General features: G+C 63.7%; 49 protein-coding genes and 1 tRNA gene (1 of these 50 only partly in view). 30 read left to right on the top strand and 20 right to left on the bottom strand.

The window, feature by feature from the left end; genetic code table 11:
• The 3 genes from rlmM to pdxB all read left to right on the top strand — a co-directional run.
• Positions 1-814: the 3' portion of a 23S rRNA (cytidine(2498)-2'-O)-methyltransferase RlmM gene (gene rlmM, locus J5M58_RS16005; RefSeq protein WP_112252117.1), read on the top strand. The gene continues 251 nt to the left of window position 1, outside the view; the window shows 814 of its 1065 coding nt (coding positions 252-1065); its start codon lies off the left edge, out of view; its stop codon occupies positions 812-814.
• A 175-nt stretch (positions 815-989) separates the two neighbouring features.
• Positions 990-1232 (top strand): sulfurtransferase TusA, encoded by a 243-nt coding sequence (tusA, locus tag J5M58_RS16000; RefSeq protein WP_112252118.1) that lies wholly within the window; start codon positions 990-992, stop codon positions 1230-1232.
• 60 nt (positions 1233-1292) lie between these two features.
• Entirely contained in the window at positions 1293-2435 is a 1143-nt protein-coding gene (pdxB, locus tag J5M58_RS15995; protein ID WP_207878710.1) for a 4-phosphoerythronate dehydrogenase PdxB, read from the top strand.
• 173 nt (positions 2436-2608) lie between these two features.
• On the opposite strand, the gene J5M58_RS15990 is transcribed toward pdxB, so the two are convergent.
• Positions 2609-2782: a PA1571 family protein gene (locus J5M58_RS15990; protein ID WP_166674232.1), complete on the bottom strand. Its 174-nt coding sequence runs from the start codon at positions 2780-2782 to the stop codon at positions 2609-2611.
• Positions 2783-2994: 212 nt separating this feature from the next.
• Here J5M58_RS15990 and J5M58_RS15985 point away from each other — a divergent pair, with 212 nt between their 5' ends.
• The 3 genes from J5M58_RS15985 (at position 2995) to mqo (ending at position 8452) form a co-directional block, all read left to right on the top strand.
• Positions 2995-4758, top strand: a complete 1764-nt coding sequence (locus J5M58_RS15985) for an ABC transporter transmembrane domain-containing protein (RefSeq protein WP_112252169.1) — start codon at positions 2995-2997, stop codon at positions 4756-4758.
• A gap of 191 nt (positions 4759-4949) precedes the next feature.
• On the top strand, positions 4950-6566 hold the full coding sequence (locus J5M58_RS15980; protein ID WP_112252120.1) for a methyl-accepting chemotaxis protein: 1617 nt from the start codon (positions 4950-4952) through the stop codon (positions 6564-6566).
• A gap of 311 nt (positions 6567-6877) precedes the next feature.
• The gene (mqo, locus tag J5M58_RS15975; protein ID WP_207878708.1) at positions 6878-8452 is read left to right on the top strand and encodes a malate dehydrogenase (quinone); all 1575 of its coding nucleotides are present in this window, start codon (positions 6878-6880) and stop codon (positions 8450-8452) included.
• A gap of 190 nt (positions 8453-8642) precedes the next feature.
• Here the strand turns inward: mqo and J5M58_RS15970 are convergent.
• Positions 8643-8719 (bottom strand) — tRNA-Pro (locus tag J5M58_RS15970).
• An 80-nt stretch (positions 8720-8799) separates the two neighbouring features.
• Positions 8800-9021: a YgdI/YgdR family lipoprotein gene (locus J5M58_RS15965; RefSeq protein WP_025338312.1), complete on the bottom strand. Its 222-nt coding sequence runs from the start codon at positions 9019-9021 to the stop codon at positions 8800-8802.
• Positions 9022-9209: 188 nt separating this feature from the next.
• Here J5M58_RS15965 and moaB point away from each other — a divergent pair, with 188 nt between their 5' ends.
• On the top strand, positions 9210-9749 hold the full coding sequence (moaB, locus tag J5M58_RS15960) for a molybdenum cofactor biosynthesis protein B (RefSeq protein ID WP_025338313.1): 540 nt from the start codon (positions 9210-9212) through the stop codon (positions 9747-9749).
• Between the two features lie 22 nt (positions 9750-9771).
• Entirely contained in the window at positions 9772-10959 is a 1188-nt protein-coding gene (gene glp / locus J5M58_RS15955; RefSeq protein WP_112252170.1) for a gephyrin-like molybdotransferase Glp, read from the top strand.
• Between the two features lie 9 nt (positions 10960-10968).
• Here glp and J5M58_RS15950 read toward each other — a convergent pair whose 3' ends face one another.
• The gene (locus J5M58_RS15950; RefSeq protein WP_112252122.1) at positions 10969-12195 is read right to left on the bottom strand and encodes a glycosyltransferase family 4 protein; all 1227 of its coding nucleotides are present in this window, start codon (positions 12193-12195) and stop codon (positions 10969-10971) included.
• Positions 12196-12637: 442 nt separating this feature from the next.
• Here J5M58_RS15950 and yegS point away from each other — a divergent pair, with 442 nt between their 5' ends.
• Positions 12638-13525: a lipid kinase YegS gene (gene yegS / locus J5M58_RS15945; protein ID WP_112252123.1), complete on the top strand. Its 888-nt coding sequence runs from the start codon at positions 12638-12640 to the stop codon at positions 13523-13525.
• On the opposite strand, the gene J5M58_RS15940 is transcribed toward yegS, so the two are convergent.
• The 3 genes from J5M58_RS15940 to J5M58_RS15930 all read right to left on the bottom strand — a co-directional run bounded on the left by J5M58_RS15940 (position 13509) and on the right by J5M58_RS15930 (position 15939).
• Entirely contained in the window at positions 13509-14168 is a 660-nt protein-coding gene (locus tag J5M58_RS15940; protein ID WP_207878707.1) for a response regulator transcription factor, read from the bottom strand. The two genes, yegS and J5M58_RS15940, sit on opposite strands and share 17 nt — an antisense overlap.
• Positions 14158-15054: a sensor histidine kinase gene (locus J5M58_RS15935; protein ID WP_207878705.1), complete on the bottom strand. Its 897-nt coding sequence runs from the start codon at positions 15052-15054 to the stop codon at positions 14158-14160. The genes J5M58_RS15940 and J5M58_RS15935 overlap by 11 nt, the downstream gene beginning before the upstream one ends.
• 375 nt (positions 15055-15429) lie before the next feature.
• Positions 15430-15939: a histidine kinase gene (locus J5M58_RS15930; RefSeq protein ID WP_112252126.1), complete on the bottom strand. Its 510-nt coding sequence runs from the start codon at positions 15937-15939 to the stop codon at positions 15430-15432.
• A 350-nt stretch (positions 15940-16289) separates the two neighbouring features.
• Between J5M58_RS15930 and J5M58_RS15925 the strand changes: the two genes are divergently transcribed.
• Together J5M58_RS15925 and J5M58_RS15920 are read left to right on the top strand one after the other, a co-directional pair.
• Complete coding sequence (locus tag J5M58_RS15925) at positions 16290-17225, top strand: chemotaxis protein CheV (RefSeq protein ID WP_112252127.1); 936 nt, start codon at positions 16290-16292, stop codon at positions 17223-17225.
• Positions 17226-17282: 57 nt separating this feature from the next.
• Positions 17283-18086 carry an MOSC domain-containing protein gene (locus tag J5M58_RS15920; protein ID WP_112252128.1) on the top strand — a complete coding sequence of 268 codons (804 nt, stop codon included), beginning with the start codon at positions 17283-17285 and terminating at the stop codon, positions 18084-18086.
• Between the two features lie 129 nt (positions 18087-18215).
• Here the strand turns inward: J5M58_RS15920 and J5M58_RS15915 are convergent, their stop codons facing one another.
• Positions 18216-20141 carry a transglycosylase SLT domain-containing protein gene (locus J5M58_RS15915; protein ID WP_112252129.1) on the bottom strand — a complete coding sequence of 642 codons (1926 nt, stop codon included), beginning with the start codon at positions 20139-20141 and terminating at the stop codon, positions 18216-18218.
• A 221-nt stretch (positions 20142-20362) separates the two neighbouring features.
• On the opposite strand from J5M58_RS15915, the gene J5M58_RS15910 reads away from it, so the two are divergent.
• A complete protein-coding gene (locus J5M58_RS15910; protein ID WP_112252130.1) occupies positions 20363-22291 on the top strand; it encodes an ATP-binding cassette domain-containing protein in 1929 nt (642 codons plus the stop codon).
• A gap of 125 nt (positions 22292-22416) precedes the next feature.
• Here the strand turns inward: J5M58_RS15910 and J5M58_RS15905 are convergent, their stop codons facing one another.
• A complete protein-coding gene (locus J5M58_RS15905; RefSeq protein ID WP_013971709.1) occupies positions 22417-22857 on the bottom strand; it encodes a universal stress protein in 441 nt (146 codons plus the stop codon).
• Positions 22858-22967: 110 nt separating this feature from the next.
• On the opposite strand from J5M58_RS15905, the gene J5M58_RS15900 reads away from it, so the two are divergent.
• The 7 genes from J5M58_RS15900 (at position 22968) to J5M58_RS15870 (ending at position 31455) form a co-directional block, all read left to right on the top strand.
• The gene (locus J5M58_RS15900) at positions 22968-23405 is read left to right on the top strand and encodes a hypothetical protein (protein WP_112252131.1); all 438 of its coding nucleotides are present in this window, start codon (positions 22968-22970) and stop codon (positions 23403-23405) included.
• A 598-nt stretch (positions 23406-24003) separates the two neighbouring features.
• Positions 24004-26151 (top strand): fatty acid oxidation complex subunit alpha FadB, encoded by a 2148-nt coding sequence (gene fadB, locus J5M58_RS15895; protein ID WP_112252132.1) that lies wholly within the window; start codon positions 24004-24006, stop codon positions 26149-26151.
• Between the two features lie 31 nt (positions 26152-26182).
• Complete coding sequence (gene fadA, locus J5M58_RS15890; protein WP_112252133.1) at positions 26183-27358, top strand: acetyl-CoA C-acyltransferase FadA; 1176 nt, start codon at positions 26183-26185, stop codon at positions 27356-27358.
• Positions 27359-27435: 77 nt separating this feature from the next.
• Positions 27436-27687 carry a DUF1653 domain-containing protein gene (locus tag J5M58_RS15885; protein ID WP_112252134.1) on the top strand — a complete coding sequence of 84 codons (252 nt, stop codon included), beginning with the start codon at positions 27436-27438 and terminating at the stop codon, positions 27685-27687.
• Between the two features lie 100 nt (positions 27688-27787).
• Positions 27788-30397, top strand: a complete 2610-nt coding sequence (gene topA, locus J5M58_RS15880; protein ID WP_133970878.1) for a type I DNA topoisomerase — start codon at positions 27788-27790, stop codon at positions 30395-30397.
• A 258-nt stretch (positions 30398-30655) separates the two neighbouring features.
• On the top strand, positions 30656-31171 hold the full coding sequence (locus J5M58_RS15875) for a DUF6586 family protein (RefSeq protein WP_207878703.1): 516 nt from the start codon (positions 30656-30658) through the stop codon (positions 31169-31171).
• 50 nt (positions 31172-31221) lie between these two features.
• On the top strand, positions 31222-31455 hold the full coding sequence (locus tag J5M58_RS15870) for a hypothetical protein (RefSeq protein WP_004376430.1): 234 nt from the start codon (positions 31222-31224) through the stop codon (positions 31453-31455).
• Between the two features lie 49 nt (positions 31456-31504).
• Here J5M58_RS15870 and sulA read toward each other — a convergent pair whose 3' ends face one another.
• Together sulA and lexA are read right to left on the bottom strand one after the other, a co-directional pair.
• Complete coding sequence (sulA, locus tag J5M58_RS15865; RefSeq protein WP_112252137.1) at positions 31505-31981, bottom strand: SOS-induced cell division inhibitor SulA; 477 nt, start codon at positions 31979-31981, stop codon at positions 31505-31507.
• A 13-nt stretch (positions 31982-31994) separates the two neighbouring features.
• Entirely contained in the window at positions 31995-32603 is a 609-nt protein-coding gene (gene lexA, locus J5M58_RS15860; protein ID WP_004376420.1) for a transcriptional repressor LexA, read from the bottom strand.
• A gap of 214 nt (positions 32604-32817) precedes the next feature.
• Between lexA and J5M58_RS15855 the strand changes: the two genes are divergently transcribed.
• The 4 genes from J5M58_RS15855 (at position 32818) to nagZ (J5M58_RS15840) (ending at position 36310) form a co-directional block, all read left to right on the top strand.
• On the top strand, positions 32818-33531 hold the full coding sequence (locus tag J5M58_RS15855) for a TetR/AcrR family transcriptional regulator (RefSeq protein ID WP_112252138.1): 714 nt from the start codon (positions 32818-32820) through the stop codon (positions 33529-33531).
• 40 nt (positions 33532-33571) lie between these two features.
• Entirely contained in the window at positions 33572-34096 is a 525-nt protein-coding gene (locus J5M58_RS15850; protein ID WP_112252139.1) for a L,D-transpeptidase, read from the top strand.
• Between the two features lie 22 nt (positions 34097-34118).
• The gene (gene nagZ / locus J5M58_RS15845; protein WP_181457339.1) at positions 34119-35117 is read left to right on the top strand and encodes a beta-N-acetylhexosaminidase; all 999 of its coding nucleotides are present in this window, start codon (positions 34119-34121) and stop codon (positions 35115-35117) included.
• A 194-nt stretch (positions 35118-35311) separates the two neighbouring features.
• Complete coding sequence (gene nagZ / locus J5M58_RS15840) at positions 35312-36310, top strand: beta-N-acetylhexosaminidase (protein WP_112252173.1); 999 nt, start codon at positions 35312-35314, stop codon at positions 36308-36310.
• A gap of 241 nt (positions 36311-36551) precedes the next feature.
• On the opposite strand, the gene J5M58_RS15835 is transcribed toward nagZ (J5M58_RS15840), so the two are convergent.
• Genes J5M58_RS15835 through mfd form a run of 3 tightly spaced genes read right to left on the bottom strand, consistent with a single transcriptional unit; the run spans position 36552 to position 43929 of the window.
• Positions 36552-39896 carry a DEAD/DEAH box helicase gene (locus J5M58_RS15835; RefSeq protein WP_207878701.1) on the bottom strand — a complete coding sequence of 1115 codons (3345 nt, stop codon included), beginning with the start codon at positions 39894-39896 and terminating at the stop codon, positions 36552-36554.
• A gap of 1 nt (position 39897) precedes the next feature.
• Entirely contained in the window at positions 39898-40470 is a 573-nt protein-coding gene (locus J5M58_RS15830) for a CsiV family protein (RefSeq protein WP_039614135.1), read from the bottom strand.
• 9 nt (positions 40471-40479) lie between these two features.
• Positions 40480-43929, bottom strand: coding sequence for a transcription-repair coupling factor (gene mfd, locus J5M58_RS15825; RefSeq protein ID WP_112252143.1), 3450 nt, complete (start codon positions 43927-43929; stop codon positions 40480-40482).
• Positions 43930-44096: 167 nt separating this feature from the next.
• Here mfd and J5M58_RS15820 point away from each other — a divergent pair, with 167 nt between their 5' ends.
• The 3 genes from J5M58_RS15820 (at position 44097) to sthA (ending at position 48351) form a co-directional block, all read left to right on the top strand.
• Complete coding sequence (locus tag J5M58_RS15820; protein ID WP_207878699.1) at positions 44097-45560, top strand: glyceraldehyde-3-phosphate dehydrogenase; 1464 nt, start codon at positions 44097-44099, stop codon at positions 45558-45560.
• A gap of 195 nt (positions 45561-45755) precedes the next feature.
• Positions 45756-46754: an FAD:protein FMN transferase gene (locus J5M58_RS15815; RefSeq protein WP_112252145.1), complete on the top strand. Its 999-nt coding sequence runs from the start codon at positions 45756-45758 to the stop codon at positions 46752-46754.
• 202 nt (positions 46755-46956) lie between these two features.
• Complete coding sequence (sthA, locus tag J5M58_RS15810; protein ID WP_112252146.1) at positions 46957-48351, top strand: Si-specific NAD(P)(+) transhydrogenase; 1395 nt, start codon at positions 46957-46959, stop codon at positions 48349-48351.
• Positions 48352-48393: 42 nt separating this feature from the next.
• Here the strand turns inward: sthA and J5M58_RS15805 are convergent, their stop codons facing one another.
• Positions 48394-49116, bottom strand: a complete 723-nt coding sequence (locus J5M58_RS15805) for a glycerophosphodiester phosphodiesterase (RefSeq protein WP_207878697.1) — start codon at positions 49114-49116, stop codon at positions 48394-48396.
• Between the two features lie 31 nt (positions 49117-49147).
• The gene (locus J5M58_RS15800) at positions 49148-49732 is read right to left on the bottom strand and encodes a PilZ domain-containing protein (protein WP_207878695.1); all 585 of its coding nucleotides are present in this window, start codon (positions 49730-49732) and stop codon (positions 49148-49150) included.
• Between the two features lie 93 nt (positions 49733-49825).
• On the opposite strand from J5M58_RS15800, the gene J5M58_RS15795 reads away from it, so the two are divergent.
• From J5M58_RS15795 to J5M58_RS15785, 3 genes are all read left to right on the top strand, one after another.
• A complete protein-coding gene (locus J5M58_RS15795; protein WP_207878693.1) occupies positions 49826-51076 on the top strand; it encodes a lipoprotein-releasing ABC transporter permease subunit in 1251 nt (416 codons plus the stop codon).
• 7 nt (positions 51077-51083) lie between these two features.
• A complete protein-coding gene (gene lolD / locus J5M58_RS15790; protein WP_181457338.1) occupies positions 51084-51767 on the top strand; it encodes a lipoprotein-releasing ABC transporter ATP-binding protein LolD in 684 nt (227 codons plus the stop codon).
• Positions 51768-51828: 61 nt separating this feature from the next.
• Positions 51829-53070 (top strand): lipoprotein-releasing ABC transporter permease subunit, encoded by a 1242-nt coding sequence (locus J5M58_RS15785; RefSeq protein WP_207878691.1) that lies wholly within the window; start codon positions 51829-51831, stop codon positions 53068-53070.
• Between the two features lie 181 nt (positions 53071-53251).
• On the opposite strand, the gene J5M58_RS15780 is transcribed toward J5M58_RS15785, so the two are convergent.
• Together J5M58_RS15780 and cinR are read right to left on the bottom strand one after the other, a co-directional pair.
• Complete coding sequence (locus tag J5M58_RS15780; RefSeq protein WP_207878689.1) at positions 53252-54604, bottom strand: heavy metal sensor histidine kinase; 1353 nt, start codon at positions 54602-54604, stop codon at positions 53252-53254.
• Positions 54601-55281, bottom strand: coding sequence for a two-component system response regulator CinR (cinR, locus tag J5M58_RS15775; protein WP_112252152.1), 681 nt, complete (start codon positions 55279-55281; stop codon positions 54601-54603). Before cinR ends, J5M58_RS15780 begins: the two co-directional genes overlap by 4 nt.
• 264 nt (positions 55282-55545) lie before the next feature.
• On the opposite strand from cinR, the gene queF reads away from it, so the two are divergent.
• Positions 55546-56376 carry an NADPH-dependent 7-cyano-7-deazaguanine reductase QueF gene (queF, locus tag J5M58_RS15770; protein ID WP_112252153.1) on the top strand — a complete coding sequence of 277 codons (831 nt, stop codon included), beginning with the start codon at positions 55546-55548 and terminating at the stop codon, positions 56374-56376.
• Positions 56377-56481: 105 nt separating this feature from the next.
• On the opposite strand, the gene J5M58_RS15765 is transcribed toward queF, so the two are convergent.
• Both J5M58_RS15765 and J5M58_RS15760 read right to left on the bottom strand, forming a co-directional pair.
• Positions 56482-56745, bottom strand: a complete 264-nt coding sequence (locus J5M58_RS15765; protein ID WP_004376395.1) for a DUF4404 family protein — start codon at positions 56743-56745, stop codon at positions 56482-56484.
• Positions 56746-56867: 122 nt separating this feature from the next.
• The coding region (locus tag J5M58_RS15760) for a phosphonoacetaldehyde phosphonohydrolase-related protein (RefSeq protein WP_207878687.1) at positions 56868-57333 on the bottom strand (466 nt) is incomplete at its 5' end.

Here is a 57333-nt window from a genome sequence, read left to right as displayed (position 1 = left end):
CAGTGTGCTGTTGGCGCACCTGGCCGACTTCCCGCTGTTCGGCAGCCTGTGGCTGGAAGTGCTGGACAGCAACGAAGGCAAGGAACTGTCCACGTTCTGCCGCAAGTTCGAGGTGCCGCTGCGCAAGGCCCTGGAAAAGGCCGGCCGCCTGGTCGACGACGCCAGCCGCCCACGCCTGCTGCTCACCTTCATCAGCGGTCGCCGCGTATTTGCCGGTGTTGCCCCGGCCAACAACAGTGCGCTGTGGCCCATGGGCATCCCACGCCTGAAGTTCCCCCGCGAGGCGCCCAGCCGCTCGACGCTCAAACTGGAAGAGGCCTGGCACCAGTTCATCCCGCGCGAGCAGTGGGAGCAGCGCCTGGGCGATGACATGACCGGCGTCGACCTGGGTGCGTCGCCGGGTGGCTGGACCTACCAGCTGGTGCGCCGGGGCATGCTGGTGACTGCCATCGACAACGGGCCGATGGCCGAGAGCTTGATGGACACCGGCTTGGTCCAGCACCTGATGGCCGATGGTTTCACCTGGCAACCGAAGCAGCCGGTGGACTGGATGGTGTGCGACATCGTCGAGAAACCGGCGCGTACCACCTCGCTGATCGAGACCTGGCTGGGCGAGGGGTTGTGCCGTGAGGCGGTGGTCAACCTGAAGTTGCCGATGAAGCAGCGCTATGCCGAAGTACGCCGGCTGCTCGAGCGCATGGAGGCGACCTTCAAGGCGCGCAAGATCAAGGTGTCGATTGCTTGCAAGCAGCTGTATCACGACCGTGAGGAAGTGACCTGCCATCTGCGTCGGCTCGATCTGAAACTGCGGTGATTTCGCGGGCTGCTTTGCAGCCCAATCGCCGGCAAGCCAGCCCCCACAGGGATGCAATTGTTTCAGGCTTGCTGCAATCCTGTGGGCACTGGCTTGCCGGCGATTGGGCCGCACAGCGCCCCCTTGGTCCACGCGGTACTATGCGCGACAATAGCGATCATTTGCGGAGTCCCTCATGACCGATTTCACCCCCGACGCCATCCTCGATGCCACCGGCCTGAACTGCCCGGAACCGGTGATGATGCTGCACCAGCACGTGCGCGCCCTGGCCGCTGGCGGCCTGCTCAAGGTCATCGCCACCGATCCCTCGACCCGCCGCGACATCCCCAAGTTCTGCAACTTCCTCGGCCACGAACTGCTGCAGCAGCAGGAAGACGCCGGTACCTTCCTGTACTGGATCCGCAAGAAAGCCGACTGAGCCGCTCTGGAACACGCCCGGCGTTGCGCCTACACTGCGTTCCCCAGACAGGAGAGCGCCATGCTGATAGTTGCAGACGAGAACATCCCGCTGCTCGATGCTTTCTTCCAGGGTTTCGGCGAAATCCGCCGTTACCCCGGCCGAAGCCTCGATGCCGCCAGCGTAAGGGACGCCGACATCCTGCTGGTGCGCTCGGTGAGCAAGGTCGACCGCCAGTTGCTCGAAGGCAGCCGCGTGCGCTTTGTCGGCACCTGCACCATCGGCACCGACCACCTCGACCTGGACTACTTTGCCGAAGCCGGCATCCAATGGAGCAGCGCACCGGGCTGCAATGCCCGCGGTGTGGTCGATTACGTGCTGGGTAGCCTGCTGACTCTGGCCGAGCTGGATGGCGTGGCACTGCCCGAGCGCGTATATGGCGTGGTCGGCGCGGGTGAGGTGGGTGGCCGCCTGGTGCGGGTGCTGCACGGCCTGGGCTGGAAGGTACTGGTATGCGACCCGCTGCGCCAGGCCGCCGAGGGCGGCGACTACGTCAGCCTCGAAACCATCCTGCAACAATGCGATGTGATCAGCCTGCACACCCCCTTGCAGCGTGGCGGCGAGCACCCGACCTGGCATCTGCTGGGCCAGGCGCAGCTGGCACAGTTGCGCCCGGGTGCCTGGCTGGTCAATGCCAGCCGTGGCCCGGTAGTGGACAACGCCGCCCTGCGCGAACTGCTGCTGGACCGCGAAGATGTACATGCAGTGCTGGATGTGTGGGAAGGCGAGCCGCAAGTCGACCTGCAACTGGCCGACCTGTGCACACTGGCTTCGCCGCACATTGCCGGCTACAGCCTCGATGGCCGCCAGCGCGGTACGGCGCAGATCTACCAGGCGCTGTGCCGCTTCCTTGGTGTCGGTGAACAGGTGCAACTGGCCGACCTGCTACCGCGGCCGCCGCTGGCGCAGATCGAGCTGGATGCCAGCACCGACCCGGCCTGGGCCTTGGCCACCTTGTGCCGCGCGGTGTACGACCCACGCCGCGACGATGCAGATTTCCGTCGCAGCCTCAGCGACGACCCGCAGCAACAGCGTGCAGCGTTCGATCAATTGCGCAAGCAGTACCCGCCACGGCGTGAGATCGAAGGGCTGGCGGTGCGCTTGCGCGGGGAATCGCCGCAGTTGGCGCAGCTGGTCAGTGCCTTGGGTGGGGTGTTGGTCTGACAGCCTGTCGAAGCTGTGCCGGCCTCTTCGCGGGTAAACCCGCTCCCACAGGGACCGCACAAGCCTTGAGGTCAACGGGTACCTGTGGGAGCGGGTTTACCCGCGAAAGGGCCAGCACAGGATTCAGGCAAATAAAAACCCGGCGCAAGCGCCGGGTTGCAAGAATTCGCCGATCAACCTTTGCGTACGCGCTCGACCCGGCTTTCTTCCAGGGCCTTGCAGGCCTGCTGGATCATCTGCTCGGTGATCGGTACTTCGCGCCCCTGGGCATCGATGATCGAACCGCACACCTGCGGCGGTGGGGTGGTCCGGGGCTTCTGGTTGTCGCTGCCATGCTGCAAGCTCATGTATTGTCTCCTCATCAGGTTCAAGCGCAGGTTAACCCTGTGCCGTGACTGGCCTGTGACAGTGCCGGCAGGGTCACGGCAGGCACAGTCCAGCAGAAACGGCAGCAAAGCTCCATAGCCTGGTTAGATCGATAGGCTATAGCAACCCGGCAAGGGTTCCATAGGCGTGGATGAGTGATAGGCTGCGGTTTCCCTCTATCGTGGTCAGCGCCATGCCCGAATCGGTTTCCCCGCGTCAACGCCGCGCCTTGCGCCTGGGTTGGCAGTTTGTCCGCCCATACCGTCGGCAGGTGCTGCTGGCCTTGTTGGCCCTGGTAGTCACCGCCGCCATCACCCTGTCCATGGGCCAGGGCATCCGCCTGCTGGTGGACCAGGGCTTCATGACCCGCTCCGCGCATCAGCTCAACCAGACCATCGGCCTGTTCCTGTTGCTGGTGGTGGCCTTGGCGGTGGGTACCTTCAGCCGCTTCTACCTCGTGTCGTGGATCGGCGAGCGCTGCGTGGCCGATATCCGTCGGGCCGTGTTCGACCACCTGATCGGCTTGCATCCTGGTTTTTTCGAAGACAACCGCAGTTCCGAGATCCAGTCGCGGTTGACCGCCGACACCACCTTGTTGCAATCGGTAATTGGCTCTTCGTTGTCGATGTTCCTGCGCAACGCACTGATGGTCATCGGTGGCGTGGTGTTGCTGTTCGTCACCAACCCCAAGCTCACCAGCATCGTGGTGGTGGCTTTGCCGCTGGTACTGGCGCCGATCCTGCTGTTCGGCCGCCGGGTACGCAGCCTGTCGCGGCAGAGCCAGGACCGGGTGGCCGATGTGGGCAGCTATGTGGCCGAGACCCTCGGGCAGATCAAGACCGTGCAGGCCTACAACCACCAGGCGCATGACCGCGAACTGTTCGCCGGCACGGTCGAAGCGGCGTTTGCCGTGGCCCGGCAACGGATTGCCCAGCGTGCCTGGCTTATCACCCTGGTGATCGTGCTGGTACTGGGAGCGGTGGGGGTGATGTTGTGGGTCGGCGGCATGGACGTGATCGCCGGGCGCATTTCCGCAGGCGAACTGGCCGCATTCGTGTTCTACAGCCTGATCGTCGGCAGTGCCTTTGGCACCCTCAGCGAGGTGATCGGCGAGTTGCAGCGGGCGGCGGGCGCGGCCGAGCGCATTGCCGAACTGTTGGCTGCACGCAGTGCGATCCTGCCGCCCGCTGTGGCGCAGGCGCTGCCCCAGCAGCGGGCCAGTGGGCGTATCGAGTTGCAGCAGTTGGTGTTCGCCTATCCGTCACGGCCGTCGGTGGCGGCTGTCGATGGCCTGAGCCTGGTCATCGAGCCGGGGCAGACCGTGGCGCTGGTGGGCCCCTCGGGGGCGGGGAAGTCGACCTTGTTCGATTTGTTGCTGCGTTTCTACGACCCCCAGCAAGGGCGCATCCTGCTCGATGGCCGGGCTATCACCGAACTCGACCCCGAACAACTGCGCCAGCAGTTCGCCCTGGTGGCACAGAACCCCTCGCTGTTTCGCGGCACGGTCGAGGCCAACATCCGTTATGGCAGGCCCGAGGCGACCCTGGCCGAGGTCGAGGCAGCGGCCCGGGGCGCCTATGCCGACGCATTCATCCGGCAGTTGCCGCAGGGCTACCAGACACCGCTGGGCGAGGGTGGCATCGGCCTGTCCGGCGGGCAGCGGCAGCGCCTGGCCATCGCCCGTGCATTGCTGGTCGATGCGCCGATCCTGTTGCTGGATGAAGCCACCAGCGCACTCGACGCACAAAGCGAACACCTGATCCAGCAGGCGCTGCCAAGCCTGATGGCCGGGCGCACCACCCTGGTTATCGCCCATCGCCTGGCTACAGTGCAGCATGCCGACCGTATCGCGGTCATCGACAAGGGCCGGCTGGTGGCAGTGGGGACGCATCGCCAGTTGATCGAAGAGAGCCCGCTGTATGCCCGGCTGGCGGCCTTGCAGTTCACCACGGGGTAGCTTGTAGTGGCGTTGTAACATTTCTGTAGTATTTGCCTGAGAGTATCTAGCTCTACTGTTGCGTAAGTGCTCGACCTGGCTGCCATTGCTTGATGGCAGCCTTTTTTTGGCCTGCCAGCAACCGGGCTGCGTTGCACCCTATTGCCAACTTGCGCGGCCCCCGGTCTTCCTCCTGTTTTCCGAGATCCAAGATGCTGCGTAAATCCCTCAGAGTGCAAATTCTCTCCCTGCTCGGCGGCAGTCTGGTGGCGATGTTGCTGATCGCCCTGGTGTGCTTCCAGTTTCTCTCTTCCAGCGTGCGCGGCTACGCCGAGCTGGTTGACGGGCCGCTGCGGGCCTCGCAATTGATCGACGAAGCCAACCTGCAGTTCAAGATCCAGGTGCAGGAGTGGAAGAACGTGCTGTTGCGCGGGCGCCAGCCGGCTGACATGGACAAGTACTGGCAGCAGTTCCAGGCTCGCGAGCAGCAGGTGCAGCAACTGCTCGGGCAATTGATCGATAGCAGCGACGCCAGGCTTGAAGCGCCGCTGCAGCAACTGCGTGATAGCCACCGACAGCTGGGCCAGGCCTATGCGCAGGGGCGCCAGGCATTCCTGGCGGCAGGCGGCGATCCGGTGGCTGGCGACCAGGCGGTAAAGGGTGTGGACCGCGCTGCCAGCGAGCAGATGAGCGAACTGGTCGAGCAACTGCGTGCCGAAGCCCGACAGCATGCCGCCAGCCTCAGTGCTGGCGCCGAACGCACGGTATGGCTGGGCCTGCTGGTGATGCTGGCTTCAGCCGTGTTGGTGGGGCTGTTCAGCCTGTGGCTGGTCAACCGCAGCCTGATCGAGCCGATCCGCCAGTTGATCGAGTATGTCGCGCAGCTTAGCCAGGGCCGCTTTGCCGCCCGGGTAGACAGCCGCCGCGAGGACGAACTGGGCCGCCTGGCGCGGGCCGCCAACACCCTGCGCGACTTTCTCGCCGACACGGTAGGCCGGCTGCAGGACAACGCCCAGGAACTGGAAGGCGCCAGCGGCCAGTTGCGCAGCATTGCCGGTGACATGGCCCGTGGTACCCACGACCAGTTCCAGCGCACCGACCAGGTGGCCACGGCCATGCACGAGATGTCCGCCACTGCCCAGGAAGTCGCCCGCCACGCCGCCGAGGCCGCTCGCGCGGCGGACGATGCCGACCACAGTGCCCAGGCGGGCGAGCAGGTGATGCAGCAGACCATCGACATCATCGGCGTGGTCAACCGCGAAATTGCCGGCACGGCGGCGGTGATTCGCGATCTGGAGCATGACAGCACACGCATTGGCAAAGTCCTCGAAGTGATCCGTGGCATTGCCGAGCAGACCAACCTGCTGGCGCTCAACGCGGCCATCGAAGCGGCCCGTGCCGGCGAGGCCGGGCGTGGTTTTGCCGTCGTTGCCGATGAGGTGCGCAGCCTGGCCCAGCGCACGGCGGCGTCGATCGCCGAAATCCACCAGATCATCGAAGCGGTGCAGTCGGGGGCGGTGGAGGCGGTCAAGGCCATCGAAAGCGGCCAGCAGCGCAGTGAGGAAGGTGCCGAGCAGGTGCAGCAGGCCGGGCAGATGCTGCAGCGCATCACCCTGGCGGTGGAGGCGATCCGCGACATGAATCGGCAGATCGCCACGGCAGCAGAAGAACAGACCAGCGTGGCGGAAGACATCTCGCGCAACCTGATCGAAATCACCCGCATCGCCACGGCCAATCAGCAGGCGGTGCAGCATACCGAACAGGCGGGGCAGCGCCTGCATGGCCTGTCGGGGCAGCTGGGCGAAGTCACCTCCCGCCTCACCGCCTGACGCCTCCACATGCCTGACGCGGTCCCTGTAGGAGCGGCCTTGTGTCGCGATGGGCTGCAAAGCAGCCCCCTTCGATATCAACATTTTTGCGAAATACTGGGGCTGCTTTGCAGCCCATCGCGACACAAGGCCGCTCCTACAAGGGCTGCGCAAGGCGGGGAAATCCGCCATTTCATTGCAATGCATCCGGCCCTCTGGCGGATTTTCGCCATCCTCCCAGTCATCTGTCCCCTGTATTCACTGCTCCAGACCCAGTTGGCACGTTCCCTGCTCAAGGCGCCGCGCGTGTACACAACAACTGGATAACATCAATGAAGAAATTCCTGCTGACGTTCCTCTGCCTGGGCGTCATCGGCTGCTCCAAACCCGCGGAGCCGGAAAAGACCGTCGACGTGTTGCTGATTGGTGGTGGCATCATGAGTGCCAGCCTGGGCACCTACCTCACCGAACTGGAGCCTTCCTGGAAGGTCGACGTCTACGAACGCCTGGATCAGGTAGCCGAAGAAAGCTCCAACGCCTGGAACAACGCCGGTACCGGCCACTCCGCGTTCTGTGAGCTGAACTACACCAGCGTCGGCAAGGACGGTAGCATCGACATCAGCAAAGCCGTGGGGGTCAACGAGCAGTTCGAGGTTTCCAAGCAGTTCTGGGCCTATCAGGTCGAACAGGGCGTGCTGAGCAACCCGAAGTCGTTCATCAACAACGTGCCGCACATGAGCTTTGTGTGGGGTGATGACAACGTCGCCTTCCTGCACAAGCGCGTCGACGCCCTGCAGCACAGCTCGCTGTTCCGCGGCATGGAAATTTCCGAAGACCATGAGCAGATCCGCAAATGGGCACCGCTGGTGATGGAAGGCCGTGACCCGGACCAGAAAATTGCCGCCACGCGCATGGCCATCGGTACGGACGTGAACTTCGGCGAAATCACCCGCCAGTTGTTCGCTGCGATGAGCCGCAACCCCAATGTGTCGCTTAACCTGCGTCATGAGGTGCGCGACATCGTGCGCAACGATGACGGCACCTGGCATGTGCGGGTGGCTGACCTGGCCAACGGCGGCGAGGAAAAGGCCGTCAACGCCCGCTTCGTGTTCATCGGTGCTGGTGGTGGCGCGCTGAAGCTGCTGCAGAAGTCGGGCATCCCCGAAGCCGAAGGCTATGCCGGCTTCCCGGTCGGTGGCCAGTTCCTGATGACCGACAACCCCGACCTGGTCGCCCGCCACCAGGCCAAACTGTACGGCAAGGCCTCGGTCGGTGCACCGCCGATGTCGGTACCACACCTGGACACGCGGATGATCGATGGCAAGCAGGTGCTGCTGTTCGGCCCGTTCGCGACCTTCTCCACCAAGTACCTCAAGCACGGCTCGCTACTGGATATGTTCGCCTCGCTGAACAGCCACAATGTGCTGCCGATGGTCAATGCCGGTATCGACAACATCGACCTCAGCACCTACCTGATGGGGCAGTTGATGCTCAGTTTCGATGACCGCATGAACGCGCTGCGCGAGTATTTCCCCAACGCCAAGAACGAGGACTGGAAGCTGCTGCAGGCCGGCCAGCGGGTGCAGGTGATCAAGAAGGACCCGGTACTGGGCGGTGTGCTGCAGTTCGGTACTGAAGTAGTGGCGGCACAGGACGGCAGCATCGCTGCGTTGCTGGGCGCCTCGCCGGGCGCCTCGACTGCGGCGCCGATCATGCTGACCGTGCTGGAAAAGACCTTCAAGGACCGTATCCAGTCGCCAGCCTGGCAGGCCAGGCTCAAGGAAATCGTGCCGAGCTATGGGCAGAAGCTGAACAACAACCTGGCGCTGACCAACCAGACCCGGGCATGGAGCAGCGAGCGCCTGCAGTTGCTGTATGTGCCGGTGGAGGCCGAGCAAGCGTTATGACCGGTTGACGCAGCCCTTTGTAGGAGCGGCCTTGTGTCGCGAGAGGGCTGCCAAGCAGCCCCGGCGATATGTGCAGCGATGCCGGGATCTGGGGCCGCTTTGCGGCCCATCGCGACACAAGGCCGCTCCTACAGGGACTTTTCAATGCGCAACAAAAAGCCCGCACAAGGCGGGCTTTTTGATGAGGATCTGGTCGGAGAGACAGGATTCGAACCTGCGGCCTTCTCGTCCCGAACGAGACGCGCTACCTGGCTGCGCTACACTCCGATGAAAGAAATCCTACTGCATACTTTTTTTGCACGCAAGCCCTTGTTGTTGAAAGGGCCTTTGCAAAAAACAGGCTGCGATCAGAGCTCTTTCACGGTGCGGATCTGGTCCTTGTTCAGGCGCGTGCGCTTGCCGTCCAGCTGCTCGAATTCGTAGAAGCCCGAGTCTTCGTCGAACTTCGGTGTGTCGGTGGCCTGGATTTCGCGACCGTCGTTCAGGGTAATGACGGTTGGCGATGCGCAGCCAGCGAGGGCGCCCAGGCCCAAGGCGAGCAGGAAGGCGGGTAGGGTCCGTTGAATCATCGTGTTTCTCCAGTGCGATGGTGCTAGATGACATTAAGACGCAGGGCGTCCACGCAAGTTCCGTCTACAGTGCAGCATAGCGGCAAAACCGTGGCATTGATCGAGGGCAAGGGCCATGGGCGTCACGCTGTGATGGGCGTGCGCTGTGTTATAACTGCCGCCATCCCATCCTGTTGTGACGGACCCCCATGAAAGCCAAGGCAGATACCCCCTTCGTGCCGCTGAACATCGCCGTGCTCACGGTCAGCGACACACGTACCTTCGACACCGATACCTCCGGCCAGCTGTTCGTCGACCGGCTGAGTGCAGCTGGCCATCGCTTGGCCGAGCGTGTGCTGCTCAAAGACGACCTGTACAAGATTCGCGCCCAGGTCGCCACCTGGATTGCCGATGACAGCGTGCAGGTGGTGCTGATCACCGGCGGCACCGGCTTTACCGGTCGCGACAGTACGCCCGAGGCCGTGGCCTGCCTGCTGGACAAGCAGGTAGAAGGTTTTGGCGAACTGTTCCGGCAGATTTCCGTGGCCGACATCGGCACCTCCACCGTGCAGTCGCGCGCCCTGGCCGGGCTGGCCAACGGTACCCTGGTGTGCTGCCTGCCGGGTTCGACCAACGCGGTGCGCACTGGTTGGGACGGTATCCTCGCCGAGCAGCTGGATGCCCGCCATCGCCCGTGCAACTTCGTGCCGCACCTGAAGCAGGCAGCGGCCTGCGACAGCCGTGGCTGAGGTGCGCCAGGCCCGGCCGCTGATGCCGGTGGAACAGGCCCTGGAGCAGCTGCTGGCGTTGGCCGAGGCGGCACCGATCCGCGATGCCGAGAACCTGCCGCTGGCCGAGGCGGAGGGCCGAGTGCTGGCCACCGACCTGGTGGCCTCGCTCGACCTGCCGCCTTGGCCGAACAGCGCCATGGATGGTTATGCCTTGCGCCTGGCCGACTGGCAGGGCGAACCACTGCCGGTCAGCCAGCGGATTTTTGCCGGCCATGCGCCGCAGCCGCTGCAACCGGGCACCTGTGCGCGCATCTTCACCGGGGCACCGCTGCCCGAAGGTGCCGACTGCGTCGAGATGCAGGAAAACACCGAAGTGACGGAGGATGGCCGGGTACGTTTTCTCGAAGCGCTGAAGACCGGGCAGAACATTCGTCCCCAAGGCCAGGAAACCCGCAAGGGCGAACAGGTGATGAGCGCCGGCACCCGGCTGGGGCCGATCGAGCTGGGCCTGGCTGCGACCTTGGGCCACGGCCGCCTGGATGTGGTGCGCAAGGTGCGGGTAGCGGTGCTGTCCACCGGTGACGAACTGGTCGAACCCGGCCTGCCGCTGGGGCCGGGGCAGATCTACAACAGCAACCGTCGGCTGCTGGTAAGCTGGTTGCAGCGGCTGGGCTGCGAGGTGGTCGATGCGGGCATCCTGCCGGATGACCTGGCACGCACCCGCACCTGCCTGGCCGAACTGGGCGATGTCGACCTGATCCTGTCCACCGGCGGTGTCTCGGTAGGCGAGGCCGACTACCTCGGCGCCGCCCTGCGCGAAGCTGGCGAACTGGCCTTGTGGAAGCTGGCGATCAAACCGGGCAAGCCGCTGACCTTCGGCCACTTCCAGGGTGTGCCGGTAATCGGCCTGCCGGGTAACCCGGCCTCGACCCTGGTCACCTTCGGCCTGCTGACACGACCCTACCTGTTGCGGCGCCAGGGCGTGACCGATGTCACGCCGTTGCGCTTCGACATGCCGGCCGGCTTTGACTGGCCCAAGCCCGGCACGCGCCGCGAGTACTTGCGCGCCCGCGTCGAACAAGGGCAGGTGCGCATCTACAAGAACCAGAGTTCTGGCGTGCTGCGCAGTGCGGCCTGGGCCGATGGGCTGGTCGAAGTTCGTGAAGGCAGTACGCCGAAGCAGGGTGACAGCGTGCCATTCATCCCGTTCAGCGAACTGCTTGGCTGAGCGGGTCAGTCAGGCACTGGCCAGCGGCACGGCCGCGACTGGTGCCGCCTGAGCCAGGCGCATGTGCACGTTCTCCAGCTGCTGGGCGGCCACGCTCCAGTCGTGGCGCTGGCGGGCGAACTGGCGCCCGGCATCGCTCAACTGGCTCATGCGCCAGGGCTGGTTGAGCAACTGCGTGATCAGCAGGGCCAGCTGGTCGCCATCCTCACTGCCCAGGTAGTGCTCACCGTTGTTCGCAGCCAGGCCTGAAACACCTTTGCCGGTGGTGATCACCGGCAAACCGGCGGCCATCGCTTCGAGGATTTTCACCTTGGAGCCACCGGCATAGCGCAGCGGTGCGAAGAACAGTGCCGAACGCCGCTGCAGCTCACGCAGGTCTGGGCGGTAGCCGAACCATTCGATGCGCGGGTCGCTCCAGTGCAGTTTCCAGCTGGCCGGCATGGCATGCCCGGCAATCGCCAGGCGCACTGCCGGGTTGCTCATCCAGACCTGCGGCATGATGTCTTCCAGCGCCCATTCGATGGCCTCCAGGTTGGCGCCATACTCGAAGTTGCCAACGAACAGCAGGCGCTGGCTGTGTAGCGCAGGTTGCACGTGCTGGTAGAAATCACAGTCCACGCCATTGACCACCACGTTCACCGGGCGCCCGCTGATCTGCGCGATCAGCTCGGCATCGTGGGCGCTGACCGCCACCAGTTCGCTGGGTTGGCGCAATACTCGCTGCTCCCAGCGTCGATAGCGCCAGCGGTCGAAGGCGTTGAGCGGGCGCAGCCACAGCGGCAGGCGATCGTGGCTGGCGCTACCCATCACCGATTCCAGGGTGTGCTCGCTGAGCATGTATGGCAGTCCGCGTGCCTGCAGGGCCTTTTCGAAGGGCTGGAAACTGTAGCTGTGCTCGATCTGGATCACATCCCAGGGCTCGTCCAGCAATTGCTCGAAGCGGTGCCGCAGGCAAGGAGCCAGGCCATTGATGATTGCCCGCATAGGGTAGGCGATGATCGGCGAGGCCAGCAGATTGAGCGGGCTGTGCAGAGGGCGGCGGGGGATTACGATCAGGCGTTCGAGCAGCGGTTCCAGGGCATCGCGGGCGGCATCGCCGAGGGGCATCTTCGATTGCACCAGCAGGGTAATCCGGTGGCCCCGCTGGGCCAGTGCGCGTATCAGGTGGTATTGCCGGGTCTTGCTGCCGCTGGTGGTCGGCCAGGGCAGATATGGCAGTGTCCAGAGAATGCGCATGACCCGAAATCCTCGCTAAAGGCTGCGGATAGCAAGACGCGCCCGATGGCGGCAGTGGTGAAACCACTGCCGGGGCGCGTCCATGGCAAGAAAACGTATCTGCTGAGCATAGCTGTCCATTGCCAGGCGTGTGGGAATTGACCGGCCTACGCAATTAAATACTGGGAGCGGCCTAATGCCAGTCAGTTAAGGTTTCTACAGGCTTTACTGGGGCTGCTTTGCAGCCCATCGCCGGCAAGCCAGCTCCCACCCCGACCGCATAGACCTCAAGCATTGTGCAGTACCTGTGGGAGCTGGCTTGCCGGCGATGGGCCGCAAAGCGGCCCCGAATTGCTTAACTGACAGGAACTGGGGAGCGGCCTGCTATTTTTTTGGGCGCATGCAACGATCCGCGATTGCAAAGGGTCGAGATCTGGGTTGATCACTTCACGGAGGCGCACACATGCAAGGGCGCAAGGCAATGCTGATCCTGCACGGCAAGCAGGCCATGAACGAAGACCTGCGCGGTGCCGTGCATGGCTTGCGCGACAGCGGCTGGGTGCTGGATGTGCGGGTCACCTGGGAGGCCGGTGATGCCCAGCGCCTGGTCACCGAGGCGCTGGCCGCCGGTTATGGCCATATCGTCGCCGGAGGCGGGGATGGCACGCTGCGTGATGTCGCCGAGGCCATGGGGCTGGCCGGTACCGAGGCCAGCCTGGCGTTGTTGCCGCTGGGCACGGCCAACGATTTTGCCAAGGCCGCCGGCATACCCCTGGAGCCTGCCACGGCCCTGGCCTTGCTCAACATACCCGCAAAGCCGATAGACCTGGGCCAGGCCGGCGACCAGTTGTTCCTCAACATGGCCACCGGCGGTTTTGGCAGCCAGGTCACGGCCAATACCTCCGAAGACCTGAAGAAAGTGCTGGGCGGGGCCGCCTACCTGTTCACCGGGCTGTCGCGCTTCAGCGAACTGCAGGCAGCCTCGGTGGAGCTGCAAGGGCCGGGCTTCGAATGGCAGGGTGACCTGCTGGCGCTGGGGATCGGCAATGGCCGCCAGGCCGGGGGTGGGCAGGTGCTATGCCCCGAAGCCCTGGTGGACGACGGCTTGCTCGACATCGCCATCCTGCCGGCACCACAGGAGATGGTTGGGGCGCTGCGTGAGCTGTTGGCCGGTAACGGTCTGTTCGTCAGGGCCCGGTTGCCCTGGGTCGATATCAAGTGCTCGCAGGGGCTGGACATCAACCTCGATGGCGAGCCGGTGCAGGCCGACACGTTGCGCTTCCAGGCCAGGCGCGCCGCATTGCACTTGCACCTGCCAGACGGGTCGCCGTTGCTCAGTCGTCCAGGCTGATGATTTTCTCGCGCACGGCGAACAGCACCAGGCCGGCTACGTCATGGATCTGCAGGCGTTTCATGACTTGCGAGCGGTGGGTTTCCACTGTCTTGATCGACAAGCCCAGGCCGGTGGCGATTTCCCGGGTGGACTTGCCGCGCACGATCAGGCGCAGGATTTCCAGCTGCCGCGCCGTGAGGTTATGCCGCTCGCCAGCGGGTTGCTTGCCCTGCCTGTTGTGCTGCAGCGCCTGGTTGATGACCGTATGGGCGATGGCTGGGCTGAGGTAGCGCTCGCCGTTGCGCACCGCCGCCAGGGCCTGCTCCAGTTCAGTGGCGCTGGTGTCCTTGAGCAAGTAGCCGTGGGCGCCGCTTTCCAGGGCGCGCATGATCAGGTCCGGGTCGGTGTGCATCGACAGGATCAGCACTTTGCAGGTGCTGCCGCTGGCGCGCAGTTGGGTGAGGGCGTCCAGGCCGCTGGTCGAGCGCATGGAGATGTCCAGCAAGACGATGTCCGGCGTCAACGTGTGCACCTGTTCGAGCAACTGGCTGCCGTCGTCGGCTTCACCGATCACGTCATAACCGGGGATGTCGCAGACCAGCGCGCGCACACCGGCGCGGATCAGCGAGTGGTCGTCTACCAGCAGCAGTTTACAGGTCATGGGTAGCAGTACTCCTGGCGCGTTGCTGGGTGCGCGGTGGCCATGGGAACATCGCCTCGATGTGCGTGCCCAGGCCGAGCTGGCTGGTGATGTCCAGGCTGCCCCGTAACGCGGTTACCCGCTCCTGCATGCCGGCCAGGCCCCGTTGACCTGCTTCGGCCGGTTGCCTGGCGGGCACGAAACCGCGGCCATCGTCGTGGATCGACAACGCCAACCCCTCGGGGGTGCGCTGCAGGCGGACTACCAGGTTGCGTGCCTGGGCGTGACGCAGCATGTTGGTCACGGCTTCCTGGGTAATGCGGAACACCGCCATGGCCACGGCCTCGTCGATGCCCCCCAGGCGCTGGTTGCACGCCAGGCTCCAGTGCACGCCGCTGTTGTCCAGGGTGCGCACCAGGTGTGCGCGCAGGCTGGCTTCCAGGCCCAGGCTGGCCAACTGCCGCGGGTTGAGGAGGGCGGAAACATCGCGCACGTTGCCCAACGTGTCATCCAGCGTGCTGCGCAGGGTGTCGCAGTGGCCTTGAAGCTCATCGGGCATGCGCTTTTGCAGCCACTGCAGTTGCAGCTTGGCGGCGGTGAGCAGCTGGCCGATGTCGTCGTGCAGTTCCCGGCTCAGGTGCTGGCGCTCGTCCTCCTGGACTTTGAGCATGCGCTCGGCCAGTTCCGCCGGGCGCAGGCTGATCGACCTGGCGCCCAGGGCCAGGTGCACGGCTGCGCCCAGCGTGGCGGCGAGCTGCAGCACCAGCAGGCTGGCCGGAATCGCCTGGTCGGCCAGGTACAGCATCAGGTTGGCGACCAGCGAGGCCACGCACAGCCCGACCGTCGCCCAGCGCAGCAGGGTGGCGCGGAAGCAGCACCGCAAGGAAGTCTTCAAGTGTGGAAACATAGGTAGAGGAGCCACTGAAGTATTGCTGATGGAGGCCTTGCACTATCCATGTCAGAGGCTTTGTAGCAGTACTTGCTATTTACTTTCGAGCACGTGATCTTGCCACCTTGTTGCAGGGTGCAAGCGTTTGTGGGGGCGCATATTACCACTTCGCAGTGCATTGGTCGCGGTCGGGAAACGCCATGAAACGCTTGCGGGGCGGGCGCTGAAGGGTAGCAATGTGCCACTCGGTTTGATCACGCAACAGGCACTTGCCATGCAACTTGCGCGCTGTTGATTCAACTTGGCCCATGGCAACCTGGAAAACTTCTGGAACTTTCCAAGTTCGACCAGAGTGGGCTTGAATAAACGTGCCCGGCTGCATCTTGCGCCAGTTCAATAGGTGGTGGATGAGCGGCCGGAGTGCGTGCTGCCTGCCGTCTCGGAATGCGGGTGGATGCACACGCTGCCTTGCTCCTTGCAGGACGTGCAGGGTTGTGCGAACGGTTGCTGCACGGCCTTGGCCAGTTCACCTAGCAGCACCAGCTGTTCGCCGATGTCCAGGTTGAGCCGCCCGGTGCAAGGGTCGACCAGTTCCAGCTGCCAGGCCAGCAAGGTCAGGCAGGCCTCTACCGCAGGCAGGGCTTCGCGCTGCAGGCAACCGCCCTGGCAGGCCGGTGCCAGCAGCTGCTGCAGGGCGGTCGTGTAGTGGGCCACTTCGCGCAGGCCCAGGTGTGCGGCCTGTCGAGCGAGGTTGTCGAGGGCATTGTCCAGGCAGTGGCAAGCATCCGGGTCGTTGTCGATCAGTTCCAGGTGCTGCAGGCATTCCTGGGCCTGGGTCAGCAGGACCTGGGCATCCAGCAGGAACCCCTGCAGGGCGGTATCGAACGACAAGGCGCTGTCCATCATGATGCACCCGCGCGTGGGGCAGGCGCAGGGGACGGGCACGCCAAAACGATAGCTAACAAAAGCCTGACTCCATTCATGCAATGAGAATGGCGTCACATTAATGGCTAAAGGATATCGCGAACATCAGGTTGCGCCCGATTGTGGCTAAGGGTTTCCCTGATAAGGGGCTCAGGTGGGGAACTTTTACCGTTCCGCTCAATAACCTGCGCTTCTCGCAGTAAAGCATGATGGTAAAGTGATATCAATTACCTTCCCGGCATTTTCCCGAAGGGGTCAAGGTGTGGGTGAAGCCGCCGATACAGGGTAGATGATTTCACTTTTTCCGACTCAAGCCTGGGGGCTTTCCAATGGCTGGCATTCTCGACACGGTAGACCAACGTACGCAACTGGTGGGTGAGAACCGCCTGGAAATCCTGATGTTTCGCCTGGCCGGCCGCCAGCTGTTCGCGATCAACGTGTTCAAGGTGCAGGAAGTGCTGCAACTGCCCAAGCTGACCCTGATGCCCCAGCGCCACGCTTTCGTCTGCGGCGTGGTCAACCTGCGCGGCCAGACCCTGCCGGTGATCGACCTGTCCCAGGCGATCGGCATGCGCCCGCTGCAGCCGGGGCCGGACAGCACCATCATCGTCACCGAGTACAACCGCTCGGTGCAGGCCTTTCTGGTGGGCGGTGTCGACCGCATCGTCAACATGAACTGGGAAGCGATCATGCCGCCGCCGTCCAGCGCCGGGCGCCAGCACTACCTGACGGCCATCACCAAGGTCGACGACAAGCTGGTGGAAGTGATCGATGTGGAGAAGGTGCTGGCCGAGATCGTGCCGTATAACGCCCGGGTTTCCGGTGACAAGCTCGCCGACCCGGTGCTGGCCCGGGCTCGCGGCCGCGAAGTGCTGCTGGTGGACGACTCCAGCGTGGCCCTTGCGCAATTGCGCGACACCCTGTCCCAGCTGGGCGTGAAGCTGCACGTGGCCAGTGATGGCTTGAAGGCGCTGCGCATGCTCAAGGGCTGGGCCGACGCTGGCGAGAACGTGTGCGAGAAGCTGCTGATGGTGTTCACGGACGCCGAGATGCCGGAAATGGACGGCTACCGGTTGACCACCGAGATCCGTGGCGATGCCCGTCTGCGCCAGCTGTACGTGGTGTTGCACACCTCGCTGTCGGGTAGTTTCAACGAATCGATGGTGAAGAAGGTGGGCTGCGACAACTTCCTGTCCAAGTTCCAGCCCGATCGCCTGGTCGAAGTGGTCAAGCAACGCCTGTTGCTGGATGCCGCTACCGCGTGATCCCGGCCCCCTGCTGGGTATAAGCTTGGCGTTTTGGCATGACGCGAGGCGGCAGGGATGTTTCTCAGTGAGCTGTATCGGTACCCGGTGAAGTCGGGGCAGGCGCAACGCCTGCAGGCTTCACCGGTGGGGTTGCTGGGGTTGCAGGGCGACCGGCGCTGGATGGTGGTGGAGGAAGAGAACGGACGCTTCCTTACCCAGCGCGCCTGGCCTCAGCTGGGCCAGATCAAGGCAAGCGATGATGACAGCGGCCAGTTGCTGTTGGAAGCTCCTGGGCAGGCACCGTTGCGAGTGCCTGTGCCACCTGCCGATGACGCCCTGCGTGGTGTGACCATCTGGCGCGATACCTTGCGAGTGCCGGATGCGGGCGATGCGGCGGCGGTCTGGCTGAGCCAGTTGCTGGGCAAGGCCGTGCGCCTGGTCCATTGCCCGGAGCAGCGTGCGCGTTATCTGCCTAATGGCTATGGCTTCAACAGTGACCGGGCAGCGTTTCCGGACGGTTTTCCACTGTTGCTGATCGGCCAGGGTTCGCTGGATGAACTCGACCGGCGTGTCGGCCGGCCCATGGAAATGCTGCGTTTTCGGCCCAACCTGGTCGTGCAGGGGGGTGAGCCGTTTGCAGAAGACGGCTGGAAGCGGATTCGTATCGGCAGCCTGGAGTTTCGCGTGCTCAAGCCCAGTGTGCGCTGCATCTTCACCACTATCGACCCGGCTTCCGGCGAGCGCAGCGAGGACCGTGAGCCGATGGCCACGCTCAGGACCTTCCGCGAAAGGGAAGGGGATGTGCTGTTCGGGCAGAACCTGGCGGTGGATGGCAGCGGGTGGTTGGAGGTAGGGATGCAGGTCGAAATCCTGGAGTAGCTGTGTTGCCTGGGTCGGCCTCTTCGCGGGTAAACCCGCTCCCACAGGTACTGCACCGCATTCAGGACCGGTGAAATATCTGTGGGAGCGGGTTTACCCGCGAAAAGGCCGGCACAGGCTCAGCGACGATCACATGTCATCGAAGTACCGCTCATGCCAATCCACCAGCGGCTGCGGCGAGTTCAGCTTCTGCCCGTAGATCACCGAATACGACAGCACGTTCTGCACGTACTGGCGCGTTTCATCGAACGGGATCGACTCCACCCACACATCGAAGCTCAGGTGCTTGGCGCCTTTGAGCCACTGTCGCACCCGCCCGGGCCCGGCGTTGTAGGCTGCCGAGGCGAGCACCCGGTTGCCGTTGAACTGGCTGTGCACCTGGCTCAGGTAGGCAGCGCCCAGCTGGATGTTCTTGTCCGGGTTGAGCACCTGCGCCGGTGATGCCAGCGGGATGCTGAACTTGCGCGCGGTTTCCTTGGCCGTGGCCGGCATCAACTGCATCAGGCCGCTGGCACCTACCGGGGAGCGGGCATCCTCCATGAATGCGCTTTCCTGGCGGGTAATGGCGAATACCCAGCTCGAATGCAGGCCGCGGACCTTGGCCTCGCGCACCAGCGTGTCGCGGTGGGCCATCGGGAAGCGAATGTCCAGGTCGTCCCAGTACTGCGCCTGGCTGATGGTGCGAATGGCCGGGAAGTACCAGCGCAGGTCGTAGCCCAGGCGTGCCTGGGCGACCATTTCGTCGCGGCTGAAGTGGCGGCTGACGTGGTACCACTCGCGGCGGCCTTCGACGATCTGGCCGCGGGCGTGGAACTCCAGGGCACGGCGAATGCCTGGGGTGTTGCGTACCTTGTTGACCAATTGTGGGCTGAGCACCAGCGGCTTGTTGTTCAGCTGGTAAGGGGTTTGTGCCCGGTCGGCGGCGAGGAAGCCGTAGAAGTCACGCTCGCGCGCCACGGTCTTGTACAGCAGCGGGACCTGTGGATTGTTCGGCTGCGCCAGCTCCAGGCTGCGCGCCTGCCAGTACTTCCAGCGGCTGCTGCTGGCCAGGTCCTGGGGCAGGCGGCGGGTCAGCTCGTAGGCGTCTTCCCAGCGGCCCAGGCGCAGCAGCAGGCGCAGGCGCCATTCGCTGACGGTGTTGTCACGCAGTTCGGGGTCGTAGCGGGTCATCAGGTCGAGCGCGCGCGGGTCGTAGCGGCGCGCCAGGGTCAGGCCGATTTCGCGGGCGATGGCTACCTTCTCGTCACGGGAAAAGTGCATGCGCTGGGCGTAGTCGTCGAGCAGCGCCATGGCCCGCTCAGGGTCTTGCCGGGCCAGGCGGCGCAGGCCGAGGCTGACCACGTCGGACATGGCTTCGTTGACCGGGGTGAAGCGCGACGGCTGGTTGAGCAGCTCGGGTTTCTGCGCTACATCGACCAGCAGGCGCCCCTGCGGGGCGAGGGTGGTCAGGGTCTTGACCAGGTTGTTGGCCAGGCCGTAGTTGCGCGCCTGGGTCGCCAGCTTGGTGCGTTGCCAGCGCTTGGCCTCGGTCAGCTGGCCCTCGGCCGCCCACATGCCGAACAGCGTGTCGCAGGTGGCCGGCTGCGACTTGCCGACGTTCCACAGTTTGTCGGCCGTGGCAAAGCCCTCGGCGCGCAGGCCGTGGCTGAGCTGATACTGGCCGTTGAGGCAGTCCAGTTCGGTGAAGTTGAGCTTGGGGTCGTAGTACTTGACGAAGGTGTTCCATTCGCCGCGTTCGGCCAGCCAGCGCAACCAGCGCAGTTTCATCCAGTTGGCCTGGGGCAGGTCGCCATGCTTGGCGAGGAAGCCTTCGATTTCCTGGTTGCTGGCGGTTTTCAGGCGGGCGGTGAGTTCGTCATAGGCCAGATAGGGCGTCAGCGGGTAGTCGCTGAGGGCCTGGGCATAGCGCAGGTAGGGGCCTTTGTCGCCCTTGGCCAGTGCACGCTTGGCCTCGTCATAGTACTGACGTTGCAGGGTAAGGTCGGCGGCCTGCGCGGCGCAGGTGGCAGCGCTGAGCAGCAGGCAGGAAGCAATTTGTAACAGGCGGCTGCGCATGATACGTCCGGGCAGTTGAACCATGGGGAAGTGACGGCGGAGCCAGCACTGATGGAAGCTATTGCCTTAGCTTAGCTGTTTGCCGGCGGCGGGTGAAAGCACTGTGCTTGTATCCGGATATTAAGTTCGACCGGATGTCGCAAAGCCCTCGCCGGCTGGTCAGGCGGATGCCGTCGCAGGCCAAGTCAGGTAGAATGCGCGCCCGATTTATGGAGACCAACATGACCCTGCTCAAATTCAGCGATGTGTCCCTCGCATTCGGTGCCATGCCGCTGCTGGACCACGTGTCCTGGCAGATCGCTCGTGGCGAGCGGGTGTGCATCATCGGCCGCAACGGCACCGGCAAGTCGAGCATGCTGCGCCTGGTCAAGGGCGAGCAGAAAGGCGACGACGGCGAAATCTGGCGTGCCCCGGGCCTGAAGATCGGCGAGCTGCCGCAGGAGCTGCCGGTGGCCGACGAGCGCACTGTGTTCGACGTGGTGGCCGCAGGCCTGGATGGCGTGGGCGAGTTGCTGGCGCAGTTCCATCACCTGAGCCTGAACATCCAGGGCGATGAAGACCTGGAAAAACTCATGCATGTCCAGCACGAGCTGGAAGCCCGTGACGGCTGGCGCCTGCAGCAAGTGGTGGAAAGCACCCTCAGCCGCCTGCAGCTGCCGGCCGACAAGACCCTGGCCGAACTGTCCGGTGGCTGGCGCCGCCGCGTGCTGCTGGCCCAGGCGCTGGTGTCGGAGCCCGACCTGCTGCTGCTCGACGAGCCGACCAACCACCTGGACATCGGTGCCATCGCCTGGCTCGAAGAGGCCCTGCGCAGCTTCAACGGCGCCGTGCTGTTCATCACCCACGACCGTTCCTTCCTGCAGAACCTGGCCACCCGCATCCTGGAGCTGGACCGCGGCGGGCTGATCGACTGGAACGGCGACTACGCCAGCTTCCTGGTGCACAAGGAGGCTGCGCTGGCCGCCGAGGAAACCGCCAACGCGCTGTTCGACAAGCGCCTGGCCCAGGAAGAGGTGTGGATCCGTCAGGGCATCAAGGCCCGCCGTACCCGCAACGAAGGCCGCGTGCGTGCGCTCAAGGCGCTGCGCGTGGAGCGTAGCGAACGCCGCGAGCGCCAGGGCAAGGCCAACATCCAGATCGAGGCGGCGGAAAAGTCCGGCAAGCAGGTAATGGTGCTGGAAAACGTCAGTTTCCATCACCCTGAGGGGCCGGTGCTGGTCAAGGACTTCTCCATGGTCCTGCAGCGTGAGGACCGCATCGGCCTGCTGGGCGCCAACGGCACCGGCAAGACCACCCTGCTCAAGCTGATGCTCGGCGACCTGGAGCCGACCAGCGGCAAGGTCGAGCGCGGCACCAAGCTGGAAGTGGCCTATTTCGACCAGATGCGCCACCAGCTCGAGCTGGAAAAGACCGTGATCGACAACCTGGCCGAAGGCCGCGATTTCATCGAGATCGACGGCCAGAACCGCCATGTGCTGAGTTATCTGGGCGACTTCCTGTTCAGCCCCCAGCGTGCCCGTACGCCGGTGAAGGCGCTGTCGGGTGGCGAGCGCGCGCGGCTGCTGCTGGCCAAGCTGTTCAGCAAGCCGGCCAACCTGCTGGTGCTTGACGAACCGACCAACGACCTGGATGTGGAAACCCTCGAGCTGCTCGAGGAAGTGCTGTCCAACTACAAGGGCACCGTGCTGATCGTCAGCCACGACCGGGCGTTCCTCGATAACGTCGTCACCAGCACCCTGGTGTTCGAAGGCGAGGGCAAGGTGCGTGAGTATGTCGGTGGTTACGAGGACTGGATTCGCCAGGGCGGTTCGCCGAAGCTGCTGGGCGTGACCGAGAGCAAGGGCGGCAAGTCTGCGCTCAACAGCGCGGTGGTGGAGAAGGTCGAGGCCAAGCCGGCGCCAGTGGCTGCTCCGGTGGCCGAAGAAGCATCGAAGAAGAAGCTCAGCTACAAGCTGCAGCGTGAGCTGGAGATGCTGCCAGGGCAGATCGACGCGCTGGAACAGCGCATGGCCGAGGCCCAGGAAGAAGTGAATGCGGCGGGCTTCTATCAGCGGCCGATTGCAGAAACTTCGGCGGTGCTGGCGAAGATCGAGAAGCTGCAGGCGGAGCTGGATGTGCTGGTTGAGCGCTGGGCCGAGCTGGAAGGCTGACCGGCGTTAGCCTGACCCGGCCTCTTCGCGGGTGAACCCGCTCCCACAGGTCCTCCACAGATTTTCAGGTCTGTGCGGTCCCTGTGGGAGCGGGTTTACCCGCGAAAGGGCCGATACAGGTCAAATCATTCTTTTTTCTGCAGCCTTACCGCCAGCACATCGCACGGCGCACCATGCAGCACGTCATTGGCCGTGGAACCCAGCAGCAATGCCAGGCCGTGACGGCCATGGCTGCCGACCACGATCAGGTCGCACTTCTGGTCCTTGGCCAGTTGGTGGATTTCCTGGCGCGGCTGGCCATAGGTCAGGTGCGAGTCGCCGCGGTGGATGTCCGGGTATTTGTTGAACAGCCGGTCCATGCGCTCCTTGGCCTGGTCGAACTGCTGCTGTTGCAGCTGCGACAGGTCCATTGGCACATCACCACCGAATGCCATGGCCATCGGCTCGACGATGTGTACCAGCGAAACCTTGGCATTCGACGGTGCAGCCAGCGCCATGGCACGCTTGATCACCGGGTCGCATTCTTCGGTCAGGTCGACGGCGACCAGAAGATGTTCGTAGGACATGAGCGGAACTCCTGACAATCGCGATAGAAGAAGTATGGTCGCTTTCGGGCGGGTCTTCCGTGAAAAATGGCTAACCAGCTCATTTGCAACGTTTTATGGGAACTACAGATATGACGGTATTGCTGGTGGTGTCAATCCTCGCGCTGATTCTCAGCCCGCTTTCCTGGCTGCGCACCTCGCGCAAGCAGAGCGAGCAGATGAAGCTGCGCCTTGAGGCTCGGCGCATGGGCCTGGCCATGCAGCTGGCGCCGCAGCAGTGGCCGCACTGGCTGGAAAAGGAGCCGCCAAGCCCGTGCCCGCAGTACCACCGGGCACGCCGCCGCGGGCATGAGGACTGCTTCAGCTTCTGGCAGATCACCCCGGGGGTTTGGTGGAACCAGTGGCGTGAGCCCTGCGAGGATCCGCGCTTCATGGAGCCCCTGTCGCGCTTGCCGGCGAGCGTCTACAAGGTCGAGGCCGATGCCCGGATGATCGCGCTGTACTGGACCGAGCGGGGGGATACGGCTGTGTTGCAGGATGTTGCCTACGTCCTTGAAACCCTGGCCTGATTGATGCTTTTACGCGGTCCCTGTGGGAGCGGGTTCACCCGCGAAGAAGACGACTCGGTGTATGGCACCGGCTTTGCCGGTGTTCGCGGGTAAACCCGCTCCCACAGGGCCGCTATGCCCCTCCGTCAGCCTTTTCTCTATAGGTAAGCCCAAACGACAAAGCGGCGGCTTGGCCGATCCCCTGAAGGGGTGGGGTGCCAAGTCGCCGCTTTGCGTTCTGCTGCGCAGAAAAGGCCAGGCAGGCCGGGTATGCATCAAGCAACTGCCAGTGTAGCCGTTCGAGGTCGCCGCGCAAGGCAATCGCCGACATGAATGGCCGGCAATCACTGTCATCATGTTTCGTACCAGAACGCTACAAAATGACCGGAAAGTCGTGTTTTCACCTTGCTCGCGAGCATTTGACAACGCCGATCTTTTCGGAGAATGTGTGCACACCCAAATCAAACGGGCGTATGAATTGAGCGTTTGTATGTCATGACGCCAAGCCATACTTCCGACTAGCGCGCTGACGGGTGTGCCTGGGGCAGGGCGGCTATGCCTGCTTTTGCTGCAGCGATCGGCGTGTACAGTTCAGCTTCCATATCGTGGAGATCAGTTGATGATTTACGAAGGTAAAGCCATCACGGTTAAGGCTCTTGAAAGTGGCATCGTCGAGCTCAAGTTCGACCTCAAGGGTGAGTCCGTCAACAAGTTCAACCGCCTGACCCTGAACGAACTGCGCCAGGCCGTCGATGCCATTCAGGCCGACGCCTCGGTCAAGGGCGTGATCGTCAGCAGTGGCAAGGACGTGTTCATCGTCGGCGCCGACATCACCGAGTTCGTCGACAACTTCAAGCTGCCCGAGGCCGAACTGGTCGCCGGCAACCTGGAAGCCAATCGCATCTTCAACGCCTTCGAAGACCTCGAAGTGCCGACCGTCGCAGCCATCAACGGTATCGCCCTGGGCGGCGGCCTGGAAATGTGCCTGGCCGCCGACTACCGGGTCATGTCCACCAGCGCCAAGATCGGCCTGCCGGAAGTCAAGCTGGGTATCTACCCGGGCTTCGGCGGTACCGTGCGCCTGCCGCGCCTGATCGGTTCGGACAACGCTATCGAGTGGATCGCCGCCGGGAAGGAAAACCGTGCCGAAGACGCCCTGAAAGTAGGTGCCGTCGACGCCGTGGTTGCGCCTGACCTGTTGATGGCTGGCGCCCTCGACCTGGTCAAGCGCGCCATCAGTGGCGAGCTGGACTACAAGGCCAAGCGCCAGCCCAAGCTGGAAAAGCTCAAGCTCAACGCCATCGAGCAGATGATGGCCTTCGAGACCGCCAAGGGCTTCGTCGCCGGCCAGGCCGGCCCGAACTACCCGGCCCCGGTCGAAGCCATCAAGACCATTCAGAAGGCCGCCAACCTCGGCCGTGACAAGGCCCTGGAAGTCGAAGCCGCAGGCTTCGCCAAGCTGGCCAAGACCTCGGTTGCCCAGAGCCTGATCGGCCTGTTCCTCAACGACCAGGAACTCAAGCGCAAGGCCAAGGCACATGACGAAATCGCCCACGATGTGAAGCAGGCCGCCGTGCTCGGCGCCGGCATCATGGGGGGCGGCATCGCCTACCAGTCGGCGGTAAAGGGCACCCCGATCCTGATGAAGGACATCCGCGAGGAAGCCATCCAGCTGGGCCTGAACGAGGCCTCCAAGCTGCTCGGCAACCGCGTCGAGAAGGGCCGCCTGACCCCGGCCAAGATGGCCGAGGCACTCAACGCCATTCGCCCAACCCTGTCCTATGGCGATTTCGCCAATGTCGACATCGTCGTCGAAGCCGTTGTCGAGAACCCGAAGGTCAAGCAGGCCGTGCTGGCCGAAGTGGAAGGCCAGGTGAAGGACGATGCGATCCTCGCCTCCAACACCTCGACCATCTCCATCAACCTGCTGGCCAAGGCGCTCAAGCGCCCGGAAAACTTCGTCGGCATGCACTTCTTCAACCCGGTGCACATGATGCCGCTGGTGGAAGTCATCCGTGGCGAGAAGTCCAGTGAAGTGGCGGTCGCCACCACCGTGGCCTACGCCAAGAAGATGGGCAAGAACCCGATCGTGGTCAACGACTGCCCGGGCTTCCTGGTCAACCGTGTGCTGTTCCCGTACTTCGGCGGCTTCGCCAAGCTGGTAAGCGCCGGTGTCGACTTCGTGCGAATCGACAAGGTCATGGAGAAATTCGGTTGGCCGATGGGCCCGGCGTACCTGATGGACGTAGTCGGCATCGACACCGGCCACCACGGCCGCGACGTGATGGCCGAAGGCTTCCCGGACCGCATGAAAGACGAGCGCCGCTCGGCCGTTGACGCACTGTACGAGGCCAACCGCCTGGGCCAGAAGAACGGCAAGGGCTTCTACGCCTACGAAACCGACAAGCGCGGCAAACCGAAGAAGGTCGCCGACGCCAGCGTGCTCGACGTGCTCAAGCCGATCGTTTTCGAGCAGCGTGAAGTCACCGACGAAGACATCATCAACTGGATGATGATTCCGCTGTGCCTGGAGACCGTGCGCTGTCTGGAAGACGGCATCGTAGAAACCGCCGCCGAAGCCGACATGGGTCTGGTCTACGGCATTGGCTTCCCTCCCTTCCGCGGTGGTGCGCTGCGCTATATCGACTCGATCGGTGTGGCCGAATTCGTTGCCCTGGCCGATCAGTACGCCGACCTGGGGCCGCTGTACCACCCGACCGCCAAGCTGCGTGAAATGGCCAAGAACGGCCAGCGCTTCTTCAACTGAGCGGTCAACGAGCTAGAGCGAGAGATTTGATATGAGCCTGAATCCAAGAGACGTGGTGATTGTCGACTTCGGTCGCACGCCGATGGGCCGCTCCAAGGGTGGCATGCACCGCAATACCCGCGCCGAAGACATGTCGGCGCACCTGATCAGCAAACTGCTGGAACGCAACGACAAGGTCGACCCGAAAGAAGTCGAGGATGTGATCTGGGGCTGCGTCAACCAGACCCTCGAGCAGGGCTGGAACATCGCCCGCATGGCCTCGCTGATGACCCAGATCCCGCACACTTCTGCGGCGCAGACTGTCAGCCGCCTGTGCGGCTCGTCGATGAGCGCGCTGCACACCGCCGCCCAGGCGATCATGACCGGCAACGGTGATGTGTTCGTGGTCGGTGGCGTGGAGCACATGGGTCATGTCAGCATGATGCATGGCGTCGACCCCAACCCGCACCTGTCCTTGCATGCCGCCAAGGCTTCCGGGATGATGGGCCTGACCGCGGAAATGCTCGGCAAGATGCACGGCATCACCCGTGAGCAGCAGGACCTGTTCGGCCTGCGTTCGCACCAGTTGGCCCACAAGGCCACGGTCGAAGGCAAGTTCAAGGACGAGATCATCCCTATGCAGGGCTATGACGAGAACGGCTTCCTGAAGGTGTTCGATTTCGACGAAACCATTCGCCCGGAAACCACCCTCGAAGGCCTGGCGTCGCTGAAGCCTGCGTTCAACCCGAAAGGCGGTACCGTCACTGCCGGTACCTCGTCGCAGATCACCGACGGCGCATCGTGCATGATCGTCATGTCCGGTCAGCGCGCCATGGACCTGGGTATCCAGCCATTGGCGGTCATCCGTTCCATGGCGGTGGCGGGTGTCGACCCGGCGATCATGGGCTACGGCCCGGTGCCGTCGACCCAGAAAGCCCTCAAGCGTGCTGGCCTGACCATGGCCGACATCGACTTCATCGAGCTCAACGAAGCCTTCGCCGCGCAGGCCCTGCCAGTGCTGAAAGACTTGAAAGTGCTCGACAAGATGAATGAGAAGGTTAACCTGCACGGCGGCGCGATTGCCTTGGGCCACCCGTTCGGTTGCTCCGGGGCACGGATTTCCGGCACCCTGCTCAACGTCATGAAGCAGAATGGCGGCACCCTGGGGGTGGCGACCATGTGCGTCGGCCTCGGCCAAGGTATCACCACTGTCTTCGAGCGCGTCTGATCGCGTAGCGGGACAGCGACCGGGGCCTTGTGCCCCGGTTTTGTTTTTTACAGGTTTTATTCAAGAGGGTGGGCAACATGCAGATACAACCAGGCGTATACCGGCATTACAAAGGGCCTGAGTACCGTGTCTTCAGTGTTGCGCGGCACTCCGAGAACGAAGAGTGGATGGTGTTCTACCAATGCCTGTATGGTGATTACAGCTTCTGGGTACGGCCACTTTCGATGTTCCAGGAGTCCGTCGAGGTTGACGGCGAGCAGGTGCCACGCTTTGCTTTGGTCAAGGCCGAAGAGGGGCTGCTCGAGGTGCTGGGCAAGTCGCACGAGTGATAGTCCGAACTTGACCTCACACTTTTGCCACTATATATAGCGGTGCCGCGTCTGGCACCTGACGCGTTTTTCATCTTCAGATTCAGGAATACTCCGATCCATGGGCAAATCGCTGGTCATTGTGGAATCCCCGGCCAAGGCCAAGACCATCAACAAGTACCTGGGCAACCAGTACGTGGTGAAGTCGAGTATCGGCCATATCCGAGACCTCCCCACCAGCGGTTCGGCCAGCGCCAGCAAAGAGCCGGCCGCAAAGCGTGGCAAGGCCGCGGGTGAGGCTCCGGCCCTGTCGCCGAAGGAAAAGGCCCGCCGCCAGCTGGTGGCGCGCATGGGCGTCGACCCCGATCACGGCTGGAAGGCCAAGTACGAGATCCTGCCTGGCAAGGAAAAGGTGATCGAAGAGCTGCGCCGCCTGGCGAAGGACGCCGACACCATCTATCTCGCAACCGACTTGGACCGCGAAGGGGAAGCCATCGCCTGGCACCTGCGCGAGGCCATCGGCGGCGACGACACCCGCTACAAGCGCGTGGTGTTCAACGAAATTACCAAGAAGGCCATCCAGGATGCCTTCTCGCAGCCGGGCGAGCTGGATATCGACCGGGTCAACGCCCAGCAGGCTCGACGTTTCCTCGACCGCGTGGTCGGCTACATGGTTTCGCCGCTGTTGTGGGCCAAGATCGCCCGTGGCCTGTCCGCCGGCCGTGTTCAGTCGGTGGCGGTAAAGCTGGTGGTTGAGCGCGAGCGTGAAATCCGCGCGTTCATCCCGGAAGAATACTGGGAAATCCACGCCGACCTCGGCACTGCCAAGAACGCCAAGGTGCGTTTCGAAGTGGCACGCGAGAAGGGCGAGGCCTTCAAGCCGCTGAACGAAGCCCAGGCCATGGCGGCGCTGGAGAAGCTCAAGGCTTCCAGCTTCAGCGTGGTCAAGCGCGAAGACCGCCCGACCAGCAGCAAGCCGTCGGCACCGTTCATCACCTCCACCCTGCAGCAGGCAGCCAGTAACCGCCTGGGCTTCGGCGTGAAGAAAACCATGATGATGGCCCAGCGCTTGTACGAAGCCGGCTACATCACCTACATGCGTACCGACTCGACCAACCTGTCGGCCGACGCCCTGGACATGGCGCGCAGCTACATCGAGCGCGAGTTCGGCAAGCAGTACCTGCCCGAGGCGCCGCTGGTGTACGGCAGCAAGGAAGGCGCCCAGGAGGCGCACGAAGCGATTCGTCCTTCCGACGTGAATACTCACCCGAGCAAGCTCAGTGGCATGGAGCGCGACGCCGAGCGCCTGTACGAGCTGATCTGGCGCCAGTTCCTGGCCTGCCAGATGCCGCCAGCGCAGTACCTGTCCACCAGCGTCACCGTGGCAGCGGGCGACTTCGAGCTGCGTGCCAAGGGCCGTATCCTCAAGTTCGACGGTTACACCCGTGTGCTGCCGCAGCAGAGCAAGCCTGGCGAAGATGACGTGTTGCCGGAAATGGTCCAGGGTGAAGCGCTGAAGCTGATCCAGATCGACCCGAGCCAGCACTTCACCAAGCCACCGGCACGCTTCACCGAAGCCAGCCTGGTCAAGGAAATGGAAAAGCGCGGCATCGGCCGCCCGTCGACCTATGCGGCGATCATCTCGACCATTCAGGACCGTGGCTATGTGACCCTGCACAACCGCCGCTTCTATTCCGAGAAGATGGGCGACATCGTAACCGAGCGCCTGTCCGAGAGCTTCTCCAACCTGATGGACTACGGCTTTACCGCCGACATGGAAGAGAACCTCGACGACGTGGCTCAGGGCGAGCGTGACTGGAAGAACGTGCTCGACGAGTTCTACGGCGACTTCAGCAAGAAGTTGCAGACCGCCGAGTCCAGCGAAGACGGCATGCGCGCCAACCAGCCGACCATGACCAACATTCCGTGCAAGGAATGTGGCCGGCCGATGATGATCCGCACCGCCTCTACCGGCGTATTCCTCGGTTGCTCGGGCTACAGCCTGCCGCCGAAAGAGCGCTGCAAGGCCACCGTCAACCTGGTGCCGGGCGACGAAATTGCCGCTGATGACGAGGGCGAATCGGAATCCCGCGTGTTGCTGGGCAAGCACCGCTGCCCGATCTGCGCCACGGCGATGGATGCCTACCTGCTGGACGAGAAGCACAAGCTGCACATCTGCGGTAACAACCCGGATTGCGCCGGCTACGAGATCGAGGAAGGCAACTACCGCATCAAGGGTTACGAAGGGCCGAGCCTGGAGTGCGACAAGTGCGGCAGCGAGATGCAGTTGAAGACTGGCCGCTTCGGCAAGTTCTTCGGTTGCACCAACCCGGCATGCAAGAACACCCGCAAGCTGCTCAAGAGCGGCGAGGCGGCGCCACCGAAGATGGACAAGGTGGACATGCCAGAGCTCAAATGTGAAAAGGTCGACGATACCTACGTGTTGCGTGATGGCGCTTCGGGGCTGTTCCTGGCCGCCAGCCAGTTCCCCAAGAACCGCGAAACCCGCGCACCACTGGTGTTGGAGATCGTGCCGCACAAGCACGAGATCGACCCGAAGTACCACTTCTTGTGCGATGCACCGCAGAAAGACCCGGAAGGCCGCCCTGCGGTGATCCGCTACAGTCGCAAGACCAAGGAGCAGTACGTGCAGTCCGAGGTGGACGGCAAGCCGACCGGCTGGAAGGCGTTTTACGACGGCAATGCGTGGAAGGTTGAAGACAAGCGCTGATTCTTTATCAGTCTCTGGCCTGCGCGCGCCCTTGTAGGAGCGGCCTTGTGTCGCGAAAGGGCTGCAAAGCAGCCCCAGGATTTCAGCGCAGATGCACAAATTGCTGGGGCTGCTTTGCAGCCCTTTCGCGACACAAGGCCGCTCCTACAGTTGACCGCGTTAACCGGTCAGGCGGGGCAAGCCCGCGAAGGGGCGCAAAGCGGCCCCAATCATTTATGATGCAGCTATCCGCCTTGCAGCCTTAGGGAGGGCACCGAAATGGCCCAGGAACTCTACACCCGCAGCAACCAGAAACTGTTCTTCGCCGGCCTCGCCCTCGAGTCCATGGCCAAGGCTGAGCAAAGCCAGGCCATGAATGCCCAGGGCCTGGTCCAGGCCGAACGCGAGGCGGCACTGTTCCATCTCTACGGCGCACTGCTGGGCCTGTGCCATGAAATTGGTGGGTTCTACCGCCTGCCTGTGGTTGCAACGGTCGAGCAAGCACTGGCCGACGATGCCCTGAACGGTATCGCCATCCCGGAAGTAGCCGAGTTGCTGGAACTGGCCCGCCAGCGCGAAACCTGGCTGGCGCAAATGCTCGGTGCTTATGCCGATTTGTTCCGACCACCGGTCGCGAGAAAAGCACCTAAAACCGACGTTACCCAGCCCCTGATCCAGGCGGTCAATCTCGATGAACCCGAGCATCCGGCGCTGTCGCGTGCCGAGCTGGAAAGCTGGCGCAGCAACCTCAAGGGCCTGGTGCGACGTTTCCGTGACGCGTTGAGTGAGTGCTGATAGCTGCTACGGCTGGTACAATACTGGCCTTTCGCGGAGAACTGCCATTTATGTCTACGTCGTTTCTGGAAATTGTCGAGTTGCCTGATGGCCGCATCGAACTGCGTCGCGCCGAGGATGAGGGCTCTCTGGTAACCCTGGATTTTTCGGAAGACGCCAAGGCGTTTCTGCAGGGGCAGCATGTGGAAGTGGCCAAAGCCATGCTCAGCGTCGGCGTGCAGATGGCCGGTCGCCTGATGGATGGCGAGCTTGAGCGTGATGAAGGGCCGCGTGTGCTGCACTGAGGTGCAGCAGGGCGTCAGGTTTCATGCAGTGACAGGCAAAGCCTGAACATCAGCCGAGGCGGATGTTCAGGCTTTGTGCGTTTCCAGTACCGGCAGCGCGCAGCAATTGCTGGCGTGCAGTGGCGTTGACGCTGCCCAGCCAGCTGACCACGGTGTGGCTACGGCCCAGGCGCAAGGCTTCGCAGGCCAGTTGAAGCGGGCTTTGATTGCCGCGAGGTTGCAGCAGCAGGATACGTTCACGGTTGAGCCCGGCATCGCGCAGCCAGGCCTGGGTCAGGCTCGACGGCGGGGCGATCAGGGTCAGCCAGCGCGTCTCGTCCTCTTCGCTCAGTTCGCGTAACACTGGTGCCAGGAGGCTCTGGCAGTGCCCCGGGGCTCCGCGCAGCGACAGTTCGCTGAACAGCTCGGGCTGGCTGCTCTTGCGCGCCACTTCGCTGGCTTTCAGGCCAGGCAGTACGGGCTGAGCGAGGAATGCTTCGAACAATGGCAACTGGGCTTGCTCGGGTGCGTGAATGAACTGCTGCATGACGCCTCCTGGATCAGCGGCGAATGACGCCGACGCTCAAGCCCTCGATCACCAGCTCCTGTTCTTTCAGGTCGACTTCGATGGGGGCGAATTCGGGGTTTTCGGCAAGCAGCCAGACCTTGCTGCCTTCGCGCTTGAAGCGCTTGACGGTCACTTCGTCGCCGATGCGGGCCACGACGATCTGGCCATTGCGGGCTTCGCGGCAGGTGTGTACCGCCAGCAGGTCGCCATCGAAGATGCCGACGTCCTTCATGCTCATGCCGTGGACGCGTAGCAGATAGTCGGCCTGGGGGTGGAAGAAGTCGGGGTTGATGTTGCAGGATTGCTCGATGTGCTGTTCAGCAAGGATCGGCGCACCGGCGGCAACCCGGCCGATGATCGGCAGGCCGCTTTCTTCGGCCTTGGCTTCGAGGCCGGGAATGCGAATGCCACGGGAGGCGCCCGGGGTCATCTCGATCGCGCCCTTGCGGGCGAGGGCCTTGAGGTGCTCCTCGGCGGCGTTGGGCGACTTGAAGCCCAGCTCCTGAGCGATCTCGGCGCGCGTCGGCGGGAAACCGTTGTCTTCCAGGCAACGCTTGATGAACGCGAGAATTTCGGCTTGGCGTGGCGTCAGTTTCAACATGGTGAGCGCTCTGTCTTTTTGTACAGTGACTGGGATTATATACAGTACTGGATGCGCTGCAAGCCAAAACCTGCAATAACAGCAGGAATGGCGCTTGCAGCCGCCCGTCTGGCGCTTTTAAATGGCGACCGGCCGGTCACCGAGCCTTGACAGAAGCAGGGCTGAAACGTATGTTTCAAACACCTGTTTGTCTGGCGGAGTAGTCGGAGTAGTCATGGCCCAATCGGAAACCGTTGAACGCATTCTCGATGCTGCCGAGCAGCTGTTCGCGGAAAGGGGGTTCGCCGAAACCTCGTTGCGGCTGATTACCAGCAAGGCCGGGGTCAACCTGGCGGCGGTCAACTATCACTTCGGCTCCAAGAAGGCTCTGATCCAGGCAGTGTTCTCGCGCTTCCTGGGGCCATTCTGCGCCAGTCTCGAACGTGAGCTGGAGCGGCGCCAGGCCAAGCCGGAGCAAAAGCCGAGCCTCGAAGAGCTGCTGGAAATGCTGGTCGAGCAGGCGTTGGCCGTGCAGCCGCGCAGCAACAACGACCTGTCGATCTTCATGCGCTTGCTGGGCCTGGCCTTCAGCCAGAGCCAGGGCCACCTGCGGCGGTACCTGGAAGACATGTACGGCAAGGTGTTCCGCCGCTACATGCTGCTGGTCAACGAGGCCGCGCCGCGCATCCCGCCGCTGGAGCTGTTCTGGCGCGTGCACTTCATGCTTGGCGCCGCCGCCTTCAGCATGTCCGGCATCAAGGCCCTGCGTGCGATTGCCGAGACCGATTTCGGCATCAACACCTCGATCGAGCAGGTAATGCGCCTGATGGTGCCGTTCCTGGCTGCGGGCATGCGTGCCGATAGCGGTGTTACCGACGACGCCATGGCCGCCGCACAACTGCGCCCGCGCACCAAGACCAGCGCAAGCGCCACCACCGCCAAGGCCTGAAGGCTGGGCGGGGCAGGGCGCTTCGGCTAAGCTAGCGCCCATGCCCGACCTCGACTTCCTGTACATTTCCCTCGCCGATCAGCGCCTTTATGGTTTTGCCGATGGCCAGCTGCGCGTGCGCCTGCCGGTTTCCACGGCGCGCAACGGTGCTGGCGAGTGCAACGGCTCGGGTTGCACGCCACGTGGCCTGCACCAGGTGCGGGCGAAGATCGGCGCGGGCTTGCCGCTGAATGCGGTATTGGCCGGGCGACGCTGGACTGGCGAGGTATGGTCGCCGACTTTGCATGCGCAATACCCCGGCCGGGACTGGGTCCTCACTCGCATCCTCTGGCTCAGTGGCTGTGAGCCGGGGGTCAACCGCCTGGGCACGGTCGACACCTTCCGCCGTTATATCTATTTGCACGGCACCCCGGATACGGAACCCTTGGGCGTAGCGCTGTCCCATGGTTGCATACGCCTGCGCAACACCGATTTGCTAAGCCTGTTCGAACAGGTGCCGGCCCATTGCCCGGTGCGCATCGAGCAGGCCGCCTGCCCCCAGTGGGCTTCTCTCAGTCTTCAATGAAGGATTACCCATGACTGTCAGCCTGCAAGGCTCCTTGATGGTGGATATCGCCGGTAAATGGCTGACCGCCGAAGACCGTCACCTGCTGCGCCAGCCTGAAGTGGCCGGCCTGATCATCTTTGCCCGCAACATCGACAGCCCGCGCCAGGTGCGTGAACTGTGTGCGTCGATCCGTGCCATTCGCCCCGACCTGATCCTGGCGGTGGACCAGGAGGGCGGCCGGGTACAGCGCTTGCGCCAAGGCTTTGTGCGGCTGCCTGCGATGCGGGCGCTGGCGGATAATGACAACGCCGAGCACCTGGCCGAGCAATGCGGTTGGTTGATGGCGACCGAGGTGCTGGCGGTTGGCCTGGACCTCAGCTTTGCCCCGGTACTTGACCTGGACCACCAGCGCAGCGCCGTGGTGGGCAGCCGCGCCTTCGAGGGTGACCCGCTGCGTGCCACGCAACTGGCCGGGGCGTTCATCCGTGGCATGAATGCGGCGGGCATGGCGGCTTGCGGCAAGCACTTCCCAGGGCATGGCTGGGCCGAAGCAGACTCCCATGTGGCCATTCCCACCGATGAGCGCAGCCTCGAGCAACTGCGCCAGGCCGACCTGGTGCCGTTCACCCGCCTGAGCGGGCAACTGGCGGCAGTGATGCCGGCACATGTCATCTACCCGCAGGTCGACAACCAGCCGGCTGGCTTCTCGCGGCGCTGGTTGCAGGACATCCTGCGTGGCGAGCTGGGTTTCGACGGGGTGATCTTCAGTGACGATTTGTCGATGGCCGGCGCACATGTTGTCGGGGATGCGGCCAGTCGCATCGAAGCGGCACTGAGCGCCGGTTGTGATATGGGGCTGGTTTGCAACGATCGGGCGGCGGCGGAGCTGGCACTAAGTGCGGCGCAGCGGATGAAGGTCAAACCTTCGCCGCGCATCGCAGGCATGCGCGGGCAAGGGTTTGCGCGGACTGACTATCGTCAGCAGCCTCGTTGGCATCAGGCATTGTGCGCATTGAGGGAGGCCCAACTGGTCGACTGACGAGGCTCGACCCTGCTCGGTCCGAAACAGGATCCTGCGTTTGCGATGCGCGTGTTGCGTGAGTACTCCGGGAAATGCTCTCCGGTGTACCAGGCGACCCGCATTCCAGAGACTCGGGCAAAGCGGAGATTTCTCCGTTTTGCCCGTAATGGGTTTCTGATTTTCGCTTAGAGGATTTTGTCATGACATTTTGTATGCAGGGGGCCTTGATGGTCGATATCGAAGGCACCGCGCTGACGCCCGAGGATCGTCAGTTGTTGGTCCAGCCTGAAGTAGCTGGTTTGATCATCTTTGCACGTAATATTGCCCACCCGCGTCAGGTGCGGGAGTTGTGTGCATCGGTACGCGCTCTGCGCCCTGACCTGCTCATAGCGGTCGACCAGGAAGGCGGGCGGGTGCAGCGCTTGCGTGAAGGGTTCGTCAGGTTGCCATCCATGCGGCAGATCGCCCAGAGCGATGATGCCGAGCGATTGGCTGGACATTGTGGCTGGTTGATGGCAACCGAGGTGCTGGCGATCGGGCTGGATTTGAGTTTTGCTCCAGTGCTCGATCTGGATCATGGGCGCAGTGCTGTCATTGGTGCACGTGCCTTCGATGGTGATCCTGAGCGTGTCACGCAACTGGGTGCAGCGTTCGTCCGTGGCATGACTGCGGCGGGCATGGCAGCATGCGGCAAGCATTTTCCGGGGCATGGCTGGGCTGAGGCTGATTCGCATGTGGCCATTCCCGTGGATGATCGCAGCCTGGATGAACTGCGCAAGGCGGATTTGGTGCCATTTACCCGATTGGCACGCCAACTGTCGGCAGTGATGCCAGCACATGTGATCTATCCCCAGGTCGATAGCAAACCTGCCGGTTTTTCCAGGCGCTGGCTTCAGGACATTCTCAGGGGAGAGCTTGGCTTCGAAGGCGTGATTTTCAGTGATGACCTGTCCATGGCCGGTGCCCATGTGGTCGGAGACGTTGCTGGTCGCGTCGAGGCTGCTTTCGGTGCGGGTTGTGATGTGGGCCTGGTATGTAATGACCGGGCTTCGGCAGAGCTTGCTCTGCTGGCTGCGCAGCGCTTGAAAGTCACGCCATCACCGCGCCTTGCTATGATGCGAGGCTTCAGTTTTGCGCGGACTGATTATCGCCAGCAGCCGCGGTGGCTGGAGGCGTTGGCGGCGTTGCGGGAGGCACAGTTGGTCGATTGACCGCGCCGGCCCCTTCGCGGGCATGCCCGCTCGCACAGGTGCAGCGCTGGTTTCGATATTAGTGTTGTACCTGTGCTGGCCTCTTCGCGGGTGAACCCGCTCCCACAGGTCCTGCGCTGTCCTTGAGGGCACTGGTGTCCCTGAGGGAGTGGGTGCGGCGCTGTTCTTGAGGGCACTGAGATCACTGTGGGAGCGGGTTTACCCGCGAAGAGGCCAGTACAGACAACATAAGACTCAGGTTCTACCGCCCGCGCTTCCCGGGCAGTGGCGCAAACAGTGCCTCGATCTCCTCATCCCCCAGCCGCCATTGCCCGGCCTGCCCGCCATCGAGCAGGCTCGCGGCCAATGCCGCCTTCTCCTGCTGCAACAGCTGGATCTTTTCTTCCACCGTCCCCCGGGTGATCAGCTTGAACACGAACACCGGTTTGTCCTGGCCAATACGGTAGGCGCGGTCGGTGGCCTGGTTTTCGCTGGCCGGGTTCCACCAGGGGTCGAAGTGGATGACCGTGTCTGCGGCCGTCAGGTTCAAGCCCACGCCACCCGCCTTGAGGCTGATCAGGAACACTTCGCTGTCACCCTGCTGGAACTGTTGCACCGGCGTGCGTCGGTCGCGGGTATCGCCGGTCAGCAGGCTGTAGCGGATCTTGCGCTTCTCCAGCTCCTGTTCGATCAGCGCCAGCATCGAGGTGAACTGCGAGAACAACAGCACCCGGCGCCCTTCGCTGAGCAGCTCTTCGAGCATTTCCAGCAGCGCGCCCAGTTTGCCCTTGTCGGCCTGGTTGCCTTTGCTTTCCACCCCTTTGACCAGACGCAGGTCGCAGCAAACCTGACGCAGCTTGAGCAACGCATCGAGAATGACGATCTGGCTGCGCGCGGCGCCATTGCGGGTGATCTCATCGCGGACTTTCTTGTCCATGGCCACCCGCACGGCCTCATAGGTGTCACGCTGGGCATCGCTAAGCTCGACCCAGTGCACCATCTCGGTCTTGGCCGGCAACTCGGTGGCCACCTGCTCCTTGGTGCGGCGCAGCAGGAATGGGCGGATGCGGCTGGCCAGGTGGGCCATGCGCTCGCTGTCGCCGTGGCGCTCGATCGGTGTGCGGTAATCCTGGTTGAAGCGCTTCAGGTCACCCAGCCAGCCAGGCATAAGGAAGTGGAAAATCGACCACAGCTCGCCCAGGTTGTTTTCCATTGGCGTGCCAGTCAGGCAGACCCGCTGATTGGCCCGCAGCTCGCAAACCGCGAGGGCGGCCTTGCTGGTGCTGCTCTTGATGTTCTGTGCCTCGTCCAGCACCAGCACATGCCAGGCCTGGGCACGCAGGTGTTCGAGGTCGCGCGGCACCAGGGCATAGGTGGTCAGGACCAGGTCGTATTCGTGCAGTTTGGCGAAATGCTTGCTGCGCCCCGGGCCTTGCAGGGCCAGCACGCGCAGCCCGGGGGCGAAGCGCTGGGCTTCGTCCAGCCAGTTGGGTACCAGGCTGGTCGGCATCACCGCCAGGGCCGGTGCGCTCAGGCGCCCGGACTGTTTCTCCAACAGCAGGTGTGCCAGGGCTTGCAGGGTCTTGCCCAGCCCCATGTCGTCGCCAAGGATGCCGCCGGTGCCCATCTCGCGCAGTGCCTGCAGCCAGTTCAGGCCTTGTTGCTGGTAAGGGCGCAGGCTGGCTTGCAGCCCGGTTGGCGGTTCTACCTGCAAGTCACGGGCATCGCGCAGGCGACGGCCCAGTTCGCGAACGTGCTCGCCGCCTTCCCAGTGCAGGGGCAGGCCTTCGATTTCGTTCAGGCGCGCGGCATCTGCACGGTCCAGGCGCAGCGTCGGGCCTGCGGCGTCTTCGTGCAGGTACAACTCGCCCAAGGTACCCATTACCGCCTTGATCCGGCCGTAGGGCAGGGCAACGCGCAGGGCTGGGGCATCGAGGCGGCCACGGTTGAGGTCGATCAGCAGGTGCTCGTCGTCACTGCGCCGGGCCAGTTCGCTGGGGCGCAGCAGTTCCGGGTTGCTGCGCAGCAGTTGCAGCACGATCGGCAGCAGGCTGTGGCGCTGGCCATCGACCACGATGCCCAGCTCCAGATCGAACCACTCATGACCGGGCGCTTCGTCGATGCTGGCGTACCAGTCGTCCACCTCCTGCAGGTTGAAGGCGAAGTCACGGTGGATGTCGATGTTCCAGCCGGCTTCGCGCAGGCGTGGCAGGCCTTCGCGGGCAAAGCGCAGCCAGGCTTCGTCATCGGGCAGCTGGAGCATTTCGCCGGCGCTGTCAGGCAGTGCCTTGCTCTGCCGGGTGGCGGCCTTGAAGCCCAGGTCGCGCAGCACCTTGCGCAGCGCCTGCTCGGCCTGCGGCTGGCGGCGGATGCGCTGGCTGGTGTTGTCGACCAGGCGGGTCAGCGGTTTTTCGTCGCTGCCGCTGGCGCGTAAACCGTCATAGTCGAACGCCAGTGCGGCCCGATGCTGCATCTGCCGCTGCATGCGGCCGGTCTTGGGCATGTAGGCGCTGAATTCAAGGCTGCCCAGCGTCAGGTGCGGTCTGGGTTGAACACTGTCGATTTCTTCACTGCGTACGCTTGTAGGCGTTGGCACCTGCCGATTCAGCGCATTCAACCGGTGGCTCAGGGGGATGATCAAGTGTTCGGGCACCGTAGGTGCGCTTGCCAGTTGGCTGGCAATGAACGGGTCAAGATCATGCACAAGCTTGCCAGTCATGCCCGTCTGGGTATCGATGTAATAGAGCGGGTCGAGCGGCAGTGCCAGGTCATGCATTCGCTCATCATGGTGCCACGCCCCACGATAGCTGCCGTTCTCAAGCCTCATCCAGCGAAACTCGGCCGGCAGTGTCGGCCCGGGGGCTAGTGGTAACAATTGCTCGCCATAGATCAGGCGGCCACTGCCCAATGCGAACTCGTACAGCTCTGCGCCTTGCTTTCCTTCCAGTCTTGCGACTGGCATGTTGGTGTTTTTGCCTAGGGCGTCAATCAGCCTGAGGATGCGCAGGTCCTCATCAGTTACGTAACGTGGCGTGTAGTAGAGCATCTCAGGCAGCGAGCTGGCACGGGCGAGTTTCAGCTGGCCATCGGCTTCGCGGGTGCCTTTGGATACGCTGAGCGTGCAAAGGCCGCGCTCATTAACGACCTTGTAGTAGAGCGACGGGCCTTTGCGTTTGGCAGGCTCGGCAGGCTTTGTCGGAGCTTCCAGGGCCTCGACCCAATGGGCGAGTTCAGGTGGGAGGTCCAGAGATTGCCGGGCTGCGTCAACCGTTGGGTGAGGGGCATCATGGCTGCCCTCGGCGTAATCTGGCCCACGTTCCAGCAAATAGAGTGCAGCCGCACAATGCTTGCAGTCTTTGCCCACCGGGCATGAGCAAGTGCCTCGGCACTCCAGGCCATCTTCCGTCATGTCCAGCGTGATGCGCTGGTAGTAGGTCCGGCCGCCGGAACCTGCGCACTGAGCGCGGACGGTCATGTCGAGGATGGACACGATTTCGCTTCTGCCTTCCTCGGCATAGTCCAGGCCGCGTTGCAGGGACTTGCGGTCAAACGCGAACGTCCAGCCGTCGTGCTCCCGCACAAAGAACTGTGCATCGCTCTCGCTCACATCACTGCTCCATCATCTCCGGGTCCATCACCGGCATTTTAGGCGTGCCTGGTGGTGTCACCTTCAGTAGCACCGCCAGGTGCCCGCCGTCGAGGAAGGTCAGCTGGCCGCCCTTGACGTTGCTGTTGCTCTGCTTGAACTGCTCGCTTTGCAGCACGCTGCCGTTGCCGTCCAGCTGGTTGACCCAGAAGTTGGCCTCGACCGCGATGAAGCGGCCCTCGGCGATGCTGAGGTTGCCTTCGATGGGGAAGTGGCCGAACTGCTCGGCGCCTTCGCCCAGGGCGATGCGGCTGGGCTCGCTGCCCACTTGCTGTTGCCAGGCCTTGTGCAGCAGCACGGTGTAGTCGGCGGTAGCTTCCAGGCGAGTGGCTTCGTCTTCCAGCGCCAGGCGGCGCTCGGCGTCCTTCTCCAGGCGTGGAGCGCCAGCGCTCCAGTCTTCGGGGGCGAACGGGCTGGTGAAGGCGGGCACGCTGTTCTGCCGCACCAGGATCATTTCTACCTGATACAAGCCTTCGGCGAAGGCGGCCGGGGCGAACAGCGCCAGCAGCAGGGTCAGGCAACGGATGGCACGCATGGATCTTCCTTAGGCAGGCTGTGGGGTCAGGCGCTCGAACAGCGCCTCCAGGGTATTGAAGCGTTCGTCGGGGCGTTCCATGGGCACCAGGAAGCGGAACTGGGTGGCGCCTTCGAACTTGTAGCGTTTGGGCTGGCCCTGGATCAGCTTGATCAGGGTCAGCGGGTCGACCGGGGTCTCGGCTTCGAACTCGATCTTGCCGCCGTTGGGGCCGGCGTCGACCTTCTTGATGCCGAGCTTTTCCGCGTGCAGCTTGAGCGAGGTCAGGCGCATCAGGTTCTTGGTCGGCTCGGGCAGCAGGCCGAAGCGGTCGATCATTTCCACCTGCAGGTCCTTGAGGCCTTCTTCGTCGGCGGCCGAGGCAATGCGCTTGTACAGGATCAGCCGCGCATGCACATCGGGCAGGTAGTCCTCGGGGATCAGTGCCGGCAGGCGCAGGTTGATTTCCGGGCCGCCGCCCAGCGGCTGCTCGAGGTTGGGCTGGGTGCCCTTGCGGATCGCCTTGACCGCGCGCTCGAGCATTTCCATGTACAGGGTAAAGCCCACCGCCTGGATCTGCCCGCTCTGGCCTTCGCCCAGCAGCTCGCCGGCGCCGCGAATTTCCAGGTCGTTGGTGGCCAGCACGAAGCCGGCGCCGAGGTCCTGGGTGTTGGCGATCGCCTCCAGGCGTTTTTCGGCGTCGGCGCTGACCTTCTGCCGGGTTGGCGTCAGCAGGTAGGCATAGGCCTGGTGGTGGCTGCGGCCAACCCGGCCGCGCAGCTGGTGCAGCTGGGCCAGGCCGAACTTGTCGGCGCGCTCGATGACGATGGTGTTGGCGCTGGGCACGTCGATGCCGGTTTCGATGATGGTGGAGGCGACCAGCACGTTGAAGCGCTTGTGGTAGAAGTCGCTCATCACCTGTTCCAGCTCGCGCTCGCGCATCTGCCCGTGGCCGATGCCGATGCGTGCCTCGGGCACCAGCTCGGCAAGCTCGGCGGCGCATTTCTCGATGGTTTTCACATCGTTGTGCAGGTAGTACACCTGGCCACCGCGCAGCAACTCACGCAGCAGCGCTTCCTTGACCGTGCTCTTGTTCTGCTCCATGACGAAGGTGCGTACCGACAAACGGCGCGCCGGCGGCGTGGCGATGATAGACAGGTCGCGCATGCCCGCCACTGCCATGTTCAGCGTACGCGGGATCGGCGTGGCGGTGAGGGTGAGGATATCCACCTCGCTGCGCAGGGCCTTGAGCTGTTCCTTCTGGCGCACGCCAAAACGGTGCTCTTCGTCGATGATGGCCAGGCCCAGGTCCTTGAAGCGCACATCGTCCTGCAGCAGCTTGTGGGTGCCGATGAGGATGTCGATCTTGCCTTCGGCCAGCTCGGCGGCGGCGCTGGCCACTTCCTTGGCCGACTTGAAGCGGCTCATCACCTCCACGCGCACCGGCCAGTCGGCGAAGCGGTCGCGGAAGCTGTTGTAGTGCTGTTGGGCGAGCAGGGTGGTGGGCACCAGCACGGCCACCTGGCGGCCGCTGTGCACGGCGATGAACGCCGCGCGCATGGCCACTTCGGTCTTGCCGAAGCCGACGTCGCCACACACCAGGCGGTCCATCGGCTTGGGTGCCAGCATGTCTGCGCGCACGGCTTCGATGGCGGCCTGCTGGTCGGGGGTTTCCTCGAACGGGAAGCCGGCGCTGAAGGTGGCGTAGTCGGCGGATGGGTCGGCAAATGCATAGCCCTTGCGCGCGGCGCGGCGGGCATAGATGTCGAGCAGTTCGGCGGCCACGTCGCGCACCTGTTCGGCAGCTTTGCGCTTGGCCTTCTGCCAGGCCTCCGAGCCCAGCCGGTGCAGTGGTGCCAGGGCGTCGTCGCTGCCGGTGTAGCGGGCGATCAGGTGCAGGTTGGCCACGGGCACGTACAGCTTGGCGCCCTCGGCATATTCCAGGGTGAGGAATTCGGCGGCCTGGCCGTCGATTTCCAGGGTGGCCAGGCCCAGGTAGCGGCCCACGCCATGGTCGATGTGCACCACCGGCGCACCTTCGCGCAGCTCGGTCAGGTTCTTGATCACCGCGTCGTTGGCGGTTTCGCCACGCTTGTCGCGGCGCCGGCGCTGCATGACCCGCTGGCCGAACAGCGGGCTTTCGGCGATCAGGGCCATGGCTGGCTCGTCCAGCAGCAGGCCCTCGTCCAGCGGGGCGATGGTGATTGCCAGGCGCTCGCTGCCGGTGATGAAGTCGGCCCAGCCGTCGACGGTGTGCGGGCGCAGCTTCAGCCGCTCGAGCAGTTCCAGCAGCACTTCGCGGCGGCCCGCCGATTCGGCGGTGAACAACACCCGGCCAGGGAACTGGTCGAGGAAGTTGGCCAGTTCGGCCAGGGGCTGGTTGGCCTTGGCCTCGATTGCCAGGTTGGGCAGGGCGCGCGCCGGGAAGCGCTCGCGGCCCACGCCCGGGTCGAGGTCTTCGGTGCTGACCACTACCCGTGGCCATTGCTTGAGCCGGGCGAAGCAGTCTTCCACTGGCAGGAACAGCTCGGCCGGCGGCAGCAGCGGCCGGCTCAGGTCGCCACGGCGGTCTTCATAACGCCCGCGCACGTCGTTCCAGAAGTGTTCGGCGGCCTGTTCCACACCGGGCAGCGAGAACACCTGGGTGTCGGCCGGCAGGTAGTCGAACAGGGTCGAGGTTTCTTCGAAGAACAGCGGCAGGTAGTACTCGATGCCGGCGGGGATGATGCCGCTGGCCAGGTCCTGGAAGATCGCGCTGCGACGGAAATCGACATCGAAGCGTTCGCGGAAGCGCGCCTTGAAGCGGGTCACTTCCTCTTTCTGCATCGGGAACTCGCGCGCCGGCAGCAGGCGCACCGAATCCACCTTGTCGATCGAACGCTGGGTCTCGGGGTCGAAGGTGCGCAGCGTCTCTATCTCGTCATCGAACAGGTCGATGCGGTAGGGCAGCTTGCTGCCCATCGGGAACAGGTCGATCAACGCGCCGCGCACGGCGAACTCGCCATGCTCGTAGACAGTGTCGACGCAGCGATAGCCACTGGCCTCCAGGCGCAGGCGCATCTGCTCCACATCGATGGTCTGGCCCACGTCCAGCACCAGGCTGCTGCCTAGCAGGAAGCGGGTCGGCGCCAGGCGGTGCAGGGCGGTGGTGACCGGCACCACGAGGATGCCGTGGCTCAGCTCCGGCAGGCGGTAGAGGCTGGCGATGCGCTGGGAAATGATGTCCTGGTGCGGCGAGAACAGGTCGTAGGGCAGGGTTTCCCAATCGGGGAACGGCAGCACCGGCAGGTCCGGGGCAAAGAAGCGAAGTTCCTGTTCCAGACGATCGGCAGCCTGGCTGTCGGCAGTCAGCAGCAAAGTGAAGCGGCCCGCGCTGCTGGCGGCCTCGGCGATGGCCAGGCTGAGGGCGGCACCAGGTAGATTGCCCCAGGTTTGTTTGCCGGCCGTGGCCGACATTTGCGGTAGGCGCAGAACTGACACGGGAGATTGCACTCCAAGCGTTGCGGCAAAGAGATCGATTGTACCGGTGACGGTGCCGGCTGTCAGGCTCGAAAGGGCGTGTTCGCTGGCTTGCGTTACCGCGACAGGCGCTCATTGCCCGTAACGCGTTGGGGCGTCATAATGTAGCCCCTTTTTTCTGTCCCTACATGTGGAAGGTTCCCGTGACTCAGAAGCCCGACCAGTGTCTTGGTGAGTGGATCGATCGTGAAGCCCTGGCTGAAGCGATGATCCCGCTTATCGGTCAGCTCTACCGCAACAACAACGTGGTGAGCTCGATTTATGGCCGTAGCCTGATCAACCGTTCGGTTATCTCGATCCTCAAGGCGCACCGCTTTGCGCGTCATCGTCAAGCCGACGAAACCGAACTGTCCGTCCACGAGACATTCCCCCTGCTCAAGGCCATGAGCGAGCTGAAACTGGGCGCCGCTTCGGTCGACCTGGGCAAGCTGGCCAACAAGTTCAAGCAGGAAGGCAATGGCCGCACTGCCGAGCAGTTCGTCCGTGAAGAACTGGCCGAGGTGGTTGGCCAGCAGAACGCTTCGGCGCGCAAGGGCACCGACGTTGTCCTGTACGGCTTCGGCCGCATCGGCCGCCTGCTGGCACGCATCCTGATCGAGAAGACCGGTGGCGGCGACGGCCTGCGCCTGCGCGCCATCGTCGTGCGCAAGGGCGCCGAGAACGACCTGGTCAAGCGTGCCAGCCTGCTGCGCCGTGACTCGGTGCACGGCCCGTTCGATGGCACCATCACCATCGACGAAGCCAACAACACCATCACCGCCAACGGCAACCTGATCCAGGTTATCTACGCCAAGAGCCCGAGCGAAGTCGACTACACCCAGTACGGCATCGACAACGCGCTGATCGTCGACAACACCGGCGTATGGCGTGATGCCGACGGCCTGGGCCAGCACCTGGCCTGCCCGGGCGCTGCCCGCGTGATCCTCACCGCACCTGGCAAGGGCGCGCTGAAAAACATCGTGCACGGCATCAACCACGGTGACATCACTGCCGATGACAAGATCATCTCGGCCGCTTCCTGCACCACCAACGCCATCGTGCCGGTGCTCAAGGCCATCAACGACCAGTACGGCATCGTCAACGGCCACGTCGAAACCGTTCACTCGTTCACCAACGACCAGAACCTGATCGACAACTTCCACAAGGGCAGCCGCCGTGGCCGTGCCGCGCCGCTGAACATGGTCATCACCGAAACCGGCGCCGCCACTGCTGCCGCCAAGGCACTGCCAGTGCTGAAAGGCAAGCTGACCGGCAACGCCATTCGCGTACCGACGCCGAACGTTTCGATGGCCATCCTCAACCTGAACCTCGAGAAGGCCACCAGCCGCGAAGAGATCAACGAGTACCTGCGCCAGACCGCCATGCACTCGGAACTGCACAAGCAGATCGATTACGTCAGCTCGCAGGAAGTGGTTTCGACCGACTTCGTGGGCTCGCGCCACGCCGGTGTGGTTGATGCCGAAGCGACCATCGCCAACGACAACCGTGTTGTTCTGTACGTCTGGTACGACAACGAATTCGGTTACAGCTGCCAGGTGGTTCGTGTGATGGAAGAGATGGCCGGTGTGAACCCGCCAGCGTTTCCACGCTGATACGCTTGTAAGGCAATGAAAAAACGGGAACCTTCGGGTTCCCGTTTTTTTATCCGGAATTTTTGTTGCCTGTGCCGGCTTCTTCGCGGGTAAACCCGCTCCCACAGGGCCGCAGCGTCCGTGAGGGCAGTGGTATACCTGTGGGAGCGGGTTTACCCGCGAAGAGGCCGGCACAGGCAACCGAGAAGTCAAACCTTGCGCACAGTCTTGATGCTCATCCTCATGCTCCTGACCGCCTGCAACCAGGGCCCCACCCTGGAGCGCCTGGGCGGCCCGACCATGGGCAGCAGCTACAGCATCCAGTATGTGCGCGAACCCGGCGGCCCGGCGCCGGTCCAGGTGCAGGCGGCGGTCGAAACCATCCTGCACGACATCGATCAGCACTACTCGACCTACCGCGGCGACTCCACCGTCAGCCAGTTCAACCAGTTGCCCGCCGACCAGTGCCTGGTCTTGCCGCCCGACATGCTCGAACTGGTCAGCCTTGGTCAGCACCTGGCCGAGCAGAGCAAGGGCGCCTTCGACCTCACCGTCGAACCCTTGCTCGACCTGTGGGGCTTCGGCCCCCAGGCCCGTCACGAGCAGGTGCCCGAGCCGTCGGCCCTGGCCCAGGTGCGCCAGCGCGTGGGCTACCGGCATTTGCACATCGACGGCCAGGCCCTGTGCAAGGATGCCCCGGTGCAGCTCGACTTCAACAGCATCGCCGCCGGCCATGCCGTCGACCTGATCGCCGCGCGCCTGCAGGCCATGGGCGTGGCCAGCTTTGTTGCCGAAGCCACCGGCGAGCTCAAGGCCGCTGGCCGCAAACCCGATGGCAGCCCCTGGCGCATCGCCCTGGAGCTGCCCCGTGAAGATCGCCAGATAGCCCGCCAGATCATCCCGGTCAATGGCCTTTCAGTATCAACCTCGGGTGACTATCGGCACTATTTCGAGGAGAATGGCCGGCGCTATTCGCACACCTTCGATGCCCGCCTTGGGCGCCCGGTGCAGCACGACCTGGCCGCGGTCACCGTGCTCGATGCCTCGGCGCTGCACGCTGACGGCTATTCGACGCTGTTGTTGATCCTCGGCCCGGAACGTGGCTGGGATTTTGCCGTGGCGCATGGCCTGGCCGCGGTATTGGTGACTCGGGCCGAGGGTGGTTTCGTCTCCCGAGCTACGCCCGCATTCGAACGGGCAGTGAAAGGCGAATGAAAGCACAAGCAGGGATGATCGCCGCCAGGGAATGGTTCACACATGTAGTGCGGGCAAAATTGGCCTACGACGCGACCAAGGGTTAATGTGCGCGGCGTTCACGCTTGATTAGACTGCACCCGAATTTTCTCATGACGCCCCGGCGGCATGATCGCGCCCCGCGAGCGACCGTGGCTTGCGGGCCAGTTCTGAAGGAGTACGCATGGCTGTCTACAACTACGACGTAGTGGTGCTGGGTTCCGGCCCGGCCGGAGAAGGTGCGGCAATGAACGCCGCCAAAGCAGGGCGCAAGGTGGCGATGGTCGATAGCCGTCGCCAGGTCGGGGGCAACTGCACCCACCTGGGCACCATCCCGTCCAAGGCACTGCGTCACTCGGTGCGGCAGATCATGCAGTTCAACACCAACCCGATGTTCCGTGCCATCGGTGAGCCGCGCTGGTTCTCGTTCCCGGACGTGCTGAAAAGCGCCGAAAGGGTCATCGCCAAGCAGGTAGCGTCGCGCACCGGCTACTACGCACGTAACCGCGTGGATGTGTTCTTCGGCACCGGCAGCTTCGCCGACGAGCAGACCGTCGAAGTGGTCTGCCCCAATGGTGTGGTGGAAAAGCTCAACGCCAAGCACATCATCATTGCCACCGGCTCGCGCCCGTACCGCCCGGCCGACATCGACTTCCACCACCCGCGCGTCTACGACAGCGACACCATCCTCAGCCTCAGCCATACCCCGCGCAAGCTGATCGTGTACGGTGCCGGCGTGATCGGTTGCGAATACGCCTCGATCTTCAGTGGCCTGGGTGTATTGGTAGAGCTGGTGGACAACCGTGGCCAGTTGCTGAGCTTCCTGGACTCGGAAATTTCCCAGGCGCTGAGCTACCACTTCAGTAACAACAACATCACCGTGCGCCACAACGAAGAGTATGAGCGCGTCGAAGGCCTGGACAATGGGGTGATCCTGCACCTGAAGTCGGGCAAGAAAATCAAGGCCGACGCCTTGCTGTGGTGCAACGGCCGTACCGGCAACACCGACAAGCTGGGCCTGGAAAACATTGGCATCAAGGTCAACAGCCGTGGCCAGATCGAGGTCGACGAGGCCTACCGCACCAGCGTGCCGAACATCTACGGTGCCGGCGACGTGATTGGCTGGCCGAGCCTGGCCAGTGCCGCCCATGACCAGGGCCGCTCTGCCGCTGGCAGCATCGTGGATAATGGCAGCTGGCGCTTCGTCAATGATGTGCCGACCGGCATCTACACCATTCCGGAGATCAGCTCGATCGGCAAGAACGAGCAGGAACTGACCCAGGCCAAGGTGCCGTACGAAGTGGGCAAGGCCTTCTTCAAGAGCATGGCCCGTGCACAGATCGCAGGTGAGCCGCAAGGCATGCTGAAGATCCTGTTCCACCGCGAAACACTGGAGGTGCTGGGCGTGCACTGCTTCGGCTACCAGGCTTCGGAAATCGTCCACATCGGCCAGGCGGTGATGAACCAGCCGGGCGAGCTGAACAACCTGAAGTACTTCGTCAACACCACGTTCAACTACCCGACCATGGCCGAAGCCTATCGGGTAGCGGCCTATGACGGCCTGAACCGGCTTTTTTGAGCGGCTCCGACCGGTGGCCTGAGCCGGTCGGAGAGACCGATTTCAACCCTGCCCGAGGGTGGTCCTGGCCAAACCGGGAAAGTCTGTAATCAGGCTGTCCACGCCAAAATCAGCGAGCCGGCGCATCAGTGCCGGTTCGTTGACCGTCCACACCGACACGTGCAAACCCTGGTCCTGGGCTTTCAACAGGCGCTCGGGGGTGCACAGTGTCCAGTTCAATGCCAGCAGATCGCAGCCGTAGTTCTGTGCCACTTTCAGCGGGTCGAGCCAGGCGTACTCGGCAACCAGCCCGCGCTTGACGTCCGGCACCAGTTCCAGGGCAGCACCCAGCACTTCGCGTGAGCTGGAGGTGATGGTCACCTTGTCCAGCAGGCCGTACTGCTGGGCCAGTTCGCGTATCGCCAGCACGGTGGTGGCGGCTCGGGTGCGCGAGGCGCTTTTCACCTCCAGTTGCCAGTGCTCGAACGGGCATTTCTCGAACAGTTCCTCCAGTTTCGGGATCGGGCAGGGCTGGACGTGGCCCGGGCCGCCTTTGCGGGCATCGATCCTGACCAGTTCGGCGGCCGGGTGCTCGACCACCTTGCCGCGTTTGCCGGTGGTGCGCTTGAGGGTTGGGTCGTGGATCACCATCAGCTCGTTGTCGGCCGACAGGTGCAGGTCCAGCTCGCAGCGGGTCACGCCATGGGCGAGGCACTGCTGGAAGCTCTTCAGGGTATTCTCGGGCGCTTCGCCCTTGGCGCCGCGGTGGCCGTAGATCAGGGTCACGTTCGTTCCTTCAAATCAGAGAAAAATGGGCTCAGGAGGCGGGGTCGTTCTGTTCCAGCTGCTGGCGCCGTTGCTGCTGCTGGCGCTGCAGGATGTAGCGGGCCAGCAATTGCCGTTGGGCGTCGGTCATGTCGATGAATTCGGTGCCGACCTCGAAGCCGCCTTGCGGGCGCGGGTCGCAATGGGTGACCTTGCCGCGCAGCAGCAGGCCATGGGCGCGCGGCATCAGCACCATCTTCACCTTCACCCGGGTGCCGGGGGCAACCGCTGTGGCTTGCGCGAACTCGATGCCGCCTTCGGAGATGATCACCGGCTGGGGCTGGCCAATTTCGCCGATCAGGGTCTGGGCAACCACCGCGCTGAGCAGGTCGAGGCGCTTGTTCTGCGCGCGCAGGAAGGCGGCGAGGGTGCGGTCCTTTTCGCTCAGTTGGCGCAGCAGGTGCTGCGACTCGAAGTCGGACAGGTGCAGTTCGCTGAGCAGGTTGAACAATGGCGAATCATCTTGCAACACATCTGGGTCAAGGGCTTCGGCCGCACTGAGGGGGCTGATTTGAAGTGCGATCCGATCTTCGATGCGGTAGTATTCGCGGCGATCTTCTTCGTCTAATGTCGTCATGGCGAACCCAAGGTAGCGGCGGTGGTCCGAGTGTAAAGCCGCCGTAGGCGCCTCGCCACAAGGACGTTCCCTTTCATCCGAACAAGCCCCGACATGTTCAGACCTCTTTTCGCATTCATCGGCACGCGTTATACCCGTGCCAAACGTCGCAATCACTTCGTCTCGTTCATTTCCCTGACCTCGATGATCGGCCTCGCCCTGGGCGTGGTGGTGATGATCGTGGTGCTCTCGGTGATGAACGGTTTCGACCACGAGATGCGTACCCGCGTGTTGGGCATGATCCCCCATGCCACGCTGGAGAGCGGCCAGCCCATTGCCGACTGGCCGGCCCTTGCCCAACAAGTAAAGCAGAATCCGCAGGTGCTGGCGGTTGCGCCCTTCACCCAGATGCAGGGCCTGCTGACCCATGAAGGCAAGGTGCAGAAGGTGCTGCTCAACGGCATCGACCCGGCCCGCGAACGCGAAGTGTCGATCATCGACAGGTTCGTCCTGCAAGGCCGCCTCGACCAGCTGGCGCCGGGCGAGTGGGGCATCATGATCGGCGACAAGGCCGCGGCCAAGCTGGGCGTGGGCATCGGCGACAAGCTCACCTTCGTCGCCCCCGAGGTCAGTGTGACCCCGGCCGGCATGTTCCCGCGCATGAAGCGTTTCACTGTAGTCGGCACCTTCCACGTGGGCGCGGGCGAGATCGACGGCTACCTGGGGCTGACCAACATCAGCGACCTCTCCCGCCTGCACCGCTGGAAGCCCGACCAGGTCCAGGGCCTGCGCCTGAAGTTCGACGACCTGTTCCAGGCGCCGCGGGTGGCCTGGGACATCGCCCAGCACCTGGGTGACCAGGAGTTCTACAGCCGTGACTGGACCCGCACCCACGGCAACCTGTACCAGGCGATCCGCATGGAAAAGGCCATGATCGGCCTGCTGTTGTTGCTGATCGTGGCGGTGGCGGCGTTCAACATCATTTCCACCCTGGTGATGGTGGTCAACGACAAGCGTGGCGACATTGCCATCCTGCGTACCCTGGGCGCCACACCCGGGCAGATCATGCTCATCTTCATGGTCCAGGGCACGGTGATCGGGGTGATCGGTACCTTGATCGGCGCCGTGGTCGGGATCGTCGCCGCGCTGAACGTGAGTGCGGTGATCGCCGGCATCGAGAAACTGATCGGGCACAAGTTCCTCAACGCCGATGTGTACTTCATCGATTACCTGCCGTCGCAGATCCAGGCCCAGGACGTGTACATGGTCTGTGGTGCAGCGCTGGTCCTGAGTTTCTTCGCCACCCTGTACCCGGCCTGGCGTGCGGCCCGCACCCAGCCTGCAGAGGCGCTACGTTATGAGTGAGTCGCGCATGAGTGATAAAGCCGTTCTGAGTTGCCGCAACCTGGGCAAGTCCTACGACGAGGGCCCGGAGTCGGTGCAGGTGCTGTCCGGCCTCAACCTCGAGCTACACGCCGGTGAGCGGGTAGCCATCGTGGGTAGCTCCGGTTCGGGCAAAAGTACCTTGCTCAACCTGCTGGGCGGCCTCGACCGGCCGACCCAGGGCAGCGTCTGGCTGGCCGGCGAGGAGCTGTCGGCACTGGGCGAGCGTGCCCGTGGCCTGCTGCGCAACCGCGAGCTGGGCTTTGTCTACCAGTTCCACCACCTGCTGCCGGAATTCACTGCCATCGAGAACGTGTGCATGCCGTTGCTGATCGGCCGCACAGCCATCCCCGAGGCCCGCGAGCGTGCCGAGGCGCTGCTCAAGCGCGTGGGCCTGGCCCACCGCTTCAACCACAAGCCGGCCGAGCTGTCCGGTGGTGAGCGCCAGCGGGTGGCGATTGCCCGGGCACTGGTCAATCGCCCCGGCCTGGTAATGCTCGACGAGCCGACCGGCAACCTCGACCACCACACCGCCCAGGGCATCCAGGAGTTGATGCAGGAACTGTCCAGCGCGTCGCGCACGGCGTTTCTGGTGGTCACCCACGACCTCAACCTGGCACGCCAGATGGACCGTGTATTGAAGCTCGACGACGGCCACCTGGTGGCGATCTGATCGACTGCACGGGGCGGCCGGTGCCGCCCCGTTTTCCTGTTTTCATTGGGTGATTTCGTACATGTTCAGACCCTTGCCCATATTCATCGGCGCGCGCTACACCCGAGCCAAGCGCCGCAACCACTTCATCTCGTTCATCTCGATGACCTCGATGATCGGCCTGTCGCTGGGCGTGCTGGCGATGATCGTGGTGCTCTCGGTGATGAACGGCTTCCAGCGCGAAATGAGTTCGCGCATTCTCGGCCTGGTGCCGCATGCCGCCATCCTCGGCGTGCAGCCGCTGGACGACTGGCACAAGGTGGCCGAAGCGGCCATGCGCGACCCGGCGGTGATGGCGGCGGCGCCGATTACCGAAATGGAAGGCATGCTGTCGTTCAAGGGTGCGATGCAGCCGATCCAGGTGGGCGGTATCGACCCGGCCGAAGAGGGCAAGGTTTCGATCGTCGGCCAGCATATCGTCCAGGGCCGGCTGCAGGACCTGCAGCCGGGTGAGTTCGGTGTGGTCATCGGTGAGCTGACTGCGCGGCGCTTCCGCCTGAATACCGGCGACAAACTGACCCTGATCGTGCCGGAAATCAGCAAGGAGCCTGGCGGCATCACCCCGCGCATGCAGCGCCTGACCGTGGTCGGCATTTTCAAGGTCGGCGCCGAGCTGGACGGCTCGCAGGCTTACATTCATGTCGCCGATGCCGGCGCCATGCAGCGCTGGGCGCCGGGCCAGGTGCAGGGCGTTCGCCTGAAACTGCACGACCTGTATGCCGCGCCGCAGGTGTCCAAGGCCATCGCTGCCGGGCTGGGCGATGCCTACCGCGCCGATGACTGGTCGCATACCCAGGGCAGCCTGTTCAGCGCCATGAAGATGGAAAAGACCATGATCGGCCTGCTGTTGCTGATGATCATCGCGGTGGCGGCGTTCAACATCATCGCCACCCTGGTAATGGTGGTGAACGACAAGGGGCCGGACATCGCCATCCTGCGCACCCTGGGCGCCACGCCGGCGCAGATCATGGGCACGTTCATGGTCCAGGGCAGCCTGATCGGCATTGTCGGGACGCTGATTGGTGGTGTGCTGGGGGTGATTGCGGCGTTCAACGTCAGCCAGATCGTCGGTTGGCTGGAGCGGGTGAGCGGGCAGCACATCTTTACTTCGGATGTGTACTTCGTCAGCAGCCTGCCGTCGCAGTTGCAGTGGGGGGATGTAGCGCTCATCTGCACTGCCGGGTTGGTGATGAGCTTCCTGGCGACCATTTACCCGGCTTATCGGGCATCGCAGGTGCAGCCGGCGATTGGCCTGGCAGTTTGAGTAACTGTTGAGGGCCTCATCGCCGGCAAGCCAGCTCCCACAAGTACAGCGCATGCCTTGGGCTTGATGCGATCCTGTGGGAGCGGGTTTACCCGCGAAGAATCCAGCACGGTGCATGGCACCGGCTTAGCCGGTGTTCGCGGGTGAACCCGCTCCCACAGGGATCGTGCCAGCCCCGATGTCACTGGTCTTCAGTGAAATCGATCACGAATCGCGTCCATCCGTCCGCACACTCCGCCCTGATGTGTCCGCCATGGGCCTGCACGATCGACCGGGTAATCGCCAACCCCAACCCGGCATGCTCACTACTGCCTTCCCGCCGCGCCGGGTCCACTCGGTAGAAACGATCGAACAGCCGCGGTAGCACCGTCGGCTCGATAGCTGCCCCGGTATTGGCCACGCCAATCCTCGGCCCTGACCCCAAGGTCACCCGTATCTGCCCTCCCGCCGGGGTAAAGCGCAAGGCATTGTCCAGCAAGTTGGACAGCGCCCGGCGCAGCATATGCCGGTCGCCCTGCAGCAGCGCTTCACCCTCGCGCAGCATCTGCACGCCGCTGTCTTCTGCCAGCGGCGCGTAGTACTCCAGCAGCGCATCCACCTCATCATGCAGCACCAGCGGTGCTTGCCCCGGTACCAGCAGGCCATGGTCGGCCTTGGCCAGGAACAGCATGTCGTTGATCATCTGCGCCATCCATTGCAGCTCTTCGAGGTTGCCGTGCAGGGCTTCGCGGTATTCCTCCAGGCTGCGTGGGCGGGTGAGGGTGACCTGGGTGTGGGTCAGCAGATTGGACAGCGGCGTGCGCAGTTCGTGGGCGATGTCGGCAGAGAATGCCGACAGGCGCTGGAAGGCATCGTCCAGGCGCTGCAGCATGGCGTTCATCGCGGTCGCCAGCTCGGCCAGCTCCTCGGGCATCTGTGCCACCGGCAGGCGGGTGGTGAGCGAGCGCGCCGATACGCTGGCCGCCACCTGGCCCATCTGCCGCAACGGGCGCAGCCCGCGGCGTGCGGCCCAGGCGCCGAGCAGCGCCGTGGCCAGCGCCGACAGGCCTACCGTCAGCCAGATCAGCCGTTGCATGCCCTGCAGGAAGTGCTGGTGGTGGGTGATGTCGAGGTACAGGGTCAGTTGTGGCGACTGCGGGGCGCCTTGCGCCAAATGCACGGCCAGGCTGCGGTAGTCGGTGCCTTGGGCATGCAGGGTGGCCAACCCGTCGGGCAGTGGCGCCGGGGGCAGGCCTGTGCGGCTTTCGAACCAGGTGGCGCCGTCGCTGCCGTTGATGCGCAGGGCCAGGTCGGCCTGGTGGCCCAGTTCATCGCGCAAGGCGGGCAGGCGCGCCTGCAGCTCGGCTGGGGTGGTGATGCCGGCCAGTTGGGTGCGGAACAGCGACAGGCGAGAGTCCAGCAGCTGTTGGTCCAGTTCGACGAAGTGCTGTTCGCTGGCCCGGCTGAATATCAGGCCGGCGCCGAGCGAGACAGCGGCAGTGCAGGCGGCGAACAGCAGGGCCAGGCGGCTGCCGAGTGAGACCCGGCGCATCACTCCGTGCGCTCTTCGAGTACATAGCCCATGCCGCGTACGGTATGGATCAGCTTGTTGGGGTGCGGGTCGTCGATCTTCAGGCGCAGGCGGCGGATCGCCACCTCGATCACATTGGTGTCACTGTCGAAGTTCATGTCCCACACCTGCGAGGCGATCAGCGATTTGGGCAGCACCTCGCCCTGGCGGCGCAGCAGCAGTTCAAGCAGGGCGAACTCCTTGGCGGTCAGGTCGATGCGCTGGCCGGCGCGTTCGGCGCGGCGGCGGATCAGGTCCAGGCGCAGGTCGGCCAGGCCCAGGGTGGTGTCCTGGCTGGGGCTGGCGCCTCGGCGCAGCAGGCTGCGCACCCGCGCCAGCAGTTCGGAGAAGGCGAATGGCTTGACCAGGTAATCATCGGCGCCCAACTCCAGGCCGTGCACCCGGTCTTCCACGGCATCGCGGGCGGTGAGGAACAGCACCGGGGTGTCCAGGCCTGCCTGGCGCACGGCCTGGAGGATCTGCCAGCCGTCACGGCCGGGCAACATCACGTCGAGAATGAGCAGGTCGTGGTCGCCGGTCAGGGCGAGGAACTGGCCGGTCTCGCCGTCGGTTGCCAGTTCGGTGGCGAAGCCAGCCTCGTTCAGGCCCTGGCTCAGGTACTGGCCGGTGCGGGCCTGGTCTTCGACGATCAGCAGTTTCATTGGGTGAATTGACTCCAGCAAACGGCACAAAACCCTGTGGGAGCGGGTTTACCCGCGAAGAATTCAACACGGTGCATGGCACCGGCTTTGCCGGTGTTCGCGGGTGAACCCGCTCCCACAGGGATTGGATGATGCTGAGATGATACGTGACGATGCACTCGCTCGCCGCAACCTGACGAAGATGTAATCCCGCTGACTTGCGCTCCAAGGCGAGGTGCAAAACCGGTAGACTAGGGGCAATTTCGAACCTTCAGGTCAGTTTCCATGCATCCCGCTGCCGAACATTCCCCGCTGGGCAAGTCCAGCGAATACATTGCCACCTATTCCCCGGAGCTGCTGTTCCCGATTCCGCGTACCGCCAAATGGGCCGAGCTGGGCGTCACCGCCCAGACTTTGCCGTGGCAGGGTGTGGATTACTGGAACTGCTTCGAGCTGAGCTGGCTGTTGCCGTCGGGCAAGCCGGTGGTGGCGATCGGTGAGTTCGCCATCCCCGCCGACTCGCCGAACATCATCGAGTCCAAGTCGTTCAAGTTGTACCTGAACTCGTTGAACCAGACGGTGTTCACCTCGCTTGGCGAACTGCAGGCGTGCCTGGAGAAAGACCTGTCCGCCGCTGCCGGCAAGCCGGTTGCCGTGAAGGTGCGCACCCTGGCCGAGGTCGAGGCCCAGGGCGTGGTGGCCTTGCCGGGGCAGTGCATCGATGCGCTGGACGTTGCCATCAGCAATTACGAACAACCACAGCCGGAGCTGCTGCGCTGCAACCCGGAGCAGCAGGTGGAAGAAACCCTGCACAGCCACCTGCTGAAGTCCAACTGCCCGGTCACCGGCCAGCCGGACTGGGGCAGTGTGGTGGTCGAGTACAAGGGCAGGGCGCTGGACCATGCCAGCCTGCTGACCTACCTGATCAGCTTCCGCCAGCATGCCGACTTCCACGAGCAGTGTGTGGAGCGGATTTACCTGGACCTGAAGAACCTGTTGCAGCCGGAGCATTTGACGGTGTACGCGCGCTATGTGCGCCGGGGTGGGCTGGATATCAACCCGTACCGCAGCACCGGGGCGATCAGCCCGGATAACAAGCGCCTGGTTCGGCAGTAAGGTTAAAGCGGGGCCCTGTGGCAGCGGGTTCACCCCGCGAATTCGTCGGTGGCATCACCACGGCATTCGCGGGTGAACCCGCTCCCACAGAGGGCCTTGGGCAGCTTAGATCCCCATGCTGTGCAGCGAGTTGGCAATGCTGCGCAGGGTGGCGGTAAGGTCGGGGTGGTCGGCCTCGAAGCGTTCGATCGCCAGGTTCACGCCGTCCACCAGGTTATTGTCTGGCGTGGCTTCCTCAAGTTTGAGTTGCGCCTCGATCTGGCGCGCTTCTTCGTGCAGCGCGGCCAGCTCCTCGTCCGAAAGCGGCACGTTGCGGTCCAGTTGCTCGCGCAAGCTGTTCAGGCGCTCTTGCAATTCGCGGGCAGGCATTGGCATTTCTCCATCAATGGCTTGGCAAGCCATGGACCTCAGCGAAGCGGCAAAGGTTCTGGCCTGTCTTCAGCGTAATCCACCTGCCGTTGCTTTGCATGATCCGCATCAATGATGCTGTATCAGGGTTTTTCGCCTTTGCGCCGGCGCTGCGCGATGTCTTGCAGGCAGGTATCAAGCGCTTCCAGATGGTCGATCACCGAGTGCACACCCAGGCCGAACAGCTCCAGCGTTGCCTTGCCGCGGGCCAGGTCCCGCTCTTGCGGGGTCATGGCTTGCCATTGCTGCGAGCTGCGGTCGCAAAAGGGACTGCAGGCGGCCAGCCCCACCGTCCACAGGCCCGCGTTCAGGCCAGACTGCAACAGGCGTGGGTCGCCGCTGACCAGCACGCAGCCGTCCAGGCGTTCGCTGTCCAGCGTCATCAGGGCCTGCCAGCAGGCGTTCGGCGCCGGCCAGCGCACGCCGTTCACCGAATGCCCCGGCAGCCAGGCGGGCAGTACATGGGCCAGGCGCTTGCTTTGGGTGGCGTCCAGGTCGTCCAGCCAGATGCATGGCACCTGGCGCTGGCGCAGGCCGGCGAGGGTGGCC

The sequence above is a fragment of the Pseudomonas sp. 32_A genome (assembly GCF_017490905.1).
Taxonomy (GTDB): Bacteria; Pseudomonadota; Gammaproteobacteria; order Pseudomonadales; family Pseudomonadaceae; genus Aquipseudomonas; species Aquipseudomonas inefficax.
Note: the sequence above shows the minus strand (reverse complement) of the source record. Positions and strands in the feature narration are given on the sequence as shown.

Coding starts and splice junctions, on each gene's coding strand:
- J5M58_RS15855 (WP_112252138.1), top strand. CDS start 32,818: ATGGCCCAATCGGAAACCGTTGAACGCATTCTCGATGCTGCCGAGCAG.
- pdxB (WP_207878710.1), top strand. CDS start 1,293: ATGCTGATAGTTGCAGACGAGAACATCCCGCTGCTCGATGCTTTCTTC.
- nagZ (WP_112252173.1), top strand. CDS start 35,312: ATGCAGGGGGCCTTGATGGTCGATATCGAAGGCACCGCGCTGACGCCC.
- yegS (WP_112252123.1), top strand. CDS start 12,638: ATGCAAGGGCGCAAGGCAATGCTGATCCTGCACGGCAAGCAGGCCATG.
- moaB (WP_025338313.1), top strand. CDS start 9,210: ATGAAAGCCAAGGCAGATACCCCCTTCGTGCCGCTGAACATCGCCGTG.
- J5M58_RS15905 (WP_013971709.1), bottom strand. CDS start 22,857: ATGTCCTACGAACATCTTCTGGTCGCCGTCGACCTGACCGAAGAATGC.
- J5M58_RS15875 (WP_207878703.1), top strand. CDS start 30,656: ATGGCCCAGGAACTCTACACCCGCAGCAACCAGAAACTGTTCTTCGCC.
- J5M58_RS15915 (WP_112252129.1), bottom strand. CDS start 20,141: ATGCGCAGCCGCCTGTTACAAATTGCTTCCTGCCTGCTGCTCAGCGCT.
- cinR (WP_112252152.1), bottom strand. CDS start 55,281: ATGAAACTGCTGATCGTCGAAGACCAGGCCCGCACCGGCCAGTACCTG.
- fadA (WP_112252133.1), top strand. CDS start 26,183: ATGAGCCTGAATCCAAGAGACGTGGTGATTGTCGACTTCGGTCGCACG.
- J5M58_RS15910 (WP_112252130.1), top strand. CDS start 20,363: ATGACCCTGCTCAAATTCAGCGATGTGTCCCTCGCATTCGGTGCCATG.
- J5M58_RS15965 (WP_025338312.1), bottom strand. CDS start 9,021: ATGATTCAACGGACCCTACCCGCCTTCCTGCTCGCCTTGGGCCTGGGC.
- glp (WP_112252170.1), top strand. CDS start 9,772: ATGCCGGTGGAACAGGCCCTGGAGCAGCTGCTGGCGTTGGCCGAGGCG.
- fadB (WP_112252132.1), top strand. CDS start 24,004: ATGATTTACGAAGGTAAAGCCATCACGGTTAAGGCTCTTGAAAGTGGC.
- J5M58_RS15850 (WP_112252139.1), top strand. CDS start 33,572: ATGCCCGACCTCGACTTCCTGTACATTTCCCTCGCCGATCAGCGCCTT.
- tusA (WP_112252118.1), top strand. CDS start 990: ATGACCGATTTCACCCCCGACGCCATCCTCGATGCCACCGGCCTGAAC.
- sthA (WP_112252146.1), top strand. CDS start 46,957: ATGGCTGTCTACAACTACGACGTAGTGGTGCTGGGTTCCGGCCCGGCC.
- lolD (WP_181457338.1), top strand. CDS start 51,084: ATGAGTGATAAAGCCGTTCTGAGTTGCCGCAACCTGGGCAAGTCCTAC.
- J5M58_RS15820 (WP_207878699.1), top strand. CDS start 44,097: ATGTGGAAGGTTCCCGTGACTCAGAAGCCCGACCAGTGTCTTGGTGAG.
- J5M58_RS15980 (WP_112252120.1), top strand. CDS start 4,950: ATGCTGCGTAAATCCCTCAGAGTGCAAATTCTCTCCCTGCTCGGCGGC.
- J5M58_RS15920 (WP_112252128.1), top strand. CDS start 17,283: ATGTTTCTCAGTGAGCTGTATCGGTACCCGGTGAAGTCGGGGCAGGCG.
- J5M58_RS15800 (WP_207878695.1), bottom strand. CDS start 49,732: ATGACGACATTAGACGAAGAAGATCGCCGCGAATACTACCGCATCGAA.
- J5M58_RS15950 (WP_112252122.1), bottom strand. CDS start 12,195: ATGCGCATTCTCTGGACACTGCCATATCTGCCCTGGCCGACCACCAGC.
- J5M58_RS15870 (WP_004376430.1), top strand. CDS start 31,222: ATGTCTACGTCGTTTCTGGAAATTGTCGAGTTGCCTGATGGCCGCATC.
- J5M58_RS15795 (WP_207878693.1), top strand. CDS start 49,826: ATGTTCAGACCTCTTTTCGCATTCATCGGCACGCGTTATACCCGTGCC.
- J5M58_RS15765 (WP_004376395.1), bottom strand. CDS start 56,745: ATGCCTGCCCGCGAATTGCAAGAGCGCCTGAACAGCTTGCGCGAGCAA.
- J5M58_RS15990 (WP_166674232.1), bottom strand. CDS start 2,782: ATGAGCTTGCAGCATGGCAGCGACAACCAGAAGCCCCGGACCACCCCA.
- J5M58_RS15785 (WP_207878691.1), top strand. CDS start 51,829: ATGTTCAGACCCTTGCCCATATTCATCGGCGCGCGCTACACCCGAGCC.
- J5M58_RS15935 (WP_207878705.1), bottom strand. CDS start 15,054: ATGTTTCCACACTTGAAGACTTCCTTGCGGTGCTGCTTCCGCGCCACC.
- J5M58_RS15885 (WP_112252134.1), top strand. CDS start 27,436: ATGCAGATACAACCAGGCGTATACCGGCATTACAAAGGGCCTGAGTAC.
- lexA (WP_004376420.1), bottom strand. CDS start 32,603: ATGTTGAAACTGACGCCACGCCAAGCCGAAATTCTCGCGTTCATCAAG.
- J5M58_RS15940 (WP_207878707.1), bottom strand. CDS start 14,168: ATGACCTGTAAACTGCTGCTGGTAGACGACCACTCGCTGATCCGCGCC.
- queF (WP_112252153.1), top strand. CDS start 55,546: ATGCATCCCGCTGCCGAACATTCCCCGCTGGGCAAGTCCAGCGAATAC.
- sulA (WP_112252137.1), bottom strand. CDS start 31,981: ATGCAGCAGTTCATTCACGCACCCGAGCAAGCCCAGTTGCCATTGTTC.
- J5M58_RS15830 (WP_039614135.1), bottom strand. CDS start 40,470: ATGCGTGCCATCCGTTGCCTGACCCTGCTGCTGGCGCTGTTCGCCCCG.
- J5M58_RS15930 (WP_112252126.1), bottom strand. CDS start 15,939: ATGGACAGCGCCTTGTCGTTCGATACCGCCCTGCAGGGGTTCCTGCTG.
- J5M58_RS15925 (WP_112252127.1), top strand. CDS start 16,290: ATGGCTGGCATTCTCGACACGGTAGACCAACGTACGCAACTGGTGGGT.
- mqo (WP_207878708.1), top strand. CDS start 6,878: ATGAAGAAATTCCTGCTGACGTTCCTCTGCCTGGGCGTCATCGGCTGC.
- J5M58_RS15900 (WP_112252131.1), top strand. CDS start 22,968: ATGACGGTATTGCTGGTGGTGTCAATCCTCGCGCTGATTCTCAGCCCG.
- J5M58_RS15985 (WP_112252169.1), top strand. CDS start 2,995: ATGCCCGAATCGGTTTCCCCGCGTCAACGCCGCGCCTTGCGCCTGGGT.
- topA (WP_133970878.1), top strand. CDS start 27,788: ATGGGCAAATCGCTGGTCATTGTGGAATCCCCGGCCAAGGCCAAGACC.